Below are 41,338 nucleotides of genomic sequence, written 5' to 3'. Positions count from 1 at the left end.
CTTCCGCTTCGAGCCGGCCGCGGTGGTGCGGCGCCTGAAGCCGGGCAGCCCGCTGCTCGGCACGCCGCTGGTGCCGGTGGTCTACCGGATCAACATGCGCGATCCCAACAGCCTGTTCCTGACCCAGGCCTTCCGCATGCGAAACCGCGACCTCGTCTACGTCTCCAACGCCCCCTTCACCGAGGTCCAGAAGGTCCTCTCCGTCTTCTCCACCGTCACCGCGCCCGTCTCGGCGGCGGCATCGGTCTACGGCGTCGCGCGCTGACACGAAAAAGGGGGCGCCATCGCGCCCCCCGGTTCGTCCGAGACGGGATCGTGGCGATCCCACCAGATGGGATCGCGGCGATTCCTAGAAGTAGGACTTCAGCGTTCCGCGGCGGCGCACGTCGAGGGTGGCGCAGTGGAACGAGCCGCCGAACGGTCCGTAGGACAGGAACGGCGCCGGGATGGGATCGAAGCCCCAATCCTTGAGCGCCTTGATCAGCGTCGGCTGGCTGGCATCGACGACGATCTTCTTCTCGTCGAGAGCGAGCACGTTGATCGAGGTCCAGGGCGAGCACATCGAGATCTTGCTCATGAAGCCCTCGACGGGGTCGGGGCGCGGGGCGATCAGCACGTCCCACTTCTTGAGCACGGCCGGCAGCTTCTCGACGTCGATGTAGTCCGGGTTGACCAGCACCTTGCCGGGCGCCAGCGGCATGAACGACGAGTCGATGTGCATCGGCTGCGGGCAGCGGCTCTCGATCTCGTGGATGCGGAAGCCCGGGCCGAGGTGGCGGCGCAGCCACTCGATGCCCATCAGGTTGGTCACGTTCGAGCGGGTCACGAAGAGGTCGCGGCCGCATCGCACGAAGTCCGCCGCGTCGAAGACCGGCTCGAACTCGTTCACAGTGAACTGCATCGGCTCGCCGGCCTTCAGGTTCGGCACCCGGTAATCGTAGTTGTAGAGATCGTCGGTCAGCTGCGGGCGCGGCGCCGAGGTCCAGCGCGCGCCGTTCCGGAAATATTCCTTGAACAGCGAGCGATAGGCGTCGCCCTCGAAGTAGCGCGAGCGCCAGCACATCGGGCTCTCGATGATCTCGTCGCCGATGACGAGGTACGGGTCGCGCGGGCAGGCGACGCAGAAGCCGCGGGAGGACCAGCGCGGAGCCTTGTACTTCTTCGAGAAGTCGATGGTGTCGGGGCGGCGGATCTTCACGCCCTCGCCGGCCAGGATCGCGATGAAGTTGTCGAGCTCCTTCTGGGCGAGCTTCTTCATGAACTTTGGATAGCGGAAGCCCGAGGCGAACCGGTAGAACGGCTGGGCGGCGCGGGGCAGGTTGAAGATCACGGTCAGGTGGTGTGTCGGAATGGTCGCACCGTCGAGACTTCCGACGATGACCTCCTCCAGCGGGTCCCACTCGTTCCAGGCCATGACCGGCGAACTCGGAGCCGGGACGCGCCCCGTACCGAGCGCCGCGCCTGCATAACGCTCCCCATGCCCGTCGTCGCGCACGGCCTCATCGGCCGTGATGTGTGATTCGCGATCCATCAATGTCCATTCCCCTGCGCGACCCGACGGCTGATTCTCGGGCCTTCCGCCCTGTGCCGCTTTGGTTCCGACTGTGTCTCCCGGGTGATAGACAACGGTTCCCAAAGCTGCAACTTCGCAGGATGTTCACCGTTTCCGGCGGTTTTTTGCGGTCGGAAACGCGGCGGATTTCAGCAAGAGATCCCCGTGCCGCACGCCGAAAGGGGACCATGAAGCGTCTGACGACATTGGCCCTCGTCGCCGGGTTGTGCACGGTCGTCGGCCTGTTCCTGTCCTCGGGATTGGAAGACGTGGCCGCCGCCGTGGTGAGCGCCGGCTGGGGCGCCCTCGTCGTGGTGGTGGCGCGCGCCGTCGCCGTGGCCTGGGCCGGTCTCGGCTGGTTCGTGATCTTTCCGAAGTTCCAGCGTCCGAGCCTGCGGGACAGCATCACCCTGCGCTTCGTACGCGAGGGCATCAACACGCTGCTGCCCGTGGCGCAGGTCGGCGGCGATTTCGTCGCCGCGCGCCTGCTGACGAAGCGCGGCGTCCCCGGCGGCATCGCCGGCGCCAGCATGTTCGTCGATCTGATGACTCAGGCAGTGACCCAGTTCCTCTTCACCGTCGCGGGTGTCGTGCTCCTGATCTCCCTCGCCGGCGACGGCCCGATCGTGCGCACGGTCGCTGGCGGTCTGGCCCTCGCCGCGCCCGCCCTGGGCGCCTTCTACCTGATCCAGCGCCGGAGCGGCCACAAGGTGATTCAGGCTCTGGTCGGCCGCTTCGCCGGGTCGCGCGAATGGCAGGCGCTCGGCGCCATCGACGTGCTCTACGACAGCCTGAAGCGGCTCTACGGCAATGTCGGCCGCGTCGTCGGCGGCATGGGCATTCATCTCGTCGGATGGCTCATCGGCACGATCGAAGTCTACGTCGCGCTCCATTTCATGGGATATCCCGTCAGCATCGTCGAGGCGGTGGTGATCGAGAGCCTGGCCCAGGCGGTGCGGGGCGCGGCCTTCGCGGTGCCGGGCGCCCTCGGCGCGCAGGAGGGCGGCCTGATCGCGCTCTGCGCCATCTTCGGGATTCCGGCGGAAGCGGCGCTCGCCCTCTCCCTGGTCAAGCGCCTCGCCGATCTGCTCGTCGGCGTCCCCGGCCTCTTCGCCTGGCATGCCCTGGAAGGCCGCGAGGCCACCACGGCCGAGGCCCCGGAGCCGCGTGGCGAGGCCGGCCTGCGTCGCGACATCCTCGTGTCAGTCCCGGCCTACGGGCTCGTCGCCGATCTCGGTCCCGGCCGCGCCCGGCCGGATGCCGAGTTGGGAGAACTCAAGAAGTGCGCCTGAAACGCGTCGTCCTCGCCGGCCTCGTCGCCGGCCTGCTCCAGGTCGTTCCGGCGGCCCATGCGGCCGACGATCCGGCCGTGGCCGCGATCACCAAGGTCTACGGCACCTTCGAGACGGCCCTGAAGGAGAGCCCGAAGGACGTGAAGGCGCGCGCGGCGGGCATCGGCCCCACCCTGAACGACACCTTCGATTTTCCCGCCATGGTCCGGGTCGCGGTCGGGCCCAAGTGGAAGACCCTGACGCCCGAGCAGCAGGGGGCTCTCACCGAAGCCTTCGGCCGCTACTTCACCGCCACCTACGCCACGCGTCTCGCCCAGGCGGCGGGCGGCAAGTTCACGGTGAAGCCGCAGAGCGACGCGCGCGGCCCGAACCGCGTCGTGCAGACCGAAGTGGCGAACAAGGACGGCGACACCTCGCAGGTCGATTTCCTCGTGAACCCGGAGAACCGGGTTCAGGACGTCTACCTCAACGGCAACGTCAGCGAGGTCGCGAGCCTGCGGGGCAGCTTCGCCGAGCCGCTGAAGACCGGCGGGGCGGATGGCCTCCTGAATTTCATGCGCGATCGCACCACCGGCATGCTCGCCGTCAAACCAGCGCCTTAGAGTCCGGCGAGAGAGCCTGGACTTTCTTCCTTCCGACCACCGAACGATTCGCGCCGCCCGATCCCGCGGCACTCTCACGAGACCCGTGACCGAGCGATGCCCCTCATGGACCTGACCTGGCTCTCGCACCTCCTGCCGCTGATCGCCCTGGTCGGTTGCGTCTACGGACTGACCGCCGCGCTGCTGGCGGGGCGCTTCGCGCGCCGGGCGGTCCCGGTTCTCGGCGCGGACGTGCCGTCGGTGACGATCCTCAAGCCGCTCTGCGGCATGGAGCCGAACCTCTACGAGAACCTCGAGACCTTCTGCCAGCAGGCCTATGCCGGACCCGTCCAGATCGTGTTCGGCGTCCAGAACCCCGCCGATCCGGCGATCGCGGTGGTGCATCGCCTCCAGGCCGCCTATCCGGCCCTGCGCTTGGACCTGGTGATCGACGCCCGCCAGCACGGCTCGAACCGCAAGGTCTCGAACCTCATCAACATGTCGGCGCGGATCGCGCATGCGGTCGTCGTGCTCGCCGACAGCGACATGGTGGTGAAGCCGGATTACCTCGGCCGCGTCGTCGCCGAGTTGAGCCGGCCGGGCGTCAACGGCGTCACCTGCCTGTATCACGGCGTCCCGGCCCATCGGGGCATCTGGGCCCATCTCTCGGCGCTGGCGATCGACGTGCAGTTCCTGCCCAACGTCGTGATGGGCACCTCGCTCGGCCTCGCCAACCCGTGCTTCGGCTCAACCATCGCCTTCACGGCGACGGCTCTGACGGACATCGGCGGCTTCGAGGCGTTCCGCGACGACCTCGCGGACGATTACGCCATCGGCGAGGCCCTGCGTGCAAAGGGCGGCGTCGTGGCGATCCCGAACTTCACGATCGGGCACACCTGCGTCGATACCGATCTGGCGAGCCTGTGGAGCCACGAGCTTCGCTGGAACCGCACCATCCGCAACGTCGATCCGGCCGGATATGCCGGCTCCTTCGTGACCCACGCCTTCCCGCTGGCGCTGATTGGCGCCCTGATTCCCGGGGCCGGAACCACGGCCCTGGCCGTGGCGGCCTTCGCGCTCGCCTGCCGCATCACCCTGTGCATCCGCCTGGAGCGCGCCTTCGGGCTCGCCCCGCACGCGTACTGGCTGTTGCCGATTCGCGACATCCTCTCCTTCATGAACTTCACCTGGAGCTTCGTCTCGGGTGCGGTGACATGGAAGGGCCATGATTATCGCGTGGTTGCGGATGGCACCTTGATCCCCGAGGCGACGCTCGGTCGCGATGCTGGTGCATCGTCGCTCTAAGCTTCGTCCGTCCTCGATTCACCTTCCCCCCGATCTCGCTGAGGCCTTGAACCCCATGCGCACCCTCTTCCTGCAGGCTCCCACCTTCGACGGCTTCGACGGCGGCGCCGGCTCCCGCTACCAGGCCAAGCGCGAGATCAAGTCGTTCTGGTATCCGACCTGGCTCGCCCAGCCGGCCGCCCTGGTGCCGAACTCGAAGCTCATCGACGCGCCCCCGCACAACATCAAGCTGGCCGAGATCGTGGCGCAGGCCCACGACTTCGACCTCGTCGTGCTCCACACCTCGGTGCCGTCGTTCAAGTCCGACGTGAAGACCGTGGAGGCTCTGAAGGCCGCCAACCCGAAGCTCATCGCCGGCCTCATCGGCGCCAAGGTCGCGGTCGACGCCGCCGGCGCCATGGCGCAGGCCCCGTGCATCGATTTCTGTGCCCGCAACGAGTTCGACTTCACCGTCAAGGAAGTCGCCGACGGCACGCCGATGTCCGAGATCAAGGGCCTGTCCTACCGGGACGCCAACGGTGTCGTGATCCACAACGAGGATCGCGAGATTATGACGGACATGGATCAGCTCCCCTTCGTCACGAGCGTGTACAAGCGCGACCTCGAGATGGAGAAGTACTTCATCGGGTACCTCAAGCACCCCTACATCTCGTTCTATTCGGGTCGCGGCTGCAAGTCGCGCTGCACCTTCTGCCTCTGGCCGCAGACGGTGGGCGGACACACCTACCGCACCCGCTCGGTCGCGCACGTGATCGAGGAGATCAAGTACTGCCTGAAGGAGTTCCCGCAGACGAAGGAGTTCTTCTTCGACGACGACACCTTCACGGACAACCTGCCCCGCGCCGAGGAGATCGCGCGTGAACTCGGCAAGCTCGGCGTGACGTGGTCCTGCAACGCCAAGGCGAACGTGCCCCGCGAGACCCTGAAGGTCCTCAAGGAGAACGGCCTGCGGCTGCTCCTCGTCGGCTACGAGTCCGGCAACCAGCAGATCCTTAACAACATCAAGAAGGGCATGCGCGTCGAGGTGGCCGAGCGGTTCACCAAGGATTGCCACGACCTCGGCATCGCCATCCACGGCACCTTCATCGTCGGCCTGCCGGGCGAGACCCGCGAGACGATCCAGGAGACGATCGCCTTCGCCAAGCGCATCAACCCGCACACGATCCAGGCCTCCCTGGCCGCGCCTTACCCCGGCACCTTCCTCTACAAGCAGGCCGTGGAGAACGGCTGGCTCGACGTCGCGAATGCCGAACTCGTCGACGAGAACGGCGTGCAGATCGCGCCGCTGCACTACCCGCACCTGTCGCATTCCGAAATCTTCGCGGCGGTCGAGGAGTTCTATCGGAAGTTCTACTTCCGCGCTCCGAAGATCGCCTCCATCGTCTCCGAGATGGTGCGCTCGCCCGACATGATGAAGCGCCGCCTGCGCGAGGGCGTGGAGTTCTACCGCTTCCTCAAGGAGCGTCAGGGCGCCAAGGCCGCCTGAGCCTTTTCGTCGGACATCGAGATCGCGGCCGGGCCTCGCGGCCCGGCCGTTTTGCGTTTTCACGGGGAGAGCGCCTCCTCGCCCATCGAGTGAGGTCGAGCGTGAAGCGGCTTGTCGTGACGGCCGATGATTTCGGTCTGAGCCTGGAGGTCAACGAGGCGGTCGAGCAGGCCCACCGGTCGGGAATCCTCACCGCCGCGAGCCTGATGGTATCCGCCCCCGCCGCCGCCGATGCCGTCGCACGCGCGCAGCGCCTGCCCTCCCTGCGCGTGGGGCTCCACCTCGTGATGGTGGAGGCCTGGCCGACGCTGCCGCCCGAGCAGCTTCCAGATCTCGTGGACGGCGATGGCTTGATCCGCAACGACATGGGCCGCCTCGGCCTCGACCTCGCCCTGAAGGCCTCCGCGCGTCGGCAACTCGCGGCCGAGATCGAGGCGCAGTTCGAGGCCTACCGGGCGACGGGCCTGCCGCTCGACCACGTCAACGCGCACAAGCACTTCCATGTGCATCCCCTCATCGCCGGCCTCGTCCTGGCCGCCGGTCGCCGCCACGGGATGCGAGCGATCCGGGTTCCGCGCGAGACGCGCGCGATCCTGCGCGCGGCCGAACCCGGCGCCACGCCGAAGGCGGCTCTCGACAGCGCGCCCTGGGCCGCGCTGCTGGCCGTGCGGGCGCGTCAGGCGGGCCTGCTGATCCCCGACCGGACGCTCGGACTGGCATGGTCGGGGGCGATGACGCCCGCCCGTGTCGCCGGCCTCCTGTCGCACCTGCCGGACGGCCTGACCGAGCTCTACACGCATCCGGCCACCGCCGGCGGCTTTCCCGGAGAGGCGCCCGGCTACGCCTACGCGGCCGAGCGGGACGCGCTCATCGCGCCCGCCACCCTCGCGGCGGCGGCCGGCGTGAGGCGCGGTGGATTCTCCGACTTCCTGTCCTGACTTCTGATCGCCAACCGACGCATCGAAACGAAGAACGGGCGCGGATCCGATCCGCGCCCGTTCTTCGTCGTCACCAGCGCCGGAGCGGCCGGCGCTACTTCGCCGGAACCGCCTCGGCACTCCGCGGCTGCAGCGACGGGGGGAGGGCGGCATCACCCTCGGGACGCTTGGGGTCCGGCTGCTTGGGCGGCGGGCCGAGGAAGGCCGGGACCACGAAGAACGCTGCGACCAGCGTGAAGAACAGCGACAGGGCGAGGAGCTTGCCCATGCTGGCCGTGCCGGGATGGCTCGAGAGCACCAAGGAACCGAAGGCGGTGCCGGTGGTCAGCGCCGAGAAGAAGATCGCCCGCGTCAGGCTGGAGGCCAGCATGTCCGTGACCCCGGCCCGCCAGGCGATGACGTAGTAGATGTGGAAGGCCACGCCGACCGCCAGCATCAGCGGCATCGCGATGATGTTGGCGAAGTTCAGCGGCATGCCGACGACGTGGAGCGCCATCAGGGTCCAGAGCGTCGCCAACACCAGAGGCCCGAGCGTCATCGCCACGTCCCACGGCTTCCGCAGCGCGACCGACAGGATGATGAAGATCAGCACCAGGGCGGTGATCGCGGCCTGCAGGAAGGCGCCGAGGATGGTGTAGCTCGAAGACGTCGTCGCGACGGGAGCGCCCGTGGCGTGCGGGGCCACGCTCTGCACCTCCTTGGCGAAGTTGCGCAGGACCCGGTTGTCGTTGGCGTCTCCGCTCGGATGGATCTCGATCCGCGACCGGCCGTCGGCCGCGATCCACTCGGCCTTCAGCTTCGGCGGAAGGTTGTCGAGGGTGATCTTCTCCGGGTTCAACAGCCCGGCGAGGCGGGTGAGCAGGGTCTTGAGGTCCTTCGTCAGCGCGACGCTGGCGGCCTCGCGGGTCGCCACGGGAGCGGCGGCGAGCTTGTCGAGGTCGTCGGCGAGGGCACCGGCGGCCTTCGCGCCGGGCGCGCTCGAACCGGCCGCGATGCCGCGCAGGGCCGTGACCGCTTCCTTGATCGCCTTGACGTTGTCGGCATCGGTGGGCGGCGGCGGCTTGCGGCTGGGATTGAGGACCGGGCCGAGCAGCTGCGCCGTCTCCGCGATGGTGGCGAGCTTCTGATCCTGGTCGAGAGGCACGAAGGTGTTGATGTCGATGACCTTGGCGACCGATTTCAGCTTCGAGATCTTGTCGGCCAGGGCCGGCACCGCCTCGGGGGAGGGGGCCAGGACGTCGATCAGGTTCGGGCTCGTCTCCGGGTCCTTGATCAGGTCGAGATAGGTCGAGATCGATTCCACCTTCGGGCTGCGCAGGTGCATCGGGTTCGAATCGAAGGGCAGCTTGAACAGCAGCGGAAGGCCCGCCAGCGTGATCAGGGCGACGCCGATCAGGATCGGTTTGCGGTGGCGGATGATCCAGGGATCGACGCCCGCGAGCCAGGTTGTCTCCACCGCCTCGCGCTCACCCTTCGGCCGGAACACCGCGATCAGGGCCGGCAGCAGGGTCAGGGAGAACAGGTAGGCCACGATCATGCCGACACCGGCGATCAGGCCGAGTTCGGAGACTCCGCGGAACGCGGTCGGCAGGAAGGCGAAGAAGCCGGCGATGAGCGAGATCGCCGCCAGGGTCAGGGACCAGCCGACGCCGCGCGCGGCCGCCCGCATGGCGGAGGGCAGGTCGGGCTGCTCGTAGCGGTCCGCCCGGTAGCGCACGGCGAACTGGATGCCGAAATCGATGCCGAGCCCGACGAAGAGCGCGGCGAAGGCCACCGAGATCGGATTCAGTTCCCCCACCATCAGCAGGCCGAGACCCGCCGTGACGATGAGGCCCGCGAAGGTGGTGATCAGCACCGCGCCGACGAGGGGTGCCGAGCGCAGGGCCAGCCACAGGAAGAGCACGATGGCGCCGACGGTGACGCTGTAGTTCAGTAGGGCGTCTTCCGAGAGGGTCGCGAACTCGTCGTCGGCGACCGCCACGGGTCCCGTCAACCGCATCCGCGCCGCGTCCGCGAACATGGTGCCGCCGAGCGTGTTGATCTTGAGTTCGGTGGCGACCTTGCGAACGAGTTCGGTCGCCTCGGCGCCGGGCTGCAGCGCGTTGTAGTCCAGAACCGGCTGGATCATCACGAACTTGCGCAGGTCCGTGCTCTGCGTCTTGCCGTTCGACAGCAGCATCTGCCACGACATGCGCGCCGGCTCGCCGGCCAGCACCTTGCGCACCGTGTCGTCGATCTGCGTCATCGGACGCTCGAGGTCTTCGAGCTTGGCGTCCCCGGACTTGATGCCGCGCGCGCCGAGACCGAGCACCCGCATGATCCCGCGCAAGGACGGATCGGCCGCGAGGGGGCCGAGCAGCCCCTGCTGCTGCACCAGTTGCTCGGTGGTCTTGTTCAATTCCTCCTGCGACATCAGGAGGAAGCCGTTCTTCTCGTAGAACGCGCCGCCATCGGGCCGATAGACCGATTCGATCATGTCCTTGTGGCTGGCGAGGGCCGCGGCGAGGTTGGCGGCAGCCTCCTCCGCCTGCTCCGGCGTCCGGCCATCGATCACCGCGACCAGCGTTCCGGTCCGTTGCGGGAAGGCCTTCTCGTAGTTGATCTCGTCCTGCCGCCAGGGCACGTCCTTGTCGATCAGCCGTTCGACGTCGGTGTTGATCTTGAAGAGGTGAGCTGCCACCCCGGCACTCGCCACGGTGACGAGCGCAACGAGAGCTATGACCAACCAGCGACGCTGGACGGAAAACGCGACGAGCCGTTCGATCACGAGTGTCCTACCTGCTTGAGCGATCCGTTTCCCGCCGCGCCGCTCTGGGGATGGGCGCCGCTGCCGGGGATGGCCGCGTGGCGGGAATCGATCTGTCGAATGCCGCCGGTTACCACCAGTTGCCGCAAATCACGAATCCGGCCCCCGGAGCGGGGCCGCGCGACAGGGTTCGTGACGCGCCGGACACCGTGCCACGAATCATCCGCCGACCCGCATACAGGCGATCACGGCCCGCCACCTATCGGCACGAGGCCCTGATTGCAACGCGAACGGCCCGAATGTGGATCGGTTCGGCCGAACGTGTGATTGCGCACCGCAACAAAGCCAAAATTCCCGTCTCCAAGCACGAGCCGACGGTTTTCTTACGGTCAAGCTGCAGCTCCGGCATGCAGCCGGTGAATAGGAAAATGCGCTTTCACCTGGGATAGGTCGGGCCCGAGCACGCCGTGTCTCACGGAGACGCGACGGGGTCTGTGGCCGGATTGCCCCAGGGGTTCGCGAAGTTCCGTGAACCGGCGCATTTCGAACCGTTTCAGATTGGTTCCAAGCTACCTCGCTGGAATTCGGCCTTTTTTCACGCTAAGCAGCCCGATACATCGGGGCCAACAACAAGGAGCCGCGTCTTGGGCATTCCCATCCGGTACGTCGCGAAGATTGGCGGCTACATCCTGAAGCAGCACCTCACCGGTCGCAAGCGCTACCCGCTCGTGATGATGATGGAGCCGCTGTTCCGCTGCAATCTGGCCTGCGCCGGCTGCGGGAAGATCGACTATCCGGATGAAATCCTGAACAAGCGCCTGCCCGTCGCGGACGCGCTGGAATCCGTCCGCGAGTGCGGCGCACCCGTGGTGGTGATCGCCGGCGGCGAGCCGCTCCTGCACAAGGACCTGCCGCAGATCGTCGAGGGCATCATCGCCCAGAAGAAGTTCGCCATCGTCTGCACGAACGCCCTGCTCCTCGAAAAGAAGATCAAGGAGTACAAGCCGAGCCCGTACTTCACCTGGTCGATCCATCTCGATGGCGACAAGGAGATGCACGACCAGTCGGTGTGCCAGCGCGGCGTCTACGACAAGGCGGTCGCGGCCATCGCGAAGGCCAAGGAAATGGGCTTCCGCGTCACCATCAACTGCACCTTTTTCAACAACTCGTCCGCCGACAAGATCGCCGACTTCTTCGACAGCGTGACGAAGATGGGCATCGATGGCATCACCGTGTCGCCCGGCTACGCCTACGAGCGCGCGCCCGACCAGAAGCACTTCCTCAACCGCAAGGCGACGAAGGACCTGTTCCGCGGCGTGTTCCGCCACGGCAAGGAGAAGGGTCGCGAGAAGTGGACCTTCCAGCAGTCCGGCCTGTTCCTGGACTTCCTGGCCGGCAACCAGACCTACCATTGCACCCCGTGGGGCAACCCGACCCGGACGGTGTTCGGCTGGCAGAAGCCCTGCTACCTGCTGGGTGAGGGTTATGCCGCCACCTTCAAGGAGCTGATGGAGGAGACCGACTGGGATTCCTACGGCACCGGCAACTACGAAAAGTGCGCCGACTGCATGGTCCATTCGGGCTACGAGGCGTCCTCGGTGGTCGATTCCGTCAAGAAGCCCTGGAAGCCGCTGATCCACGCCATCCGTGGCATCAAGACCGAGGGCGAGATGGCTCCCGAGGTCAGCCTGGAGAACCAGCGTCCGGCCGAGTTCGTGTTCTCGCGCAACGTCGCCCAGAAGCTGTCCGAGATCAAAGCCTCCGGCGTCGACACGAAGCGCGAAGCCCGCAACCGCAGCGCCGCCTGACTTTCGACCGAACTCTCAGGTCGTCGGCATGAAAAACCCCCGCTCTGCTCCGGCAGGGCGGGGGTTTTCGTTTGATCCCCTCGTAATGCTCGGTCTCACCGGGGTTCGGCGGATGCGCGCCGCCGCGCGGTCGCGCGGGCAGGCCTCGATGCGTCACGCGCATCAAGGCCTGTTAAAGGGCATCGGTGACGGCTGGGACCTCCTGCGAGCCTGAGCGCGTCGCCCGGCTTCAGAATGCGGAAATGCCCCGTTTTCGCGACGGTACACCGATGCCGCCGCTCTCGACCGATCTCTCGTCGCCGGACGAAAAAGCGTCCGTCGTCTTGGCCGCGCTCGGCACCTTGCCCACCCGTTCGATGCGAACCCCGGCATAATCGCCCCGTCGCCAGGCGAGGCGTACGAGGCAGAGGAAGTCGCGACCGATGATTCTCAGCATGAAGACGGGCGGCAGGGATTGTTTTGCAGTGACACCGATCTTCGCGCCGGATTTTGAAACATCCTTCACGGTGCAGGGGATCTCGGTCCCATCGCGAAGACGGATGGTCGCGATCCAATTCGTCGGACTCCGCTCCTCGCGGCGCTCGACGATACTTCCTGGTGTCGACTGCTCCAGTTCCGCCGTCACCGATCGGGTCTCCGTGCATTGAAGGTGCCGGTAAGTTGTGACACGCAACAGTTTACGGAGACATACCAAACGCAGCACGGGCGCCGTGACGTCAGGAAGCCGGCCAATGCTGTCGCGGAAAACAAGATTGCTTCGAGTGGACAGCCGTCAGCATGCGGGGATCACGGAAATTTTATTCCGTCCTTTATCGATGATGCGCGGCCGACCGCGATGACGTCTGGTCTCGAAGCCCGATCCGGCAGGAATACGGGCTGTCCTGCGCGTGAAGCGATCGAACGCGCGCTGAGGTGAATGCGACAAGACCTCCCGGGGTGGGGGGTCGCGGTTCCGCTGGCGCTGCGCGCGATCGATCGCGCCATCGTCGATGCCCTTGCCGGACTTTCGCGTCTCGTCCGCTGGACGGATCAGCGACGACGCGATGGCCGTTCGGCGAGGAACACGCCTTCAAGCCTTGCCTTGGTCCCGCGAATCCTGATAAGGCAACCGCCTTTCCGCGATGCATCGACACATCGCCGAGGCCGCCGTCAGGTGCCTCGTTCCTGAGACTCTATGGACAGGCGGCGGGCTCAAGACCCGGCCGACGTGAGACCGATGAAGATTCGCAACTCCCTCAAGTCCCTCCGTGGCCGTCACCGCGACAACCAGATCGTGCGCCGCAAGGGCCGCGTCTACATCATCAACAAGACGCAGAAGCGCTTCAAGGCTCGTCAGGGCTGAGGCGCGCGCCGCACGCCTCCTGGAGCGTATCCGGAGGGGCGCGGCGAGTGCGCATGTTGACGGCGCGACGCGGGACGAGGAAGCTCACCCGATGTCGAGCCCGCTTCCGAACCGATCCTGCCTGAAAGCCGCGCTCGTCGCGGCTTTCTGCGTTTTCCTGACGCCGCCCGCATTCGCCGCGCCGGCACCTGCCCCTCCGAAGGCGGAGAAGAAACAACCGCTCAGCCTCGACGACCTGTTCGCGCGCCTGAAGGCCGCCGGAGACGATGCGGAGGCCAAGGGCATCGCCAGGCTCATCGAGCAGAGGCTCGGCCGCTCGGGAAGCGCCACGGCCGACCTGCTGACCGAGCGGGCGCGACAGGCGATGTCCGGCCAGGACATCCCCCTGGCGGTCGAACTGATGGATCGCGCCACCACGCTCGAGCCCGGATGGTCCGAGGGTTGGAACCGGCGCGCCACCCTGTTCTGGAAACTCGCGGATTCCGCCGCGGCCATCTCGGACCTGCAGCGCACCCTGGTGCTGGAGCCCCGACACTACGAGGCTTGGGCGGCCCTCGGGCGGATCTACCTGAGCACGGAGGACAAGCGCCGGGCGCTCGAAGCTTTCCGGCGCGCGGCCGCGATCTACCCGCGCATGGACCACCTCCAATCGGCGATCGATCGCCTTGCCCCGGATGTCGACGGTCGCGACCTCTAGCGCCGATGCTCCTCCTCAAGCTCGTCCTGTGGCTCCTCGGCGGGGGCATCGTCCTGGCGCTGGTCGCGGCCGGCGTCACGCTTCTCATCACGGCGCGCATCGAAGCCCGCTATCCACCGGCCGGTCCGTTCGTTGCCGTCTCGGGTGGCCGCCTCGCGACGATCCAGGCCGGCCCGAACCCCTCGACCCGTGGCACCGTGGTGCTCCTGCACGGGGCGTCCGCCAACGCCGCCGACCCGATGGCGGAACTCGGCCGGCGCCTCGCGAGCGAGGGCTTCCGGGTGATCGCCTTCGACCGGCCGGGCTTCGGCTGGAGCGACCGTCTCACGGGTGGCGCGATGGCGACGCCGAAGGCGCAGGCCGATGCCATCGCGGAGGCGTTGACGGTGCTCGGCACCGGGCCCGCGACGATCGTCGGCCATTCCTGGGCAGGTGCGCTCGCGACCGCCCTCGCGCTGGATCACCCGGCGGTGGTGGCGGGCCTCGTCCTCGTGGCGCCGGCGGTGATGCCGCTGCCCGATATCGGGCCGATCCCCTGGTACTATCGCCTCGCCTTGACGCCTTCGGTGACCTGGCTCCTGAGCCGGACCGTGGCGACGCCGGTGGGGCTCTACTACCTGCCCCGCGTCGGACAATCCGTCTTCAAGCCGCAGGACGCGCCGGCCGATTACCTCGAGGCCAGTCGCGCCGCCCTCGTGCTGCGGCCCGGAACGATGCTGGCGAACGTGCAGGACCTCGTCGGCCTGCCGGCGGCGCTCGAGGCGCAGAGCCCGCGCTATGCCGGGATCACCGTGCCGACCACCATCGTCACCGGCGACCGCGACGGCATCGTGCCGGCCGCGCGGCATGCCAGGCCCCTGGCCGAGCGCATTCCGGGCGCCCGCCTCGTGGTGCTTCCGGGGATCGGCCACATGGTCCACAGCGTCGCGACGGACGCGGTGGTCGACGCCGTGATCGGCCTCAACGAGCCCGCACCAGCGCGCTGAGCCACGCCCCGGATCCATGATCCGAGGGGATCCAGATCCGAGGCTTGGCCCAAGCTCATGTCAGACTGTTTCGGCTTGATCAGTTCGGTGACGTTGTGGCTCGCGGGCTCCCTCTCCTTCCAGGAGAGGGAGCCCGTCGCGTCTGATCGTCCCGAAGGGGGCAACCGGAACCAGTATCAGGCTTCCCGTCAGGCCTTGGCGGCGTGCTCGCGCGTCACGAAGGCGATACGCACGAGGTTGGTCGCGCCCGGCGTCCCGAAGGGCACGCCCGCCACCACGATGATCCGGCCACCGATCTCGGCGAAGTTTTCGCGCACCGCGAACTTCGCCGCCCGGAAGGCCATGTCGTCGACGTCGCTGGCGTCCTTCGTGACGATGGGGTGCGTGCCCCAGCACAGGGCGAGGCGCCGGGCCGTCTCCCGCTTCGGCGTCAGTGCGATGATCGTCGCGTTCGGCCGTGAGCGCGCGAGCCGCAGGGCGGTGGAGCCCGAATGGGTCCAGGCCATCACGGCGGTGAGGTTCAGGGCATCGACCATCTGGTGCGCGGCCGCCGCGATCGCGTCCGAGGCGGTCGCGTCCGGCTCGGAGCGCTGCGCGGTGAGGATCGTCCAGTAGAGCGCGTCGCGCTCCACCTGCTCGGCGATCCGGCTCATCATGCTGATGGCCTCGACGGGGAACGCGCCCGACGCGCTCTCGGCCGAGAGCATGACGGCATCCGCGCCCTCGTAGACGGCGGTCGCCACGTCCGAGACCTCGGCGCGGGTCGGCACCGGGGCGGTGATCATCGATTCGAGCATCTGCGTCGCGACGACGACCGGCTTGCCCATGCGGCGCGAGGCGCGGGTGATGCGCTTCTGCACGCCCGGAACCTGTTCCAGCGGCATCTCCACGCCGAGGTCGCCGCGCGCCACCATCAGCCCGTCCGAGATCTCGATGATCTCGTCGAGGCGGGTCAGCGCCTGCGGCTTCTCGATCTTGGCCATGATCAGGGCGCGGCCGGCCGCGACCTTCTTCACCTCGGCGACGTCCTCGGGACGCTGCACGAAGGAGACGGCGATCCAGTCGGCCCCGGCCGCGAGACCGGCCTCCAGGTCGCCACGGTCCTTCTCGGTCATCGCCGCCACGGGAATCACGGTGTCGGGCAGAGACACGCCCTTGCGATTCGAGATGCGGCCGCCGACCTCGACCCGCGTCACCGCACGTCCCTCGGACACCTCCGTCACGGTGAGGCGCAGCTTTCCGTCGTCGATGATCACGCAATGGCCCGGCTCCAGGGCCGAGAGGATCTCCGGATGGGGCAGGAAGACGCGCGAGACGTCGCCCGGCGTCGGATCGCTGTCGAGAACGAAGGTCGCGCCGTTCTCCAGGATCGCGGCGCCCTCGGCGAAGGCGGCAACCCGCAGCTTCGGTCCCTGAAGGTCGACGAGGATCGCGATCGGATGCTTCAGTTCCCGCTCGATGGTGCGGATGACCTCGATCTTCTCGGGCAGCTTCTCGCGGGGCAGGTGGCTCATGTTGAGCCGGAAGACGTCGGCGCCGGCGCGAAACAGCGTCTCGATCATCTCCGGCGTGTCGGAAGCCGGGCCGAGCGTCGCGATGATCTTCGTGCGGCGTGAGCGTTTCACTGTCGTCTCCATCCCCAAGAATCGGCTCCGCCGCTTTCGGGCGAGCGACGTTGAGCGAGCGCCACAAGCACTCCGTGACCGGATGCGTCAAGCGCGCGAGCCGCATGTTGCGGCGCGAAATTGAAGAGTGCGATGCCGGCCATGCATGGCTTCGCGCGCCTGCTCCTAGGGAGCGGGTGCCGCCGGCTGATTCGGGTCCGTGAGTTGGATCGTCCAGCTCTTCTGCTCGCCGGTATCGACCTCGTAGAAGCCGTTGCGGTCGAAGCCGCGCGCGAGGCAATCCTCGACGCCCCGGATCGTGAACTCGCGGTCCTTGGTGCACATCAGCGAGCGGCCGCTCCACTCGCCCCCGCGCGTGTAGTCCACCGCGAACACGTAGTAGAACCGCGCCGCCAGCGACCCCTTCAGGAGGGTCTCGCAGGCTTTCGGCGCCACGTCCCACCAGCCTTCCGTGACCCAGCCCTGTGGGTCCCGGTAGCCAAGGGAGATCCCGACCTTGCTGGCGGTCTGGTTGCACATGCGCAGGTCGGCCCGGGCCGGGCCGGGAACCAGCGCGAGGATCACGAGGGCCGTGCCCGCGAGGGCTCGGCCCCGGCCCGTTCCGCTAACCGACAAGGATGATGCGGCAATCGTTGACATTGGTGCGTGTGGGACCCGGCTGGACGAGGTCGCCGATGGTGGCGAAGAACTTCGTCGAATCGTTGTCGGCCAGCATCGCGGCCGGATCGAGCCCGGCATCGCGGGCGCGGGCCAGCGTGGTCGGGTCGACGAGGCCGCCGGCGGGGTCCGTGGCCTCGCCGCGCCCGCCATCGGTCCCGTCGGTGTCGGCGGCGATGCCCAGGATGCCCGGCGCGCCGTCGAGGGCGATGGCCAGCGCCAGGGCGTATTCCTGGTTCGGGCCGCCATGGCCCTCGCCCCTAATCGTCACGGTGAGTTCGCCACCCGAGATGATCGCGACCTTGCGACCGGCCCGCGCCATCTCGAGGGCCTTGCCGGCATGCTCGGCGGCGACTTCGCGAGCCTCGCCCTCGACGTCGGGACCGAGCATGACCGGCTCGTAGCCGGCTTGGCGGGCCGCCGCCGCCGCCGCCTCCAGGGCGTCGATGGGACGAGCGATGATGTGGTAGGCGGACCGCGCGAAGGCCGGGTCGCCCGCCTTCGGGGTCTCGTTGGCGGGATCGTTCAGGAGCGCCCTCGCGGTCTCCGGCAGCGGGATGCCGCGCCGCTCGCAGATCTCCCGGGCATCGGCCAGGGTGCTGGGGTCCGGCACGGTCGGTCCGGAAGCGATCACCGCCGGATCGTCGTGCGGCACGTCCGAGATCGCCAGGGTCAGGATCGAGCGGGCGTTGCGCGCCATCATGGCGAGGCGCCCGCCCTTGATCCGCGACAGGTGCTTGCGCACGGCGTTGATCTCGTTGATGGGCGCGCCCGAGCGCAGGAGCGCCTTCGTGATCGATTGCTTCTCGATGAGCGTCAGGTCGCCGGCCGGGGCGATCCAGTTGGCCGAGCCGCCCCCCGAGAGGAGCACCAGCACGTCGTCCTCCGGACCCGCATCTGCGGCGATCTTCAGGGCGTCGATGGTCGCGTCGATGCCCGCCTGGTCCGGCACCGGGTGTCCCGCCTCGACCATGCGGATCATCGGCGCCTCCTCTCCGTAGCCGTGGCGGGCCACCGCGAGCCCGATGATCCGGCTCGGGTCGACGCCGTGCTCCTCGCGGTAGAACCGGCTGGCTACCGCCGCCATGCTGCCGCCGGCTTTGCCGGCGCCGAGGATGATCAGCCGGCCCTGGCCGGGGGCCGGCAGGTGCGGCACGAGGCAGCGCACCGGATGGGCGGCGGCGATCGCCTCGTCGAGGCAGTGCAGGAGGAGGGCGCGGGCTGTCTCGGTCGCGGCGGTGTCGGGCGAAGCGGTGTCGGTCATGGCGTTTCCGTATTCCGGTTGTCGATCGCGAGGGCGGCCCGGCGGTTCTCCTCCGGATTGTTGTGCCTCCGGCGCGGGGCCGGATTGTTGCCGTCGCGGCGCGATCCGCGATACGTGCTGTGCCCGACGCTCGCCGCCTCGGCAAGCGGAGGTTGGCGCTTGATCACCGCCGACGCGGCCGGGGCCTTGCATCCCGCTCCACGCCGAACCGGACCGCGCGAGATCCCATGCACCCACCGCATCCCGTCGAGACGATTCCGGGCGATCCCGGGGGCGGCCTCCTCCTGATCTGCGAACATGCCTCGAACCACGTCCCGGAGGATCTGGCGCAGCTCGGCGTGCCCGAGCACGAGTTCACGCGGCACATCGCCTACGACATCGGTGCGGCGGCGGTCACGCGCCGCCTCGCCGCGCATCTCGGCGTTCCGGCGATCCTGACGCACTTCTCGCGCCTGATCATCGACCCGAATCGCGGGCGCGCCGATCCGACCCTGGTCATGCGCCTCTCCGACGGCGCCGTGGTGCCGGGCAACGCCCGCATCGACGAGGCCGGGAAGGCCGAGCGCATCCGGCGATTCTACGAGCCCTTCGACGCGGCCGTCGATGCGGGGATCGGGGCCGCCGAGGCGACGGGCGTCCGTCCCGCCATCGTCACCATCCACAGCTTCACTCCGTATTGGCGTGGGGTTCCGCGTCCCTGGGAGGTCGGAATCCTTTGGGATCGCGACGATCGCATGAGCGCGCCGATGATCGCGGGGCTGCGTGCCGACCCGGCCGGGCTGACGGTGGGCGACAACGAACCCTATGGTGGAGGCCTGCCCGGCGACACGATCGACCGGCACGCGATGGCGCGCGGTCTTCCGAACGCCCTCGTGGAGATCCGGCAGGACCTCATCGTCGGCGAGGCGGGCCAGGCCGAATGGGCGGAGCGATTTGCGCGCCTGCTCACCCCGATGCTGCCCATCCGCGTCTGATCCTGTCTCCGCTCGATCGAAGCGGAGGCGGTCTCGCTCATCCCGCGTAGCGCCCGAGCGACGCCCGAATCCGCCATCCCCAAATCCGCCCTCACGAAGGGAGCAACCGGATTTGGCATGGCGGTTGGCATGCCGGATCGTGCGCGCCCGATGAGCCCTGCTCGCCCGATGAACTCGGGACGCTTGACGGAAGGCCCCGTCGCGCCGACCTCAGGCGGCGACACAGGAGACAGGATCATGACCGAGATCGACGCCGCCACCCGCACCGAACTGGAAGCCGCCGTGTTCCGCCGCCTCGTGGCGCACCTCCAGAGCCGCACCGACGTCCAGAACATCGACCTCATGAACATGGCCGGGTTCTGCCGGAACTGCCTCTCGAACTGGCTGAAGGACGCGGCCGACGCCAAGGATCTGCCGATGAGCAAGGACGACAGCCGCGAGGCCGTCTACGGCATGCCCTATTCGGAGTGGAAGCGCCTGCACCAGTCCGATGCGACCCCGGAGCAACAGGCCGCCTTCACCAAGGCGGCGGCCGAGCCGCACTAAGGTCCCGGTAAGCTTGACGGCTTATCGAGGCGGTTCCGGCGCGTCGCACCGCGCCTCGCATTCTGGGACTTGAGACGACCATGGCCGCATCCGCCGCACCCGCCGTCGACGCCTCCTCCGTCGCCGCCGACCAGCTCAAGAGCTTCATCGAGCGCATCGAGCGGTTGGAGGAGGAGAAGGCCGGCCTCGCCTCCGACATCAAGGACGTCTACGCCGAGGCCAAGGGCACCGGCTTCGACACCAAGGCCCTGCGCAAGATCATCTCCCTGCGCAAGAAGGACCATGCCGAGCGCCAGGAAGAGGAAGCGATCCTCGAACTCTACATGCAGGCCCTCGGGATGGTCTGATCCGGCATTCGCTCCATCGGACCGGAAGCCGGATCGGTGACCCCGCGCGGCGCGCGGGCCGATCCGGGAGCCGCATCGCCCGGTTCATTCATCGGCCCCCGGATGCGGCGTCTCGGTCCGGCGCCGTCGCGCGGCGCTACCGGAACAGGCGAAGTCCAAATCCGAGCAGGCCGAGGCCGGCGATCACCAGCGTCCCACAGACCCATTCGAGGGTGGCGCGGTGATCGGGGTAGCTGCGTGCGACGGCCGCCAGGGCCAGTCCGGCGAGAAGGCAGGTCAAGCTCAGGGCAAACATGGCGAACCGCCTCCCTCCATGGCTCCGGCAATCCCGGTTTCCAGAGCCTGGTTGCAGTCATATCCTGCCCCAAGACGACCCGACCTTGTGACGAGTGGAATGATGCGCGTCTTACTCCATTTGGGGGATGATGCGAATTTTCCAACGCTATTGATGCGAACCGGCCATTTTACATATTTAAGTAGATCGCGACGTTGATGACCGAGATTATATTTTGATTTAATTCAATGACGATTGATAAAGGCGTTTCTGGATAGACTTGCCAAGACGTGTGGTCGATTTTGTTTTTGTCCGCAAGTGCATCGTTCGATGAACGGATCTAGTTCTCGATATGCAATTAGATGTTGCATAGTCTTGGATTTCAGTAGCATTCGAACCCGCGACCGAACGCATCGCTCCGGATGACATGACAGCGGAGGGGCGGGGTCGGCGCGACCATCGGCGACATGGCCGGAGATCGACGCGCGAGCGTCCGCGATCCTGCGAACGACGGCGCTCTTGGCGAGCGCGATCGCTTCGGCTTCGCGTGTGCGATCGGGATCGACGGGCGCGCGGAGAGTTTATCTCGGCGGCGTGGTGTTCCGGGTGCCGGGAACGACCCGGGTGGCCGACCCGGAGAAGCGCGTGGCGGCAAGATCGTCGCCCGGGCTGCGGGCCGAGAAGCGCGTCGCGATGCCGGATGCCGGCGTGACGATCGCGGCCGGCGCACCGTCGAGCTTCGCCTTGGCGTTGGCGAGCTTCACCGGTGCCGCCCGGCTCGCCGGTTCCGCATCCGCGCTGGCGGCGGCGAAGAGCGCGCGAAGCTGCGCGCGGGGATCGGCATTGGCGGCCACGAGCGGGGCCGTGGAGCGGGGCGCTGGGGCCGGATCGGGCAGGTTCGCCATGCCGGACGTGCCGAGACTCGCCACCTGGATCGCCGGGCGGGGCGGGGGCAGGGGCATGGTCAGGGCCGCCGTCACGGCGGCGAATTCGGCCGGCCGCCGGGGCGGGAGCGGAAGCGCGATCGTCGTGGCGGGCTCGACCGCGGGCGTCGATGCCGGTGTCTCGGCGGTGAGGAGGGTCTGCGCGTCGCGGCCGTCCCGGCGCAGAAGCGCGGTCTTGAGCGTTTCGTCGGCGGCAGGCGCGGCGTAGGCGAGGGCGGCGCGCGTGCCCGTCTGGTCGTCGGCATCCGCGCTCGCGACCAGGACCGGCGTCGGCTTGGCGCGCGACCGGCCGGCGGCCGCTTTCGCGATGGGGGCGGGCGGTTCCGCCTCGCGGCTGCTGCCGCCGCCGAACAGGCTGGCGAAGAAGCCCTTGATGCTCGGGCCGTCATCCTCGTCCATCTGCGCCACCTCGGTCACGCCGAGCACGGTGCCGCCACGCGACAGGATCTCGGCGCGCGCCGACTCGTAGCCGGGCAGGGGGCGGTTGTCGGTGGGGAGATGCACCGTCTTGCCGTCCGGGAACAACCGGGCGAGCTGATCGTGGGTCATGCGCGGCCAGGAACGCACCGAGCCGACGTCGAGATGGACGAAGGGCGAGTTGGAGCGCGGATACCAGCCCACGCCGCCCCGCTGCATCCGCATGCCGATGGCGCGGATCTGGTCGATCGACACGTCGGGCAGGTAGAAGTCCATCGCCTTGCCCAGCATGTGCTGGCTGTACTCGGCCACCATGCGCGAGCGGCGCCGCAGCATCGCGTTGGTCCCCGGAGAGCGATAGGCGGACACGACGTTGATCGGCTCCTGCGAGCCGACGGAGCGGTAGGCTTCCCACACCGTGTCGAACAGGCGCGGGTCCATCTTGATCGGCTCATCGACACGCCAGTCGCGCAGCAGCCAGTTCAATTGCTCCAGGGCCGCGCGGTCGTAGCGCCCGTCGCGCTTGAAGGTGACGGTCAGGCTTTCCTTGGTGTGGGTGTGATAGATCGAGAGGGTGCGGGTGTCGCCGTTGGCGACCGCGTCCTGCGTGCCGCGCGTGCCGCCGAGCAGGGCGAGGCCGATGCCGGCGGCGACGGTCAGACGGCGGAACCGCGTGGCGGATGACGGGAGCACGGTGCCGGGTGACGATGATCCGACTGGCAGACGCTTCAGCACCGTGGTCTCACCCTCTGCCAGCCCGCGCACGCGGCGCGGATCATGGTGAACGCAAGGTTGCCGAAAACCGTAAACGTCGGGTTACCGGGTCCCGGCGGTTCGCCGTTCGAGGCGTCAACGGCTAAGTCTCAACCGTGGCGAAATCGTGCCGCGCGTGCGCCGGCACACGTGGGACGGTGCGAGGAGGCGGTGCGTATCTGGCCGCGAAAGGACGCCTCGATCGCGGAGCGCCTCACCACCAGCCGTTCGACGTGCGGCCCGGACGCGGGGTCCAGAGATCCGGGTCGCCGAAATCCGCCGGCGCGCGGGCCGCGGATGTCCGGGTCGGCAATCCGTCGCCGTTGGAATATGCGTCCCGCAGCGGCCTGCGCCGCGCTTCGGCCACCGGCTTGGGGGCCGGGACGGGGCGCGTCGCCGTGACCGGCTTCGCGCCCGGCGCCTTGACCGGCGCCTTGGCGACGAGGAGGCTTCCCGGGCTCAGGCCGAGGGCGATCTTCATCCGCGCATCGTAGCCGTAGAGGTCCGGCAGGGTCTGGACGCGGCCGGTCTCGTCGATCGACGTCGTGAAGTAGGCGAGATGCACCGGCAGCTTCTCCGGCAGGCGAATCTGGCGCTCGCCCTTGCCGATCAGCTTCTTCAGCCGCTCGCTCGACCAGGCATCCGGCAGCACCGCGTCCGCGAAGCGGAACGGGTCCTCGACGCGCACGCAGCCATGGCTCAGCGCCCTGTGGGCCGACGAGAACAGGCTGCGGTTCGGGGTGTCGTGCAGGTAGACCGCATGGTTGTTCGGGAACATGAACTTGATGAAGCCGAGGGCGTTCCGCTCGCCCGGCGGCTGGCGCACGGAGACGTTGCCGTTGCGGTAGACAACCTCGTAGCCGCGCCGTGCCGCGTAGTTCGGATCACGGGCGAGGCCCGGCAGGAACTCGTTCTTGAGGATCGAGGGCGGCACGTTCCAGGACGGATTGACGACGGCATACTCCATCATTCCCGAGAAGATCGGCGTCGGCGATTCCGTCTTGCCGACGATGACGCGGGCCTCGTCGCGCTGGCGGCCGTCGCGGACGACCCGCACCCGGAATTCCGGGATGTTGACCATGACGTAGTCGCGGCCGAGGTCGGAGGGCAGCCAGCGCCAGCGCTCCATGTTCACGATCAGCGCGGCCTCGCCCTCGTCGGTACGGGCAGGGCTGTCGGGACGGGACAGGGCCGCGACGGTCTGGGCCGTCAGCGTGCCGGTCGCGGGCAGGCCGCGCCCGCGCTGAAATTTCGTGACGGCGGCGGCCACGCGGGCATCGTAGGTCTCCGGGTCGCCCGGGGCCGCATCGAGGGTGCCGGCCGTGCGCGATTCGAGGCCGAACCGGGTTCGCAGGGCGGGGACGCGCGGATCGCTCATCCCGAGCGTCAGCACCGCGCCGGGCGGGATCTGCACGCTCGGAGCCTCCGGCGTATGGCCGTGGCCACGCAGGGTGGCGAGACGGGCCTTCAGGGCGAGGTAGCCGGGCTGGCTCGGGTTGTAGCCCTGCAGCAGCGCACCGGCGCCGCTGCCGCCCGAGGCGATGCGGCCGAGCACGGCGTCGGGGGCCGGAATGTCGAGGACCGGCGTGATCAGACGGGACAGGGCCGCGAGGTTGATGCGTCCGCCGCGCGCATCCCGCGCGTAGAGCACCACGGCGGCCGAGAGCTTCAGCTCCGCATCCGCGATCTGCGCCTCGCTCACGCCCTGGGTTCCGAGGACGGGCACCGGGTAGGCCGAGGCCGTGAGGCCGTCCTCGCCGGATGCGGCGAGGCGCGCAGCCACGGATTTCGCCGCCGGCGTGTAGGCGCCGTCGACGATCCAGACCGGCTTGAAGGCGCCCAGGGCGTAGAAGGCCTGGATCGCCTCGCGCTCCTTGGTGGACAGACGCGGCAACAGGGGCGCGGCATCCGAGAGCCGCGCCGCGACGGCGGCGGATTGCGGATCGCTCGGCACGGGCGGCGGGGCCGGCGCCTCGGCGGCGGGTGCCGGTGCCTCCGGCGAGGGCGCGGGCTTCTGCGCTTCCCCGACCGGCGCCGCTCCTTGCGGCTTGCCGTCGGGCACCGTTGCGCCGGGATCGACCGCCGCGTTCCGGACGACGGGGGGCGTCGCGGTGGAATCCGGCGTCTGGGCGTGTGCCGTGGCGGCCGTCAGCAGGGCCGACAGCGCGACGGCGGCGGAGCGCGAAACGCCCATGGGTGCAACTCCTCGGGACCGACCGGGCCGGCCGACGGCATTAGGATAATCGGGCCGAGCGCGAGCGTGTGCAATCGCACACACGCCGAGCGCTCGAAAACGGTCAGGCCGCCTCTTCGGACTTCTCGTCCCCGTCGAGGCCGAGGTCCTTGAGCTTGCGATAGAGGGTGGATCGGCCGATTCCGAGGCGGCGCGAGACCTCCGACATGCGGCCGCGATAGAATTGCAGCGCGAAGCGGATGATCTCGGCCTCAAGGCCGTCCATGGTTTTCATCTCGCCGGTCTCCTCGGTGACGAGGCTCATGGCGTGCGGGTCGCGCACCTCCACCCGGACGATCTCGCGCACGGGTTCCGGCGCGCCGGACTGCACCATCGGCTGCACAGGTGCCGCCGGGATGCGCACGTCGAAGCCCTCCACCTGCGCGGCGATCTGCGGGAATTCGGAGACCGTAAGCTCGTCTCCGTCGGCGAGGACGACGGCGCGGAACAGCGCGTTCTCCAGTTGCCGCACGTTGCCGGGCCAGCCGTAGCGGGTGAGGAGCGCCATCGCCTCGGGGCTGATGGCACGGACCTTCTTGCCCTCCTCGGCGGCAAAACGCGCGCAGAACGAGCGCACGAGGTCCGGGATGTCCTCCCGGCGGGCGCGCAGGGGCGGCAGCGTCATGGGGAAGACGTTGAGGCGGTAGTACAGGTCCTCGCGGAAGCGGCCCTGCTTCACGAGGTCGAGGAGGGAGCGGTTCGTCGCCGAGATCAGGCGGATGTCCACGCGCACGCTGCGCTTGCCCCCCACCGGATCGACCTCGCCTTCCTGCAGGGCGCGCAGCAGCTTCACCTGCGCGTCGAGGGGCAGTTCGCCGATCTCGTCGAGGAACAGCGTCCCCCCGGAGGCCTCGACGAACTTGCCGACATGGCGCTCCGTGGCGCCCGTGAAGGCGCCCTTCTCGTGTCCGAACAGGGTGGATTCGACGAGGTTGTCGGGGATTGCGCCGCAATTCACGGTGACGAAGGCCTTACCCCGGCGGTCACCGGAGCCCTGGATCGCCCGGGCCAGTACCTCCTTGCCGACGCCGGATTCGCCCTCGATCAGGACCGGGATGTTCGATTTGGCCGAGCGCTCCGCGAGCCGGATCACCCGGTCCATGTCGGGGCTGCGCGAGGTGAGATCCTTGAAGCTCAGGGCGCCCGAGGCGCGCCGGCGCATGCGGCGCACTTCCTCCTCCAACTGGTCGACCTTAAGGGCGTTCTTGATCGAGACCTGGAGCCGCTCGGCGCCCGCCGGCTTGACCACGAAATCCACGGCGCCCGCGCGCATCGCGGTGACGACGGCATCGATGGAGCCGTTCGAGGTCTGCACGATCACCGGCACGTCGAGACCGGTCTTGCGCATCTCCGCCATGACGCCGAGGCCGTCCAGGCCGCCCGGCATCACGAGGTCGAGGAGGACGACGTCGACCGCGTCTCCGGAGCGCAGCAGACCCAGACACTGTTCACCGCTCTCGGCCACCTTCGCCTCGAAGCCGAGGCGCCGCACCATGGCCTCGGCGAGGCGGCGCTGCACGGGATCGTCGTCGACGATGAGGACCGTTGTCGACATGGGGCAGCCTCGATGTTCGCAGGCGCGGAGGAGCGGAGACGCGGGGTCGCCCGATTGCCTCGATCGCCGGCTTGTTTCGTTTCGAACCGCAGGGTGGCCGAAGAGCGTAAAGCCGCGCTTAACGACGATCACCGTTTTCGCTTGGAGCCTGCGTCTTCGTCTTCGCTGGGCGCGTGCCTGTGTCATCGCTCGGCGCGTGCCTGCGCTGTGTAAGGTGCCAGGAAAGAACCCGACAAACCGTCCCAGGGCCGACGATTCGGTGCATTCCCGATTGATCGCACCGGTCCGGCGCTCGATATCAGCGCGCATGGCACCCGCCGTGTCGCCAGGAAAGCAGACCATCATGCCGAGCCGAGCCGTCGCCCATGCCAGCCGTTCGGGCTTCGTCGCGAATGCGGAAGGGGCCAGCGCGGCCAGGGCGGCCGCGCGCGCGGCCGATCTCGGCGCCCTGCCCGAATGGGACCTGACCGACCTCTATGCGGGCATCGATTCCCCAGACTTCACCGCCGACCTCGCCCGCGCCGAGGCCGAGTGCGCCCGGTTCTCGGAGCGCTACGCCGGCCGCCTCGCGGACATCGCCGGCGGGGCGGACGCCTCCGCCGAGCTTGCCGAGGCCGTCGCGGCCTATGAGGGGATCGAGGACCTGCTCGGCCGGCTGATGTCCTTCGCCGGCCTCGTCTATTCCGGCGACACCACCGACGGGCAGCGCGAAAAGTTCTACGGCGACACCCAGGAGCGGCTGACTACGGCCTCGAGCCACCTCCTGTTCTTCGCCCTCGAACTCAACCGGATCCCGGACGATCTCATGGACCGGGCCATGGCGGGCGGCCCGCTCGCCCACTACGCGCCCTGGATCGAGGATCTGCGCCGGGAGAAGCCGTTCCAGCTCGACGACCGCACCGAAAAGCTGTTCCTCGAGAAGTCGGTCACGGGACGCTCCGCCTGGAACCGCCTCTTCGACGGCACCATCGCGTCCCTGCGCTTCCCCGTTCAGGGCGAGCCGCTGACCCTGGAGCCCACCCTCAACAAGCTTCAGGACCCGGACGGCGCGGTGCGCAAGGAGGCGGCCGGCGCGCTCAGCGAGGTCTTTCGCGCGAATCTCCGCACCTTCGCACTGATCACCAACACGCTGGCCAAGGACAAGGAGATCTCCGACCGCTGGCGCGGCTTCGCCGACGTGGCGGATGCCCGCCACCTGTCGAACCGCGTCGAGCCCGAGGTGGTCGCCGCCCTCGTGGAGGCCGTGCAGGCCGCCTATCCGCGCCTGTCGCATCGCTATTATTTCCTCAAGGCAAAGTGGTTCGGCGTCGAGGCCCTGCCGTACTGGGACCGGAACGCGCCCCTGCCGAAGGTCGATCAGCGCACCATCCCGTGGAGCGAGGCGCGCGACACCGTGCTCGACGCCTACGGCGCCTTCTCCCCGCGCATGGCGGACATCGCCCGGACCTTCTTCGACCGGAACTGGATCGACGCGCCGACGCGGCCCGGCAAGGCGCCGGGCGCCTTCGCGCACCCGACCGTGCCTTCGGCCCACCCCTACGTGCTGGTGAATTACCAGGGCAAGCCGCGTGACGTGATGACCCTGGCGCACGAACTCGGCCACGGCGTTCACCAGGTGCTGGCGGGCCCGAACGGAGCCCTGATGGCACCCACGCCGCTGACGTTGGCCGAGACCGCCAGCGTGTTCGGCGAGATGCTGACCTTCCGGCGCCTGCTCGCGGCCACCTCCAGCGTCTCGCAGCGCCGTGCGATGCTGGCCGCCAAGGTCGAAGACATGATCAACACGGTGGTGCGCCAGATCGCGTTCTACGCCTTCGAGCGCAAGGTCCACCTCGCCCGGGCCCAGGGCGAGTTGACGGCCGAACAGATCAACGCTCTCTGGATGTCGGTGCAGGCCGAGAGCCTCGGTCCCGCGATCACCCTCGACGCGGGGTACGAGCCGTTCTGGGCCTACATTCCGCACTTCATCCACTCGCCGTTCTACGTCTACGCCTACGCGTTCGGCGATTGTCTCGTGAACTCTCTCTACGGCGTCTACGCCAAGGCGGAGGACGGCTTCGTCGACCGCTACTTCGACCTGCTCTCGGCGGGCGGCGCGAAGCCCTACGGCGAACTCCTGGCGCCCTTCGGGCTCGATGCCCGCGATCCCGGCTTCTGGCAGATCGGCCTCTCGATGATCGAGGGGATGATCGCGGAGCTGGAAGCGATGGAAGCCTGACGACCGCTTGGTGCCGAACCTCTTCCGGTAGACATTTTGTTTAACGGAAGAGGTTCGCGATGACGCTCGAGGTCGATAAGATCGGGAGTTCGACCGGGCTGATCCTTCCGAAGGAATGTCTCGGCAAGCTCAATCTGTCTCAGGGCGATGGGCTCTCCGTCACGGAGAATGACGGCGGCTCGTGCGCTTTCCCCCCTCGATCCGACGTTCGAGAAGGGCATGGAGATCGCCGAGCGTGCGATGAAGAGCTATCGCGGCGGCCTGAGCGAGCTCGCCGAGTAAGCGAGGTGGAGAGCGAGATCATCTGGCTGAGCGGCGATCTCGTTCAGGCGATCCACGCATGCCGGCTTCGCCTGTTCGGAGGCCCGCCCGGCTTCGCGACAGGAGTGCTCTGGAATCGGCCCTGGGACGGCCGGTGAACAGGGCGGCCTACGCCTTCGAGATCGCGAAGAACCATCCCTTCATCGATGGAAACACGCGGGCAGCCCTCCTGTCGCTGATCGCTGTCCTCGGATTGAACGGCGTCGATTTCCTGGTCGAGGAAGCCGAGGCCGTCGTGATGATCCGATGGCTCGCCGCCGGAGAGATCGACGAATCCGGTCTCGTGCGCTGGATCCGTGACAACCGGCCGAACGCCTGAACGCCGATCCGCGACGCAAGAGCCCGCTGCCCTGGCAAGCAGAGGCAGCGCGCTTATGTCGACAGAACATTTCTCTGCCGAGTTGATGCACCCGATGGCCGATACCGATCGCGAAGCCAACCGCTTCTCCGCGCGCGCCAGCCGCTACGCCCGCGTCGGCGCCAATGTGGGCGGGGTGGCGGCGCGCATGGCCGGTGCCAAGCTGTTCGGCGGGAAGGAAGCGCCCAGCAACGCGGCGGCTTTGGCCCAGGCCCTAGGCGGGCTGAAGGGCCCGATCATGAAGGTGGCGCAACTGCTCGCTACGGTGCCGGACCTGCTGCCGCCCGAATACGCCACCGAACTGCAGAAACTCCAGGCCGACGCCCCGCCGATGGGAGCCGCCTTCGTCAAGCGCCGGATGATGGCCGAACTCGGCCCGGACTGGCAGGGCCGCTTCCAGAGCTTCGACCTGAAGCCCGCCGCCGCCGCCTCGCTGGGGCAGGTCCACCGCGCCACGGCCCCCGATGGCACCCGGCTCGCCTGCAAGCTCCAGTATCCGGACATGCAATCGGCCGTGGAAGCCGATCTGAAGCAGCTCGAAGTCGCCTTCGCCCTGCACCGGCGGATATCCACCTGGCTCGACACCCGCGAGATCGCCAAGGAGATCGGCGCGCGGGTCCGCGAGGAACTCGATTACGAGCGCGAGGCCAAACACGGCGTGCTCTACGGCAACGTCTTGCGGGACATCGACGCCGTGCGGGTGCCCGCCATCCACAAGGATCTGTCGACCAAGCGGCTGCTGACGCTCGGCTGGCTCGACGGCGACCGCATCCTCGATTTCGCCGCCTCGCCCATCGAGATCCGCAACCGGCTCGCACAATCGATGTTCAAGGCCTGGTGGCATCCGTTCAGTCGGGCCGCCGTCATCCACGGCGATCCGCATCTCGGCAATTACACGGTATTCTCGGAAGGCGGCGAGGCACAGGGCATCAACCTGCTCGATTACGGTTGCGTGCGCATCTTCCACCCGCGTTTCGTGGGCGGCGTCGTCGATCTCTACCGGGGATTGCTGACCAACGACGAGGCCCGCATCCTCCACGCCTACGAGACCTGGGGCTTCAAGAACCTCAACAGGGAACTGGTGGAGATCCTCAACATCTGGGCGCGCTTCATCTACGGGCCGATCCTCGAGGACCGGACGCGGACCGTCGCGGACGGCGTCAAGCCCGGCGAATACGGGCGGCGCCAGGCTTTCGAGGTGCATCAGGCCCTCAAGGCGCGCGGGCCTGTGACGATCCCCCAGGAATTCGTGTTCATGGATCGGGCCGCGGTCGGCCTCGGCGCGGTCTTCCTGCACCTGCGCTCCGAGCTGAACTACCATCGGTTGTTCGAGGCCGAGATCGACCGGTTCTCGCTCGCCGACCTCGAAGCGCGCCAGGGCGAGGCGCTGGTGCAGGCCGGACTTCCGTTGCCGGCTTGAAAGCGAGCCTACAAAAAGCCGTTCGTGGCGATAGCGAGGCGCGCATGTCGATTGCGAGCGACCTTGGCATGCGCTAAATCCCCTTGGAACAAATCAAGATGATGCCCAAGGGGACGCCCACAAGATGGCCGATACCAAGACCGTGTCCGGCGTGCATTACAGCCCGGCAATGGATGAGAAGACCCACGAGCAGACCTATCGCGGCTTCGTTCGGTTCGTCGAAATCGGCACCGGCGTGGTGCTGTGCTGGGTCCTGGCGCTGGCCATCGGCGGCATTCGCGAGGCGTGGCTGACGGCGATCTTCGGCGTGATCCTGTCCGGTATCGCCGGAACCGTCGGTGCCCTGGCCCCGGCGGTCGGCTACAAGGCCCCCCTGGCGGTCGGCATTCTTCTTGCCCTGTACCTCGCCTTCGCCTGATCTTCCTCTCCACAATCTGACTGATTTTGCGGGTCGCCTTCGGGCCGTCCTTTAAGGAGCATTCCTGCATGCGCATCGCTGTATTATCGGAAACCGATCCCGCGGAGCCGCGGGTCGCGGCGGTGCCAGAAACGGTCAAGAAATTCATCGGCCTCGGGGCCGATGTGGCCGTTCAGTCCGGCGCCGGTCTGAAGGCCGGCGTGCCGGATGCGGAGTACGAGGCGGCCGGCGCCACCATCGCCGGCTCGGCGGCGGATGCCGCCGGCTCCGCCGACCTCGTCCTGAAGGTCCGGCGGCCTTCGTCCGAAGAAATCGCTCTCCTCAAGCGCGGCGCCACCGTGGTCGCGATCATGGACCCCTACGGTCACGAGGCGGAACTCGGCGCCATGGCCGAGGCCGGGCTCGACGCCTTCGCCATGGAGCTGATGCCCCGCATCACCCGCGCGCAGGTGATGGACGTGCTCTCCAGCCAGGCCAACCTCGCGGGCTACCGCGCCGTCGTGGACGGTGCCGCCGAGTACGGCCGCGCCATGCCCATGATGATGACCGCCGCCGGCACGGTGCCGGCCGCCCGCGTCTTCGTGATGGGCGTCGGCGTCGCCGGCCTCCAGGCCATCGCCACGGCCCGCCGCATGGGCGCGGTGGTCACCGCCACGGACGTGCGTCCCGCCACCAAGGAGCAGGTCGAATCCCTCGGTGCGAAGTTCGTCGCCGTCGAGGACGAGGAATTCAAGCAGGCCGAGACTTCGGGCGGCTACGCCAAGGAGATGTCGGCCGAGTACAAGAAGAAGCAGGCCGACCTCGTCACCACCCACATCGCCAAGCAGGACATCGTCATCACGACGGCCCTGATTCCCGGCCGTCCGGCGCCCCAGCTCGTCTCCGAGGCCATGGTCGCCTCAATGAAGCCGGGTTCGGTCCTGATCGACCTCGCGGTCGAGCGCGGCGGCAACGTCGAGGGCGCCAAGCCCGGCGAGATCGTCGTCACCGACAAGGGCGTGAAGATCGTCGGCCACCTCAACGTGCCCGGCCGCCTCGCCGCCACGGCCTCGAGTCTCTACGCCCGCAACCTTTACGCCTTCGTCGAGACGCTCATCGACAAAGACGCGAAGACCCTCGCGGTGAAATGGGACGATGAGCTCGTCAAGGCGACCAACCTGACCCGGGACGGTCAGGTCTCGCATCCCTCGTTCCAACCCAAATCCTGATCCCGACGGAGGATACGATGGCCACGCTTCCCCCCGATCAGGCCGCCGAGCAGGCGCGCACCGCCGCTGCCGCGGCCCGAACCGCTGCCGATATCGCGCAGCAGCACGCCGCCGATGCGCAGCGCTACGCCGACAGCCTCGGCCACGGCATCAGCGCCGTGACCCACGGCGCCGTCGACCCCACGGTCTTCCAGCTCGCGATCTTCGTGCTGGCGATCTTCGTCGGCTACTACGTGGTCTGGTCGGTCACCCCCGCCCTCCACACGCCGCTGATGTCCGTCACCAATGCGATCTCCTCGGTCATCATCGTCGGCGCGCTCCTCGCGGCCGGCGTTCCTTACGTCGAACACGGCACCGGCTGGGCTCGCCTCTTCGGTTTCATCGGCATCATCCTCGCCAGCGTGAACATCTTCGGCGGGTTCCTCGTCACTCAGCGCATGCTCGGCATGTACAAGAAGAAGGCCTGAGACATGTCCCAGAACGTCTCATCCCTTCTCTACATCGTCTCCGGCGTCCTGTTCATCATGGCGCTGCGGGGCCTCTCGCACCCGACCACGTCGCGGCAGGGCAACCTCTACGGCATGATCGGCATGGGATTGGCCATGCTGACAACCCTGGTCGGCCATCCGCCGGCCGGCGCGGGCGCCTGGGGCATCGTGATCCTCGGCCTCGCCATCGGCGGCGGTGCCGGCGCGGTCATCGCCAAGCGCGTGCCGATGACGGCGATGCCGCAGCTCGTCGCGGCCTTCCACTCCCTCGTCGGCCTCGCGGCCGTGATGGGTGCGGCTGCGACGCTCTACGCGCCGCAGGCGGTGGGCATCCTCGAGAACGGCCACATCCACAAGGAGTCGCTGTTCGAGATGGCGCTCGGTGTCGCCATCGGTGCCATCACCTTCACGGGCTCGGTCATTGCCTTCCTGAAGCTCGACGGCCGTATGTCCGGCAAGCCGATCATGCTGCCGCAGCGCCACGCCATCAACATCGCGCTGGGCATCGCCCTCGTGGTGCTGATCGCGATCTTCATCGGCAACGAGAGCAAGGCGGTCTTCTGGCTGATCGTCATCCTCTCCTTCGTGCTCGGCGGGCTGCTCATCATCCCGATCGGCGGCGCCGACATGCCCGTCGTCGTCTCGATGCTGAACTCCTACTCGGGCTGGGCGGCGGCCGGCATCGGCTTCACCCTGGGCAACCTCGCGCTCATCATCACCGGCGCCCTCGTGGGCTCCTCGGGCGCGATCCTGTCCTACATCATGTGCAAGGCGATGAACCGGTCGTTCATCTCGGTGATCCTCGGCGGTTTCGGTGGCGATGCCGCCGCGGGTGCCGGCGGTGGCGCCGTCGAGACCCGTCCGGTCAAGCAGGGCTCGGCGGACGACGCGGCCTACATCATGAAGAACGCCGAGCGCGTCATCATCGTGCCCGGCTACGGCATGGCGGTGGCCCAGGCCCAGCACAGCCTTCGCGAGATGGTCGACCTGCTCAAGAAGGAGGGCGTGGAGGTGAAGTACGCCATCCACCCCGTCGCCGGCCGCATGCCCGGGCACATGAACGTGCTGTTGGCCGAAGCCAACGTCCCCTACGACGAGGTGCACGAGCTCGAGGACATCAACGGCGACTTCCCGCAGGCCGACGTGGCCTTCGTGATCGGTGCCAACGACGTCACGAACCCCGCGGCCAAGACCGACAAGACCTCGCCGATCTACGGCATGCCGATCCTCGACGTGGAGAAGGCCAAGACCGTGCTGTTCATCAAGCGCGGCATGGGCTCCGGCTATGCCGGCGTCGAGAACGAGGTGTTCTTCCGCGACAACACCATGATGCTGTTCGGCGACGCCAAGAAGGTGGTCGACAGCATCGTCAAGAACCTCTGAGCCGCGCGGGTCGGACCCGACGTTCAGGATCGAGGGGGCCGGCGCGCGATCGCCGGCCCCTTTGTCGTTTGGGATGCAGCGGTCGGCGGCGCTTCTCGCTATGATCCCGCCCGTGTCAGCCGCCCATGCCCTCGACGCGCCGCGCGCGTTCCTCGACGTTTCCCGCTCCGTCCTCGGGCGTCCCTGGCGGGACCGCTGCGCGGACCCGGCCCTCCAGGCCTACGCGGCCACGATGGTCCAGGCTCACGCCCTGCCCGACCTGCTCGCCCGCGTCCTGGCCGGACGCGGCATTCGTCCGGCCGAAGCCGAGGCCCACCTGCAACCGCGCCTGCGCGACCTGATGCCGGACCCGGATTGCCTCGTGGACATGGGGGCTGCCGTCGAGCGTCTCGCCCGCGCGGTCGCGGCGAAAGAGTGCGTGGCGATCTTCGGCGATTACGACGTCGACGGCGCGGCCAGCGCGGCCCTGCTGGCCGCCTACCTGCGCGGCCTCGGCCTCGACGTCCGCATTCACATCCCGGACCGGATCACCGAGGGCTACGGACCCAACGTCGCCGCCGTCACGGCCCTGTCCGAGGCGGGCGCGACGCTTCTCGTCACCGTCGATTGCGGCACCAGCGGGCACGCCCCCCTGGAAGCGGCGGTCTTGCTCGGTCTCGACGTGGTGGTGCTCGACCATCACGGCGCGCCGGAGCACCTGCCACCCGCGCGGGCCCTGGTGAACCCGAACCGCCTCGACGACCTCTCGGGCCTCGGCCATCTCTGCGCGGCGGGCGTTGTCTTCCTCACCCTGGTCGCGCTCAACCGGCGCCTACGGCGGGATGGAGCGCCGCCCGAGCGCCTGCCCGATCTCACCGACGCCCTCGACCTCGTGGCCCTGGCCACCGTCGCGGACGTGGTGCCGCTCGTCGGCCTCAATCGCGCCTTCGTGCTCCAGGGCCTGAAGGTGATGCGGGCACGCGGGCGCCTCGGCCTCGCCGCCCTCCTCGATGCGGCCTCCTTGAGCGAGCCCCCGGAAGCCTGGCATCTCGGCTACCTCGTCGGACCGCGCATCAATGCGGGCGGCCGCATCGGCGACGCGGGGCTCGGCGCGCGGCTCCTCACTACCGCCGATCCGGTGGAGGCCGCCCGCATCGCCGCCGAATTGGACAGGCTCAATCGCGAGCGCCAAGCCATCGAGGCGCAGGCCGTCGCGGCCGCCGAGGCCGAGATGGACCACGCCCTCAGCCTCGACCCCGATCGTCCCATCCTGGTCGCCGCCTCCGCCGACTGGCACCCCGGAATCGTCGGCCTCATCGCGGCGCGGCTGAAGGAGCGCTTCGGACGCCCGGCCTTCGCCTTCGCGCTGCGCCCCGACGGGACCGCGACCGGTTCCGGCCGCTCGATTCCCGGAGCGGATCTCGGCCACGCGGTGCGCGCGGCCGTCGAGGCGGGCCTCGCGCTGAAAGGAGGGGGCCATGCCATGGCGGCCGGCGTCACCCTCTCGGGGCCCGACGTCACGCGCTTTGGCGAGCATCTCGGTGCCGCCCTGGCGCGCAACGTGGCCGACGCCCGAGCCGTCGAAGCGCTCATGGTCGACGGCACGCTGAGCGCTGGCGGCGCCACCGCCGAGATGGTCCGGATGATCCACCGCGCCGGACCGTTCGGAGCGGCCGCCCCCGAACCGACCTTCGTCCTGCCCCGCCATCGCATCGTCGATGCCGGCATCGTCGGCCACGGGCACGTGCGGGCGCGGCTGCGCAGCCGCGACGGTCAGGCGATCGGCGCCATCGCGTTCCGGGCCGCGCAGGGGCCGCTGGGACAGGCGATCCTTTCCGGAATCGGCCGCGAGGTCCACGTCGCCGGAACCTTGTCCGTCGACACGTGGCGCGGTGCCGAGCGCGCGCAGATGCGGATCTGCGATCTCGCGCATTTCGATTGAGCGATGCGGTTGACTCGTGCCCGAGCCGTCATCATAAGGACGGCGCGCCGCTGAAGGGCGGCCGGTTTGGGGGAATGTCCCGAGCGGCAAAGGGGGCGGACTGTAAATCCGCTGCGTAAGCTTCGTAGGTTCGAGTCCTACTTCCCCCACCAAATCTTCGAGAACCCGAGCCGTTCGCTCGCGTCTCATGCTTCGGCGACCATCCTGTTCGGTCATCGATGCGGGTGTAGCTCAATGGTAGAGCAGCAGCCTTCCAAGCTGAATACCCGGGTTCGATTCCCGGTACCCGCTCCACCAAATGCCGGGATCAAACACCTAGCTGCGTCGCGGCGCAGGCGACGCGTCGCAGCCAGCTCGTTACGGCCGGTCGCGCGAACGATCCTCTCTCTCGGCCCAGCAAGCCTCGCGCTGCTCCGCCGCCTTCCGCACATTCCGGGAGCGCCTGACGCCGGCAAGCCGACCAAGGCGACCTTGATCGCCACCGCGCACGCTCCTCGTCACGCTCGCCGCCGGTATCGACTGCGATCCGGCAATCGCAACGTGAATACAGTTGCCTGTTCTCCCCGCAGGGCACCAAATGTCCACGGCTGTCGAGGAGGGCCGCGCTCGGCTCGGAGCTTGGCCCGGGACGGGCTTTCGGGCACGGCCTGTCGGCGGGCGGTGCCGCCGCAGCCGGCATCGACCAGGACGGTTCCGGACCGGCCCCCGGCCTCCCGCAAGCGGTCGTGCGCGCGCGGGGCGATCTCAGATCTTGCGGGACACGCCGTCCGTCCCCGCTGGAAAGCGGTGCGTCGATCGGCGATGATCTCCCGCGTCGGGCGGTCCATCCCGGTAGCCTGACCATTTCGGCCCCGCCCGGTGATCGGCGCGGCCCTCGGCAAGCCATACCATGCCCCGGGGACACCATGTGCGTCCGGGGTCAAGCGGAGAAGCATCAATGCTCCCATCGACCCGTCCCACCACGTTCCTTGCCCGACACCGTGCCCTGTGGCGTCCATCGCGGACCCGCCGCGCGGTTGCGGGCCTGATGGTTGCCGCGCCAGCCCTGTTCGTGGCGCGCGAGGCCGTGGCTGCGACCGCCTTCCCCATCGAGACCGCGCACACGCACGTCGCCTTCGACGTCGCCTCCGTCGGCTTTGGCAAGACCCACGGAAGCTTCAGCTCCTTCAGCGGACGGCTGGCCCTGGACCTGGAGCATCCGCAGCGCAGCGGCGTCGACTTCACCGTCGCGGCTGCCTCGGTCACCACCGGCTCCGAGCAACTCGACGGCTACATTCGCGACACGTTCTTCGACGTCGCGCATTTCCCGACGATGAGCTTTCAATCCTCCGCAGTGCGCAAACTCGACGCGCGGACGGCGGAAGTGACGGGTGCCCTCACCCTGCACGGCGTCACGCACCCCATCGTCCTGCGCGTGGCCGTCGAGCCGGCAGCCGATGGTCGCAAAGTGCTGGGTTTCGTCGCGACCACCACGATCCACCGCAGCGAATTCGGCATGACGACAGCGCTCCCGCTCGTCTCCGACGACATCGCCATCCAAGTCTCCACGGAAGCCGAGAGCGCCGAGTAGCATGGCGATCCGCGCTCACGCCGGCACGGATGTGGGCCTGGTTTAGAGCCGCGCTTCCCGCCTCTTGCGCTGGACGGGCGCCGGGCTGATCGTGTTCTTCGTGGCACCCGGCTGGATCACGTTCGCCCCGTCGATCCCGATCGCGCTGCGATTCGACCCCTTCCAGCTGCACATGTCTCTCGGGCACGTCGCCTTGGCCTTGACCGACATACGCGTGGTCCTGGGCGACACTGCGGCGGCTGCCACCGCGCGGCGGGCCTCTTGGGGCTTGATCATCACCCTTCCCCTCTCCGGGGTGGGCTACGGTCTCTGCGTCGCCGCTTGCCGTCCCCATCCGTTTCTTCGGCCTGTTCCACGTTCCGGCGCTCCTGGCGCCGGACTTGGCCGCCTACGCCCCCGTCGCACGATGCCACCTCGTGCTCGGCATGGTCCCTGGTCGGTCATGCTGTGTAGCCGCGTTCGGACCAGTGGCTAGGTGTGGAGCATCAACAGGTTGTCCTCGAAGAGTGCGAGTCGGCTGATGGGCGTCTGGCGCTTGATGCCCATGTGGGGCCGGTGCCAGTTGTAGCGAAAGAGGCAGGCCTCGAGTTCCTGCCCGCGCTGGTCGGAGGTTTTGTGGGCGTGTGCGGAGGCCCATTCTTGCAAGGACGTCTGGACGAAGCGCTCGACCTTCCCGTTGGTCTTCGGGGTGTCGGGCTTGGTGCGCCCGCCGGCTGCAGCGTCGCAACTCCAGCGTCCTCGGTTCGGACTGGATGGACAACCTCCTGAAAGCTCACACCTAGCCGTAGGCGCCGATCATCTCGGATTCGCGACGTTCCTCGGACCTGATCTTCGGGTCCGGCGCGTGCTCGGCGAGAAACTTCTCGGCCTCAAGGGCCGCCATGCACCCCATTCCGGCTGCGACGACAGCCTGACGGTAGACGAACTCCGCGCAATCGCCGGCGGCGTAGACACCGTCGACGTTGGTCCTGGTCGTTCCGGGGACGATCTTGATATAGCCACCCTCCAGCGTTTCGAGCTGACCGGCGAACAGCTTTGTCGCGGGGTCGTGGCCGATGGCGACGAACAAACCGTCCGTGGGAATGTCGCGGAACGCGCCGGTGTCGGCGTTCCGGAGCCGTACGCCGGTCACGGCCTTGACCGGCTCGCGGCGGCCGAGGATCTCCTCGACGACATGATTCCAGACGACTTCGATCTTCGGGTGGGCGAACAGCCGATCCTGGAGGATGGGCTCCGCCCTGAAGCGGTCCCGCCGGTGTACGACGGTCACCTTCGAGGCGAGGTTGGCGAGATAGAGGGCTTCCTCGACCGCCGTGTTGCCACCGCCAACCACGACGACCTCCTTGCCACGGTAGAAGAACCCGTCGCAGGTCGCGCAGGCGGATACCCCGGCCCCGTTGAAGTCCATCTCCGACGGGATGCCCAGCCATCGGGCCTGTGCGCCGGTCGCGGCGATCAGGGTATCGGCGACGTAGGTGTCTCCGCCATCGCCCTGGGCCACGAAGGGTCGCTTGGACAGGTCTACCGACACGATGGTGTCGTAGACGATCCGAGTCCCCACATGCTCCGCCTGCAGGCGCATCTGCTCCATCAGGTCGGGTCCCTGGACCGCGGTTGCGAAGCCCGGGTAGTTCTCGACATCCGTTGTGATGGTCAGTTGGCCGCCGGGCTGGATGCCGGTCACCAAGATGGGCTGCATGTTGGCCCGTGCCGCGTAGATGCCTGCGGTGTAGCCGGCCGGCCCCGCCCCAATGATGAGGACCTTGGTCTTGTGTGTGGTCATAGCGAGCCTGAAGGGCTGGAGTGAGCGTGCGGGCCTTGAATATGCTCTAGGCTGCGGCTTCAAAAGCAAGGGCTGGGCGGTTGTCGTTCGAGGAACGACCGTTTGAACACACACACATCCGGAGATCCCGCGGTTCAGACTCGGCGACGCAGACGCCGGGGATCGCCTTGAGCGTGGTCCCGGGCGTGGTGGCGATGTCGCCGCCGTCGCGTTGGCCCTCGAGGATGCCGGTTTCCGGCACGATCTTCGTGCCGACAGGCTCTCCTTGGGTCCGCATCCGCTCCATCGGCCAGGGACCCCGGATCGCCTCCGCGAAGCCCGGATCGTTCTCGATGTCCGTGGCCATCGGTCTCGTCTCCTTCAGGCCCATCGCGCGCGGTGTTCGGCATAGGCCTTGGCCATCGCGTCGGCGATGGCGGGTGTCGCATCGAGGGGTTGGTAGTGAAGCTCCTCCAGGCGGCCGACGAAGGGCTTCAGGGCGCCCGCCATCGCCAGCCCGGCGAAGAGCCGCCTGTGGCGGATATAGGTCTTCGGCAGGTTGAACAGAAGGACCGGCGCGCCGGTGGTCACGGCCTCGCCCACCATGTTGGCCGAATCGGAGGTGACCACGATCTGCTGGGCGCAGGCGAGCATCGGAACGTAGGGATTCACGCCGGTCCCGTCCCAGAAGAAGCCACCCTTGGTCGCCACGAGCTCGCGCAGGGCCTCGCGCAGGTTCCGCGGCGTGCGGCGGGACACCGTGACCATCAGCGAGCAGCCGCCCTCGGCGAGCTTCGTGAGTTCGAGCAGGAGGCGGCGCATGTCGGCGGAGCGGTAGCTCAGATGGCGGCTGTCGCCGCCGACCAGCACGGCGATGCGGGGCCAGGGTAGATCGATGAAGCGCGGGTCGGGCGCCGTGCGGGCCGCTTCCAGGCGCGCCGGCGTGACTTGGTGCGGCGGCGTCAGGGTGGTGAAGACGTTGGGCCCGCGCAGATCGTCGTAATCCGGGACCCAGACGAAGTTCGCGGTGTCGTGCCCGGTGCGCGGATCCTTGAGGAAGGCCGTGAAGGTGCGCCCCGCCGAGGCCTGCCGGATGGCGCGGAGATACGGCACCGCGCGGCGTCCCGAGGCGATCAGCAGGTCGGGGAGAGGGCCCGCGAGGCTACCCCGCCGGTTGCCGGGCTGATCGCGCGGATCGATCGGCCCCCAGGGCGCCATCCAGCCGAAGGGCGGCCGGGGTGTGATGCGCCGCACCTCGAAGGGGACGCCGAGGGTCTCGGCGATGCCGATGCACTGGGTCTCGTCGCCGGCCTTGCCGTCCGTGACGATCCAGGTCCGGGCCTGTGCGAGTTCGGGAAGCGGCGTCGACGCGCCGGAATCGGAAGGCATCGCGGACGCTGCCGACATCGGGTGATCCAGGTCAATCCTCGGGACGGGCAAACCGTGCCTCCGGCGGCTCAATCCCTGGGGAAGGCCCGCCGGAGCCAGCCGGCATAGTGTTGTGCGATGGCGGTGACGCGGCGGCGCTCGGACTCGGCATCGTACCAGGCGCCACCCGAACTGGACGGGCTGGCCGAGAGCTGGGGATGGCGGGCGAGGATCTCGCCCTTGCGCCCGACCAGCAGGGCCTCGCCGTCGAGGTAGTCGCTCTGTGCCCCGCCGCCGAAGCGCCCGCGCCCACCCTCGCCGCCGACATAGGGATTGATGCTCAGTCCGGTGATCCGAACCACCAGCACGGGTCCGCGCCCGCCGAGCGCGTCGGCGAACTCGGTCCGCAGGGCCGCGAGCAGATCGCCACGCAAGGCCTCGGCCTGCGCCCCGCCCCCCTGCGCGAGGAGGCGCTGGACGTCGACCCGAACGCCCGACAGCCGCTCCGGCCCGAGCCTCGGAAGCTCCTGAGCCCGGACCGCGCCTGCAAGGAGGACGGTGAGGCCGAGGAGCGCTCCCGC

Annotated in this window: 35 protein-coding genes, 2 tRNA genes and 4 pseudogenes (1 of these 41 running past the window's edge); 25 read left to right on the top strand and 16 right to left on the bottom strand. The window is 68.4% G+C overall.

The annotated features are described in order from the left end of the window. Positions 1-265 (top strand): annotated as a pseudogene (locus MKK54_RS05065) (sugar transporter); the annotation flags it as partial. Between the two features lie 84 nt (positions 266-349). Here the strand turns inward: MKK54_RS05065 and MKK54_RS05060 are convergent. Beyond that, on the bottom strand, positions 350-1,531 hold the full coding sequence (locus tag MKK54_RS05060) for an amidinotransferase (RefSeq protein WP_244009598.1): 1,182 nt from the start codon (positions 1,529-1,531) through the stop codon (positions 350-352). 209 nt (positions 1,532-1,740) lie between these two features. Between MKK54_RS05060 and MKK54_RS05055 the strand changes: the two genes are divergently transcribed. From MKK54_RS05055 to hpnK, 5 genes are all read left to right on the top strand, one after another. Further along, positions 1,741-2,844, top strand: a complete 1,104-nt coding sequence (locus MKK54_RS05055) for a flippase-like domain-containing protein (RefSeq protein WP_244009597.1) — start codon at positions 1,741-1,743, stop codon at positions 2,842-2,844. Beyond that, positions 2,835-3,446 carry a phospholipid-binding protein MlaC gene (locus MKK54_RS05050; RefSeq protein ID WP_244009596.1) on the top strand — a complete coding sequence of 204 codons (612 nt, stop codon included), beginning with the start codon at positions 2,835-2,837 and terminating at the stop codon, positions 3,444-3,446. Before MKK54_RS05055 ends, MKK54_RS05050 begins: the two co-directional genes overlap by 10 nt. Positions 3,447-3,551: 105 nt before the next feature. Beyond that, positions 3,552-4,730, top strand: coding sequence for a bacteriohopanetetrol glucosamine biosynthesis glycosyltransferase HpnI (gene hpnI, locus MKK54_RS05045; RefSeq protein WP_409564130.1), 1,179 nt, complete (start codon positions 3,552-3,554; stop codon positions 4,728-4,730). 55 nt (positions 4,731-4,785) lie between these two features. Then, the gene (gene hpnJ / locus MKK54_RS05040; RefSeq protein ID WP_244009591.1) at positions 4,786-6,216 is read left to right on the top strand and encodes a hopanoid biosynthesis associated radical SAM protein HpnJ; all 1,431 of its coding nucleotides are present in this window, start codon (positions 4,786-4,788) and stop codon (positions 6,214-6,216) included. 101 nt (positions 6,217-6,317) lie between these two features. After that, positions 6,318-7,154, top strand: coding sequence for a hopanoid biosynthesis-associated protein HpnK (gene hpnK, locus MKK54_RS05035; RefSeq protein WP_244009589.1), 837 nt, complete (start codon positions 6,318-6,320; stop codon positions 7,152-7,154). 94 nt (positions 7,155-7,248) lie between these two features. On the opposite strand, the gene MKK54_RS05030 is transcribed toward hpnK, so the two are convergent. After that, a complete protein-coding gene (locus MKK54_RS05030) occupies positions 7,249-9,921 on the bottom strand; it encodes an MMPL family transporter (protein WP_244009588.1) in 2,673 nt (890 codons plus the stop codon). Positions 9,922-9,923: 2 nt separating this feature from the next. Here MKK54_RS05030 and MKK54_RS05025 point away from each other — a divergent pair, with 2 nt between their 5' ends. Further along, complete coding sequence (locus MKK54_RS05025; protein ID WP_244009587.1) at positions 9,924-10,349, top strand: hypothetical protein; 426 nt, start codon at positions 9,924-9,926, stop codon at positions 10,347-10,349. Between the two features lie 195 nt (positions 10,350-10,544). Further along, on the top strand, positions 10,545-11,708 hold the full coding sequence (gene hpnH, locus MKK54_RS05020; RefSeq protein WP_244009586.1) for an adenosyl-hopene transferase HpnH: 1,164 nt from the start codon (positions 10,545-10,547) through the stop codon (positions 11,706-11,708). Positions 11,709-11,937: 229 nt separating this feature from the next. Here the strand turns inward: hpnH and MKK54_RS05015 are convergent, their stop codons facing one another. After that, the gene (locus MKK54_RS05015) at positions 11,938-12,333 is read right to left on the bottom strand and encodes a PilZ domain-containing protein (protein ID WP_244009585.1); all 396 of its coding nucleotides are present in this window, start codon (positions 12,331-12,333) and stop codon (positions 11,938-11,940) included. Between the two features lie 591 nt (positions 12,334-12,924). On the opposite strand from MKK54_RS05015, the gene ykgO reads away from it, so the two are divergent. From ykgO to MKK54_RS05000, 3 genes are all read left to right on the top strand, one after another. Then, a complete protein-coding gene (gene ykgO / locus MKK54_RS05010; protein WP_055886195.1) occupies positions 12,925-13,050 on the top strand; it encodes a type B 50S ribosomal protein L36 in 126 nt (41 codons plus the stop codon). Between the two features lie 91 nt (positions 13,051-13,141). Continuing rightward, positions 13,142-13,747, top strand: a complete 606-nt coding sequence (locus tag MKK54_RS05005) for a tetratricopeptide repeat protein (RefSeq protein WP_244009584.1) — start codon at positions 13,142-13,144, stop codon at positions 13,745-13,747. Positions 13,748-13,752: 5 nt separating this feature from the next. Continuing rightward, positions 13,753-14,733 carry an alpha/beta fold hydrolase gene (locus MKK54_RS05000; RefSeq protein WP_244009582.1) on the top strand — a complete coding sequence of 327 codons (981 nt, stop codon included), beginning with the start codon at positions 13,753-13,755 and terminating at the stop codon, positions 14,731-14,733. A gap of 188 nt (positions 14,734-14,921) precedes the next feature. On the opposite strand, the gene pyk is transcribed toward MKK54_RS05000, so the two are convergent. From pyk to MKK54_RS04985, 3 genes are all read right to left on the bottom strand, one after another. After that, positions 14,922-16,358 carry a pyruvate kinase gene (gene pyk, locus MKK54_RS04995; RefSeq protein ID WP_244009581.1) on the bottom strand — a complete coding sequence of 479 codons (1,437 nt, stop codon included), beginning with the start codon at positions 16,356-16,358 and terminating at the stop codon, positions 14,922-14,924. 165 nt (positions 16,359-16,523) lie between these two features. Next, the gene (locus MKK54_RS04990) at positions 16,524-16,997 is read right to left on the bottom strand and encodes a DUF1036 domain-containing protein (RefSeq protein ID WP_279597167.1); all 474 of its coding nucleotides are present in this window, start codon (positions 16,995-16,997) and stop codon (positions 16,524-16,526) included. Beyond that, a complete protein-coding gene (locus MKK54_RS04985) occupies positions 16,963-18,279 on the bottom strand; it encodes a glycerate kinase (RefSeq protein ID WP_244009580.1) in 1,317 nt (438 codons plus the stop codon). Before MKK54_RS04985 ends, MKK54_RS04990 begins: the two co-directional genes overlap by 35 nt. Before the next feature lie 227 nt (positions 18,280-18,506). Between MKK54_RS04985 and MKK54_RS04980 the strand changes: the two genes are divergently transcribed. From MKK54_RS04980 to MKK54_RS04970, 3 genes are all read left to right on the top strand, one after another. After that, the gene (locus MKK54_RS04980; protein ID WP_244009579.1) at positions 18,507-19,253 is read left to right on the top strand and encodes an N-formylglutamate amidohydrolase; all 747 of its coding nucleotides are present in this window, start codon (positions 18,507-18,509) and stop codon (positions 19,251-19,253) included. Positions 19,254-19,490: 237 nt separating this feature from the next. Continuing rightward, positions 19,491-19,799, top strand: a complete 309-nt coding sequence (locus MKK54_RS04975; RefSeq protein WP_244009578.1) for a DUF1244 domain-containing protein — start codon at positions 19,491-19,493, stop codon at positions 19,797-19,799. Between the two features lie 80 nt (positions 19,800-19,879). Then, entirely contained in the window at positions 19,880-20,146 is a 267-nt protein-coding gene (locus MKK54_RS04970; protein ID WP_056180857.1) for a DUF2312 domain-containing protein, read from the top strand. A 136-nt stretch (positions 20,147-20,282) separates the two neighbouring features. On the opposite strand, the gene MKK54_RS04965 is transcribed toward MKK54_RS04970, so the two are convergent. From MKK54_RS04965 to MKK54_RS04950, 4 genes are all read right to left on the bottom strand, one after another. After that, on the bottom strand, positions 20,283-20,441 hold the full coding sequence (locus tag MKK54_RS04965; protein WP_244009576.1) for a hypothetical protein: 159 nt from the start codon (positions 20,439-20,441) through the stop codon (positions 20,283-20,285). Between the two features lie 560 nt (positions 20,442-21,001). Then, on the bottom strand, positions 21,002-22,516 hold the full coding sequence (locus MKK54_RS04960; RefSeq protein WP_409564129.1) for a DUF882 domain-containing protein: 1,515 nt from the start codon (positions 22,514-22,516) through the stop codon (positions 21,002-21,004). A gap of 232 nt (positions 22,517-22,748) precedes the next feature. Beyond that, the gene (locus MKK54_RS04955; RefSeq protein ID WP_244009575.1) at positions 22,749-24,728 is read right to left on the bottom strand and encodes a murein L,D-transpeptidase; all 1,980 of its coding nucleotides are present in this window, start codon (positions 24,726-24,728) and stop codon (positions 22,749-22,751) included. 103 nt (positions 24,729-24,831) lie between these two features. Further along, positions 24,832-26,322, bottom strand: a complete 1,491-nt coding sequence (locus MKK54_RS04950; protein ID WP_244009574.1) for a sigma-54-dependent transcriptional regulator — start codon at positions 26,320-26,322, stop codon at positions 24,832-24,834. A 343-nt stretch (positions 26,323-26,665) separates the two neighbouring features. Between MKK54_RS04950 and MKK54_RS04945 the strand changes: the two genes are divergently transcribed. The 11 genes and pseudogenes from MKK54_RS04945 to MKK54_RS04890 all read left to right on the top strand — a co-directional run bounded on the left by MKK54_RS04945 (position 26,666) and on the right by MKK54_RS04890 (position 37,627). Then, positions 26,666-28,540 carry a M3 family oligoendopeptidase gene (locus tag MKK54_RS04945; RefSeq protein ID WP_244009573.1) on the top strand — a complete coding sequence of 625 codons (1,875 nt, stop codon included), beginning with the start codon at positions 26,666-26,668 and terminating at the stop codon, positions 28,538-28,540. Between the two features lie 287 nt (positions 28,541-28,827). Then, positions 28,828-29,180, top strand: a pseudogene (locus MKK54_RS04935) (type II toxin-antitoxin system death-on-curing family toxin). Between the two features lie 94 nt (positions 29,181-29,274). Further along, a complete protein-coding gene (locus tag MKK54_RS04930; protein WP_244009572.1) occupies positions 29,275-30,639 on the top strand; it encodes an ABC1 kinase family protein in 1,365 nt (454 codons plus the stop codon). Between the two features lie 124 nt (positions 30,640-30,763). Beyond that, on the top strand, positions 30,764-31,057 hold the full coding sequence (locus MKK54_RS04925) for an aa3-type cytochrome c oxidase subunit IV (protein ID WP_244009571.1): 294 nt from the start codon (positions 30,764-30,766) through the stop codon (positions 31,055-31,057). Between the two features lie 68 nt (positions 31,058-31,125). Continuing rightward, positions 31,126-32,265, top strand: a complete 1,140-nt coding sequence (locus MKK54_RS04920; RefSeq protein ID WP_244009570.1) for a Re/Si-specific NAD(P)(+) transhydrogenase subunit alpha — start codon at positions 31,126-31,128, stop codon at positions 32,263-32,265. A 17-nt stretch (positions 32,266-32,282) separates the two neighbouring features. Continuing rightward, complete coding sequence (locus MKK54_RS04915) at positions 32,283-32,732, top strand: NAD(P) transhydrogenase subunit alpha (RefSeq protein ID WP_244009568.1); 450 nt, start codon at positions 32,283-32,285, stop codon at positions 32,730-32,732. Positions 32,733-32,735: 3 nt separating this feature from the next. After that, the gene (locus MKK54_RS04910; protein ID WP_244009566.1) at positions 32,736-34,136 is read left to right on the top strand and encodes an NAD(P)(+) transhydrogenase (Re/Si-specific) subunit beta; all 1,401 of its coding nucleotides are present in this window, start codon (positions 32,736-32,738) and stop codon (positions 34,134-34,136) included. Between the two features lie 100 nt (positions 34,137-34,236). Further along, positions 34,237-36,057, top strand: coding sequence for a single-stranded-DNA-specific exonuclease RecJ (gene recJ, locus MKK54_RS04905; protein WP_244009564.1), 1,821 nt, complete (start codon positions 34,237-34,239; stop codon positions 36,055-36,057). Between the two features lie 68 nt (positions 36,058-36,125). Beyond that, a tRNA-Tyr gene (locus tag MKK54_RS04900) sits at positions 36,126-36,209 on the top strand. Positions 36,210-36,277: 68 nt separating this feature from the next. Further along, a tRNA-Gly gene (locus MKK54_RS04895) sits at positions 36,278-36,351 on the top strand. 643 nt (positions 36,352-36,994) lie between these two features. After that, positions 36,995-37,627, top strand: coding sequence for a YceI family protein (locus tag MKK54_RS04890; RefSeq protein ID WP_244009562.1), 633 nt, complete (start codon positions 36,995-36,997; stop codon positions 37,625-37,627). A gap of 42 nt (positions 37,628-37,669) precedes the next feature. Here MKK54_RS04890 and MKK54_RS04885 read toward each other — a convergent pair whose 3' ends face one another. From MKK54_RS04885 to MKK54_RS04860, 6 genes and pseudogenes are all read right to left on the bottom strand, one after another. After that, positions 37,670-37,903: a hypothetical protein gene (locus MKK54_RS04885; RefSeq protein ID WP_244009560.1), complete on the bottom strand. Its 234-nt coding sequence runs from the start codon at positions 37,901-37,903 to the stop codon at positions 37,670-37,672. Positions 37,904-38,098: 195 nt separating this feature from the next. Further along, positions 38,099-38,332: pseudogene (locus tag MKK54_RS04880) on the bottom strand (integrase core domain-containing protein); the annotation flags it as partial. Positions 38,333-38,405: 73 nt separating this feature from the next. Further along, on the bottom strand, positions 38,406-39,410 hold the full coding sequence (trxB, locus tag MKK54_RS04875; RefSeq protein ID WP_244009610.1) for a thioredoxin-disulfide reductase: 1,005 nt from the start codon (positions 39,408-39,410) through the stop codon (positions 38,406-38,408). A gap of 232 nt (positions 39,411-39,642) precedes the next feature. Then, positions 39,643-39,756 (bottom strand): annotated as a pseudogene (locus tag MKK54_RS04870) (thioredoxin-disulfide reductase); the annotation flags it as partial. A gap of 14 nt (positions 39,757-39,770) precedes the next feature. After that, the gene (locus MKK54_RS04865) at positions 39,771-40,796 is read right to left on the bottom strand and encodes a mitochondrial fission ELM1 family protein (protein ID WP_244009558.1); all 1,026 of its coding nucleotides are present in this window, start codon (positions 40,794-40,796) and stop codon (positions 39,771-39,773) included. A 50-nt stretch (positions 40,797-40,846) separates the two neighbouring features. Continuing rightward, positions 40,847-41,338, bottom strand: the 3' portion of a protein-coding gene (locus MKK54_RS04860; protein ID WP_244009556.1) for a hypothetical protein. The gene runs 24 nt beyond the window's last position; the window shows 492 of its 516 coding nt (coding positions 25-516); its start codon lies off the right edge, out of view; the stop codon is at positions 40,847-40,849.

This window comes from Methylobacterium sp. J-068 (assembly GCF_022829445.1).
GTDB lineage: Bacteria > Pseudomonadota > Alphaproteobacteria > Rhizobiales > Beijerinckiaceae > Methylobacterium.
The sequence above is the reverse complement of the archived record's forward strand: the minus strand, read 5'-3'. Positions and strand labels throughout refer to the sequence as shown.

Excerpts from the sequence above, each read along its gene's own strand:
- MKK54_RS05060 (WP_244009598.1), bottom strand. The coding sequence starts at position 1,531 with ATGGATCGCGAATCACACATCACGGCCGATGAGGCCGTGCGCGACGAC.
- MKK54_RS05055 (WP_244009597.1), top strand. The coding sequence starts at position 1,741 with ATGAAGCGTCTGACGACATTGGCCCTCGTCGCCGGGTTGTGCACGGTC.
- hpnI (WP_409564130.1), top strand. The coding sequence starts at position 3,552 with ATGGACCTGACCTGGCTCTCGCACCTCCTGCCGCTGATCGCCCTGGTC.
- hpnJ (WP_244009591.1), top strand. The coding sequence starts at position 4,786 with ATGCGCACCCTCTTCCTGCAGGCTCCCACCTTCGACGGCTTCGACGGC.
- ykgO (WP_055886195.1), top strand. The coding sequence starts at position 12,925 with ATGAAGATTCGCAACTCCCTCAAGTCCCTCCGTGGCCGTCACCGCGAC.
- MKK54_RS05005 (WP_244009584.1), top strand. The coding sequence starts at position 13,142 with ATGTCGAGCCCGCTTCCGAACCGATCCTGCCTGAAAGCCGCGCTCGTC.
- MKK54_RS05000 (WP_244009582.1), top strand. The coding sequence starts at position 13,753 with ATGCTCCTCCTCAAGCTCGTCCTGTGGCTCCTCGGCGGGGGCATCGTC.
- MKK54_RS04990 (WP_279597167.1), bottom strand. The coding sequence starts at position 16,997 with ATGTCAACGATTGCCGCATCATCCTTGTCGGTTAGCGGAACGGGCCGG.
- MKK54_RS04985 (WP_244009580.1), bottom strand. The coding sequence starts at position 18,279 with ATGACCGACACCGCTTCGCCCGACACCGCCGCGACCGAGACAGCCCGC.
- MKK54_RS04980 (WP_244009579.1), top strand. The coding sequence starts at position 18,507 with ATGCACCCACCGCATCCCGTCGAGACGATTCCGGGCGATCCCGGGGGC.
- MKK54_RS04975 (WP_244009578.1), top strand. The coding sequence starts at position 19,491 with ATGACCGAGATCGACGCCGCCACCCGCACCGAACTGGAAGCCGCCGTG.
- MKK54_RS04970 (WP_056180857.1), top strand. The coding sequence starts at position 19,880 with ATGGCCGCATCCGCCGCACCCGCCGTCGACGCCTCCTCCGTCGCCGCC.
- MKK54_RS04965 (WP_244009576.1), bottom strand. The coding sequence starts at position 20,441 with ATGTTTGCCCTGAGCTTGACCTGCCTTCTCGCCGGACTGGCCCTGGCG.
- MKK54_RS04955 (WP_244009575.1), bottom strand. The coding sequence starts at position 24,728 with ATGGGCGTTTCGCGCTCCGCCGCCGTCGCGCTGTCGGCCCTGCTGACG.
- MKK54_RS04950 (WP_244009574.1), bottom strand. The coding sequence starts at position 26,322 with ATGTCGACAACGGTCCTCATCGTCGACGACGATCCCGTGCAGCGCCGC.
- MKK54_RS04945 (WP_244009573.1), top strand. The coding sequence starts at position 26,666 with ATGCCGAGCCGAGCCGTCGCCCATGCCAGCCGTTCGGGCTTCGTCGCG.
- MKK54_RS04930 (WP_244009572.1), top strand. The coding sequence starts at position 29,275 with ATGGCCGATACCGATCGCGAAGCCAACCGCTTCTCCGCGCGCGCCAGC.
- MKK54_RS04925 (WP_244009571.1), top strand. The coding sequence starts at position 30,764 with ATGGCCGATACCAAGACCGTGTCCGGCGTGCATTACAGCCCGGCAATG.
- MKK54_RS04920 (WP_244009570.1), top strand. The coding sequence starts at position 31,126 with ATGCGCATCGCTGTATTATCGGAAACCGATCCCGCGGAGCCGCGGGTC.
- MKK54_RS04915 (WP_244009568.1), top strand. The coding sequence starts at position 32,283 with ATGGCCACGCTTCCCCCCGATCAGGCCGCCGAGCAGGCGCGCACCGCC.
- MKK54_RS04910 (WP_244009566.1), top strand. The coding sequence starts at position 32,736 with ATGTCCCAGAACGTCTCATCCCTTCTCTACATCGTCTCCGGCGTCCTG.
- recJ (WP_244009564.1), top strand. The coding sequence starts at position 34,237 with ATGATCCCGCCCGTGTCAGCCGCCCATGCCCTCGACGCGCCGCGCGCG.
- MKK54_RS04890 (WP_244009562.1), top strand. The coding sequence starts at position 36,995 with ATGCTCCCATCGACCCGTCCCACCACGTTCCTTGCCCGACACCGTGCC.
- MKK54_RS04885 (WP_244009560.1), bottom strand. The coding sequence starts at position 37,903 with ATGATCAAGCCCCAAGAGGCCCGCCGCGCGGTGGCAGCCGCCGCAGTG.
- trxB (WP_244009610.1), bottom strand. The coding sequence starts at position 39,410 with ATGACCACACACAAGACCAAGGTCCTCATCATTGGGGCGGGGCCGGCC.
- MKK54_RS04865 (WP_244009558.1), bottom strand. The coding sequence starts at position 40,796 with ATGTCGGCAGCGTCCGCGATGCCTTCCGATTCCGGCGCGTCGACGCCG.